Annotated in this window: 39 protein-coding genes, 2 tRNA genes and 1 riboswitch; of the genes, 22 read left to right on the top strand and 19 right to left on the bottom strand. The window is 54.5% G+C overall.

Features of this window, described 5'->3' with window-relative positions; translation table 11 throughout:
• On the top strand, positions 1-3,312 hold a 3,312-nt coding region (locus tag VFO10_RS27595), incomplete at its 5' end, for a hypothetical protein (RefSeq protein WP_325145242.1).
• A 54-nt stretch (positions 3,313-3,366) separates the two neighbouring features.
• Here VFO10_RS27595 and VFO10_RS27590 read toward each other — a convergent pair.
• Together VFO10_RS27590 and VFO10_RS27585 are read right to left on the bottom strand one after the other, a co-directional pair.
• Positions 3,367-4,056 carry a hypothetical protein gene (locus tag VFO10_RS27590; RefSeq protein WP_325145241.1) on the bottom strand — a complete coding sequence of 230 codons (690 nt, stop codon included), beginning with the start codon at positions 4,054-4,056 and terminating at the stop codon, positions 3,367-3,369.
• Between the two features lie 158 nt (positions 4,057-4,214).
• A complete protein-coding gene (locus VFO10_RS27585) occupies positions 4,215-4,724 on the bottom strand; it encodes a response regulator transcription factor (protein WP_325145240.1) in 510 nt (169 codons plus the stop codon).
• 124 nt (positions 4,725-4,848) lie between these two features.
• Between VFO10_RS27585 and VFO10_RS27580 the strand changes: the two genes are divergently transcribed.
• Entirely contained in the window at positions 4,849-5,358 is a 510-nt protein-coding gene (locus VFO10_RS27580; protein ID WP_325145239.1) for a hypothetical protein, read from the top strand.
• A gap of 297 nt (positions 5,359-5,655) precedes the next feature.
• Here VFO10_RS27580 and VFO10_RS27575 read toward each other — a convergent pair whose 3' ends face one another.
• From VFO10_RS27575 to VFO10_RS27555, 5 genes are all read right to left on the bottom strand, one after another.
• Positions 5,656-6,948 (bottom strand): ATP-binding protein, encoded by a 1,293-nt coding sequence (locus tag VFO10_RS27575; protein ID WP_325145238.1) that lies wholly within the window; start codon positions 6,946-6,948, stop codon positions 5,656-5,658.
• Positions 6,945-8,000: a hypothetical protein gene (locus tag VFO10_RS27570; RefSeq protein WP_325145237.1), complete on the bottom strand. Its 1,056-nt coding sequence runs from the start codon at positions 7,998-8,000 to the stop codon at positions 6,945-6,947. The genes VFO10_RS27575 and VFO10_RS27570 overlap by 4 nt, the downstream gene beginning before the upstream one ends.
• 12 nt (positions 8,001-8,012) lie before the next feature.
• On the bottom strand, positions 8,013-8,210 hold the full coding sequence (locus VFO10_RS27565; protein ID WP_325145236.1) for a CbtB domain-containing protein: 198 nt from the start codon (positions 8,208-8,210) through the stop codon (positions 8,013-8,015).
• A gap of 103 nt (positions 8,211-8,313) precedes the next feature.
• Positions 8,314-8,506, bottom strand: a riboswitch (cobalamin riboswitch).
• Between the two features lie 392 nt (positions 8,507-8,898).
• Positions 8,899-8,975, bottom strand: a tRNA-Gly gene (locus VFO10_RS27560).
• A 24-nt stretch (positions 8,976-8,999) separates the two neighbouring features.
• A tRNA-Gly gene (locus VFO10_RS27555) sits at positions 9,000-9,076 on the bottom strand.
• Positions 9,077-9,160: 84 nt separating this feature from the next.
• Here VFO10_RS27555 and VFO10_RS27550 point away from each other — a divergent pair.
• The 5 genes from VFO10_RS27550 to VFO10_RS27530 all read left to right on the top strand — a co-directional run bounded on the left by VFO10_RS27550 (position 9,161) and on the right by VFO10_RS27530 (position 15,608).
• Complete coding sequence (locus tag VFO10_RS27550) at positions 9,161-9,751, top strand: hypothetical protein (RefSeq protein WP_325145235.1); 591 nt, start codon at positions 9,161-9,163, stop codon at positions 9,749-9,751.
• Between the two features lie 72 nt (positions 9,752-9,823).
• Positions 9,824-10,450 carry a MotA/TolQ/ExbB proton channel family protein gene (locus tag VFO10_RS27545; RefSeq protein WP_325145234.1) on the top strand — a complete coding sequence of 209 codons (627 nt, stop codon included), beginning with the start codon at positions 9,824-9,826 and terminating at the stop codon, positions 10,448-10,450.
• Between the two features lie 9 nt (positions 10,451-10,459).
• Positions 10,460-10,870: a biopolymer transporter ExbD gene (locus VFO10_RS27540; RefSeq protein ID WP_325145233.1), complete on the top strand. Its 411-nt coding sequence runs from the start codon at positions 10,460-10,462 to the stop codon at positions 10,868-10,870.
• 160 nt (positions 10,871-11,030) lie between these two features.
• Positions 11,031-12,467 carry a glutamate-cysteine ligase family protein gene (locus VFO10_RS27535; RefSeq protein WP_325145232.1) on the top strand — a complete coding sequence of 479 codons (1,437 nt, stop codon included), beginning with the start codon at positions 11,031-11,033 and terminating at the stop codon, positions 12,465-12,467.
• Positions 12,468-12,533: 66 nt separating this feature from the next.
• Positions 12,534-15,608: an NAD-glutamate dehydrogenase domain-containing protein gene (locus VFO10_RS27530; RefSeq protein WP_325145231.1), complete on the top strand. Its 3,075-nt coding sequence runs from the start codon at positions 12,534-12,536 to the stop codon at positions 15,606-15,608.
• A 330-nt stretch (positions 15,609-15,938) separates the two neighbouring features.
• On the opposite strand, the gene VFO10_RS27525 is transcribed toward VFO10_RS27530, so the two are convergent.
• Positions 15,939-16,550 (bottom strand): YtfJ family protein, encoded by a 612-nt coding sequence (locus VFO10_RS27525; protein ID WP_325145230.1) that lies wholly within the window; start codon positions 16,548-16,550, stop codon positions 15,939-15,941.
• Between the two features lie 200 nt (positions 16,551-16,750).
• Between VFO10_RS27525 and VFO10_RS27520 the strand changes: the two genes are divergently transcribed.
• A complete protein-coding gene (locus VFO10_RS27520) occupies positions 16,751-19,222 on the top strand; it encodes an ATP-binding protein (protein ID WP_325145229.1) in 2,472 nt (823 codons plus the stop codon).
• A 3-nt stretch (positions 19,223-19,225) separates the two neighbouring features.
• On the opposite strand, the gene VFO10_RS27515 is transcribed toward VFO10_RS27520, so the two are convergent.
• Positions 19,226-19,759: a 2OG-Fe(II) oxygenase gene (locus tag VFO10_RS27515; RefSeq protein WP_325145228.1), complete on the bottom strand. Its 534-nt coding sequence runs from the start codon at positions 19,757-19,759 to the stop codon at positions 19,226-19,228.
• Between the two features lie 407 nt (positions 19,760-20,166).
• Between VFO10_RS27515 and VFO10_RS27510 the strand changes: the two genes are divergently transcribed.
• The 3 genes from VFO10_RS27510 (at position 20,167) to grrM (ending at position 22,407) form a co-directional block, all read left to right on the top strand.
• Positions 20,167-20,793 carry a hypothetical protein gene (locus VFO10_RS27510; protein ID WP_325145227.1) on the top strand — a complete coding sequence of 209 codons (627 nt, stop codon included), beginning with the start codon at positions 20,167-20,169 and terminating at the stop codon, positions 20,791-20,793.
• Entirely contained in the window at positions 20,790-21,191 is a 402-nt protein-coding gene (locus VFO10_RS27505; protein ID WP_325145226.1) for a hypothetical protein, read from the top strand. The genes VFO10_RS27510 and VFO10_RS27505 overlap by 4 nt, the downstream gene beginning before the upstream one ends.
• A 61-nt stretch (positions 21,192-21,252) precedes the next feature.
• Complete coding sequence (gene grrM, locus VFO10_RS27500; protein ID WP_325145225.1) at positions 21,253-22,407, top strand: cyclophane-forming radical SAM/SPASM peptide maturase GrrM/OscB; 1,155 nt, start codon at positions 21,253-21,255, stop codon at positions 22,405-22,407.
• Position 22,408: 1 nt separating this feature from the next.
• Here the strand turns inward: grrM and VFO10_RS27495 are convergent, their stop codons facing one another.
• The 6 genes from VFO10_RS27495 to VFO10_RS27470 all read right to left on the bottom strand — a co-directional run bounded on the left by VFO10_RS27495 (position 22,409) and on the right by VFO10_RS27470 (position 29,074).
• Positions 22,409-23,461, bottom strand: a complete 1,053-nt coding sequence (locus VFO10_RS27495; protein WP_325145224.1) for a hemerythrin domain-containing protein — start codon at positions 23,459-23,461, stop codon at positions 22,409-22,411.
• Between the two features lie 94 nt (positions 23,462-23,555).
• Positions 23,556-24,428: a hypothetical protein gene (locus VFO10_RS27490; protein ID WP_325145223.1), complete on the bottom strand. Its 873-nt coding sequence runs from the start codon at positions 24,426-24,428 to the stop codon at positions 23,556-23,558.
• A gap of 3 nt (positions 24,429-24,431) precedes the next feature.
• Positions 24,432-25,511, bottom strand: a complete 1,080-nt coding sequence (locus VFO10_RS27485) for a hypothetical protein (protein WP_325145222.1) — start codon at positions 25,509-25,511, stop codon at positions 24,432-24,434.
• A 73-nt stretch (positions 25,512-25,584) separates the two neighbouring features.
• On the bottom strand, positions 25,585-26,094 hold the full coding sequence (locus VFO10_RS27480; protein WP_325145221.1) for a hypothetical protein: 510 nt from the start codon (positions 26,092-26,094) through the stop codon (positions 25,585-25,587).
• A 30-nt stretch (positions 26,095-26,124) separates the two neighbouring features.
• Positions 26,125-28,116, bottom strand: a complete 1,992-nt coding sequence (locus VFO10_RS27475; RefSeq protein ID WP_325145220.1) for a hypothetical protein — start codon at positions 28,114-28,116, stop codon at positions 26,125-26,127.
• 238 nt (positions 28,117-28,354) lie between these two features.
• A complete protein-coding gene (locus VFO10_RS27470) occupies positions 28,355-29,074 on the bottom strand; it encodes a hypothetical protein (RefSeq protein WP_325145219.1) in 720 nt (239 codons plus the stop codon).
• A gap of 331 nt (positions 29,075-29,405) precedes the next feature.
• Here VFO10_RS27470 and VFO10_RS27465 point away from each other — a divergent pair, with 331 nt between their 5' ends.
• Both VFO10_RS27465 and VFO10_RS27460 read left to right on the top strand, forming a co-directional pair.
• Positions 29,406-29,654 (top strand): hypothetical protein, encoded by a 249-nt coding sequence (locus tag VFO10_RS27465; protein ID WP_325145218.1) that lies wholly within the window; start codon positions 29,406-29,408, stop codon positions 29,652-29,654.
• A gap of 159 nt (positions 29,655-29,813) precedes the next feature.
• The gene (locus VFO10_RS27460; RefSeq protein WP_325145217.1) at positions 29,814-30,737 is read left to right on the top strand and encodes an ABC transporter substrate-binding protein; all 924 of its coding nucleotides are present in this window, start codon (positions 29,814-29,816) and stop codon (positions 30,735-30,737) included.
• 60 nt (positions 30,738-30,797) lie between these two features.
• Here VFO10_RS27460 and rpmG read toward each other — a convergent pair whose 3' ends face one another.
• The gene (rpmG, locus tag VFO10_RS27455; RefSeq protein ID WP_325145216.1) at positions 30,798-30,965 is read right to left on the bottom strand and encodes a 50S ribosomal protein L33; all 168 of its coding nucleotides are present in this window, start codon (positions 30,963-30,965) and stop codon (positions 30,798-30,800) included.
• Positions 30,966-31,127: 162 nt separating this feature from the next.
• Between rpmG and VFO10_RS27450 the strand changes: the two genes are divergently transcribed.
• From VFO10_RS27450 to VFO10_RS27420, 7 genes are all read left to right on the top strand, one after another.
• A complete protein-coding gene (locus tag VFO10_RS27450) occupies positions 31,128-31,406 on the top strand; it encodes a GatB/YqeY domain-containing protein (RefSeq protein WP_325145243.1) in 279 nt (92 codons plus the stop codon).
• The gene (locus VFO10_RS27445; protein ID WP_325145215.1) at positions 31,403-32,164 is read left to right on the top strand and encodes a 3'(2'),5'-bisphosphate nucleotidase CysQ; all 762 of its coding nucleotides are present in this window, start codon (positions 31,403-31,405) and stop codon (positions 32,162-32,164) included. Before VFO10_RS27450 ends, VFO10_RS27445 begins: the two co-directional genes overlap by 4 nt.
• 69 nt (positions 32,165-32,233) lie before the next feature.
• Positions 32,234-32,665, top strand: a complete 432-nt coding sequence (locus VFO10_RS27440; protein WP_325145214.1) for a response regulator — start codon at positions 32,234-32,236, stop codon at positions 32,663-32,665.
• Positions 32,620-33,897 carry a hypothetical protein gene (locus VFO10_RS27435; protein ID WP_325145213.1) on the top strand — a complete coding sequence of 426 codons (1,278 nt, stop codon included), beginning with the start codon at positions 32,620-32,622 and terminating at the stop codon, positions 33,895-33,897. Before VFO10_RS27440 ends, VFO10_RS27435 begins: the two co-directional genes overlap by 46 nt.
• 8 nt (positions 33,898-33,905) lie before the next feature.
• On the top strand, positions 33,906-35,426 hold the full coding sequence (locus VFO10_RS27430) for a S1C family serine protease (RefSeq protein ID WP_325145212.1): 1,521 nt from the start codon (positions 33,906-33,908) through the stop codon (positions 35,424-35,426).
• Entirely contained in the window at positions 35,423-36,886 is a 1,464-nt protein-coding gene (locus VFO10_RS27425; protein WP_325145211.1) for a PDZ domain-containing protein, read from the top strand. Before VFO10_RS27430 ends, VFO10_RS27425 begins: the two co-directional genes overlap by 4 nt.
• A 133-nt stretch (positions 36,887-37,019) precedes the next feature.
• Positions 37,020-38,348: a HAMP domain-containing sensor histidine kinase gene (locus VFO10_RS27420; RefSeq protein WP_325145210.1), complete on the top strand. Its 1,329-nt coding sequence runs from the start codon at positions 37,020-37,022 to the stop codon at positions 38,346-38,348.
• 1 nt (position 38,349) lies between these two features.
• On the opposite strand, the gene VFO10_RS27415 is transcribed toward VFO10_RS27420, so the two are convergent.
• Together VFO10_RS27415 and VFO10_RS27410 are read right to left on the bottom strand one after the other, a co-directional pair.
• Entirely contained in the window at positions 38,350-40,845 is a 2,496-nt protein-coding gene (locus VFO10_RS27415) for a hypothetical protein (RefSeq protein WP_325145209.1), read from the bottom strand.
• A gap of 3 nt (positions 40,846-40,848) precedes the next feature.
• Entirely contained in the window at positions 40,849-41,982 is a 1,134-nt protein-coding gene (locus tag VFO10_RS27410) for a two-component system sensor histidine kinase NtrB (protein ID WP_325145208.1), read from the bottom strand.
• Between the two features lie 196 nt (positions 41,983-42,178).
• Between VFO10_RS27410 and VFO10_RS27405 the strand changes: the two genes are divergently transcribed.
• Positions 42,179-42,589, top strand: a complete 411-nt coding sequence (locus tag VFO10_RS27405) for a VOC family protein (protein ID WP_325145207.1) — start codon at positions 42,179-42,181, stop codon at positions 42,587-42,589.
• Positions 42,590-42,656: 67 nt separating this feature from the next.
• On the opposite strand, the gene VFO10_RS27400 is transcribed toward VFO10_RS27405, so the two are convergent.
• The gene (locus VFO10_RS27400; protein WP_325145206.1) at positions 42,657-43,781 is read right to left on the bottom strand and encodes an alpha/beta hydrolase family protein; all 1,125 of its coding nucleotides are present in this window, start codon (positions 43,779-43,781) and stop codon (positions 42,657-42,659) included.
• A gap of 293 nt (positions 43,782-44,074) precedes the next feature.
• On the opposite strand from VFO10_RS27400, the gene VFO10_RS27395 reads away from it, so the two are divergent.
• Positions 44,075-44,335 (top strand): hypothetical protein (locus tag VFO10_RS27395; protein WP_325145205.1); only part of this gene is annotated, 261 nt, incomplete at its 3' end.

Raw genomic sequence — 44,335 nt, 5'->3', positions numbered from 1 at the left:
GATGAAGGTGGACAAGAACTTGGCTCGGAAACCTCGGTCAAAATCCAGGCTCTTTATAAAGAAGATGAGGGATCCCGCTATGAGCTGTTCCTTTCGAGCAAGGCTTGCGTTCGCCTGCCCAAAAACAAAGGCACTCTGCTTGTGACGCTACCCGCGAATCGTAAAGCTCTGGTGCATCGACATGAACAGGGCGGTAGCAGTCAATTGCTCCGAAAGAAGTTGGTTTCTTCTCCTTCCTTTCAAACCGCATTTCCCTGTGGAGAAGATGGATTTTTTTCGAATCAGAATTTAACCCATAAGTGGAACTTCGAATCGAGCGATAACCTTCAGTCCATGAAACTTGAAGTTCTCGCAAGAGATGCCCAGCGACAGACCTCGTTCCCTCTCTTTGTCAAAGGCTTTGGGGAAACTGCGGTGAATCTGCCGCCAACTCTTGACACGAGTAAGCTCAATGAAGGCATTTATCAGCTTGAAGTGAATGCTTACGATCTTCTGGATGGCTTCGGTGAAATCGCGCGCCCGCTCATAAAGAACACTGGATGTCCTCTTACGATCCTGAGAAGTCCTCCCTTGGTCGGTGGGAGCCTCGAACAAAAAGTGTTGCCAGTCTTGGAGCCCGGAAAAGCTCTGCCCTGGACGATCGAACAGCCCAACTCGCAGCTTTACGCCTGTATCGAGGAACGCTCTGGTCTAGGTGATCCGAGCCTTGCGGCTCCCGCTGCCTGCCAGGCTCAGTCCAAATGCAGTAAGGTGGAGTCCTTTAAACCGGTTAGTGCGATAAGCAGCGATAGAGCTGGTTTATTTGATGTCTTTGCATTCGCCAGAGATCGAGCAGGCAATGATAGTCCATTGCGCTGTCAAACTGTGGCGTTTTCAACGTCTGCTCCTGCTTTGACTTTGAAATGGGAGCGGGAGTCCTGGAATCAGGAAGGGGCCTTTATGCGAGACCTGGATGCCTTCATCAAGGCCAAAGTCAGTATCGGCTCTCACGATGTACTTACCGAAGATACGTTAAAGAAAACTTTCGAATGCAAAGTCGAATTTATCCTGCAGGGGAAAGATACACTGTCGGGTAAGGATGTGATTTGCACCCAAGGCCGTTGCCGCGGTCAATCCCTTTCCAAGTTCACTCCTTGTGATCCTGATATTGAATTTACTCTGCAGGAGGCGTGGCAGCAGCCTGCCATCCAGCAATCCATGATGCGCCTTGTGGTTCGTGCTCAGGACGGTGCAGGTCATGTAAGCGAGGTGGCTCGATCCATTTGGATCAATAATCGCAGCTGGAATATTCAGAGGCTTGAATACAAGCAGGATGGAAAGGCTGTCGACGCCAGCCAATTAATTCAGGACCCTTCCGGCCAATTCCTTGCGGCTTTTGCAAATGGAACTGTGCGGAGATGGGATGGCAATGCGTGGGTCGATGTGACCCCTAAGCTGCCTGAAAAGGCTTCGGGCATTATGCTTTTTATATCACCAGAACGGGTTCTCTATGCTCAATTCACAAGATGGGGAGATGAAGAGAAAAATTTCACAGTCCAGGCTCGATGGGATGGAATAGGCTGGGAATTTATTCCGGCGCCAGATCCATCGTTGCCCAATCCATGTTCATTTGTGAATATTGCAAAATCCGGTTTCTACTGTGCGAATTCCAATTATATTTATCACTTTGATGGCAAGAAATGGGGAGCAGGGATTCCCAAGCCGGAACTTCTTCTGCAAGGGCAGTCATGTTATTTTCCAGTAGTGATCGACTTCCAAAATCGTTTCTGGCAGTTATGTGACAATCGGCTCTTTGTTTGGAGTAATGGTCCTCGCTGGCAGCCAGCGGTTAGTTTCATGCAAGATCGGCAACTGTCATTAGGCTCGATTTTCGCTGACAGTGCGGACAGGGTTTGGGTTTATGCATGGTCCTTGCAGGAAAAAGTTTTTGGCTATTTCACTGACGTGAATTCCTTTGAACCGATAACTCTACCTAAGGGAAAAAGCGGCCAAACGATCCCATGCACGCCTACTTTAGCGCATGATGGAAGGATTGTTTGCGAACGATACTTTTTGAATCCAATGTCTCTTGATTGGCAGCTTCTGCCTGAATTTGAGCATTTTGACTATAAAATATTCGCACGTTTGAACCCTGGTTATGGAGGGACAGAAGCGTTCGCACCTATCAAGAGCTCGGGAAGCCCGATCCATGTGTGGGCTGCTCCAGCAGACGGGTTCTATATTGCCACTGGGTCCCATGTGAAACATTGGCCATCAACCTTAACTCAGGCTTTTCTGAACAACTTAAGTAGCATTTATAGGGATAAGGATGGCGCCCTCTGGCTGAATGCATCTTTTGGACGAAATGGCCCGTCCACAATTCATCGTATTAAGGCTCAACCTGTCGTGACTTACGATCAAAACATTCTGGGTCTATCCCATGGCATGTTGCCTTTGCCTTGGGAGGATGCTGAAGGGGACTTGAAGATGGCATTTTTCGACCATGGTATTTACAAGTTTAAAGACGGAACTTGGCAGCAGGAGAGTCATGGTCTTCCAACAGGAGCGGAACATTACATTAACTTCGAATCAAGCGATGGTACGATTTATTCTGCAAATTTGACTGATCTTTGGTTTCGCCCCAAAAATGCGTCGACATTTACCCTGCTCAACGCGAAACCTTTGGAAGACCAAATATCCTTCGACTCCTTCGAGGAATCAGAAGACGGCGCCGTCTGGTTTCATGTCTCTGGCTATACCAAGCAAGTGCACAGGGTTATAAATGGGAAAATACAAAGCCAGGACCTTCCTGCTGAGGAAACCGATTACGTTTCCGGTATTTTGAAATACCGGGGCCGTATTGTTTTTAAAACAAAATCTTCTTTCTATTGGGCTGACTCCGCAGCTGATGGCAGAATAGTTTTGAGCCGATTTAATCCCGAAGTTATCGGGCTAGTAGACCTTGCTAAGAGTACGATGCACTTTGTTAGAAAAATCAGTTCCAATTTCTATCTCATGACTGCCGTCCAGGAGGACGGCACCTCGATACATTTTTTAGGGAATACACGTGAAGGCAAATGGGAATCTTTCAACGCCCCGCATTCTGATTTCTATCTTTCAGGGAATGACTCCGGAATCATGTTCGCCTGGGTTGGAGATGGCCGCATCCTCAAAAGGACATCCAGTGGTGATTGGATAGCAGCCCTCACACCTGATCAAATTCGATCCTATAGTTCGCAAAACTCTTATTATTGTTGGATCAAGGTTGATCGTTTAGGAAGACTTTGGATTCACACAGGTGGTCCTTGGCTCATCGCGCGCCTCGATGAGTAGAAAGACTTCGAGGGGCGCCACGCCTTCGTCGAAGTCTCTATCAGCAAGCTGGCGTCAACCCCCAGCCGTATCAAAATTCCGAGTCGCATTCCGATCGAAATTCTTATGACAGCTGAAACAGTTCCCAAAGTCCCGGAGGATGATGGCCGGATCGTTGGGATGCTCGCCCCGTCCATCGTTGAAATGGCAAGGCAGACAGAAATCGGCCTTGGGCGTGCTGTGCGAGAAGGTGAAGGTCATCGCACCTTCCGCTGGTGTTGCATGGCAGGTCGCGCAGTCTTTGCCAACGTAATGGCCGCTACCGGGCGCTGCTTTGTTATTAGGATCGAAGCCAACAGGGGGACCCTGGTTGGGATACGCACGCAGGCCTGCGGTGGCAGGACGCGCATGACAGGTTTCGCAGGTCTGGGGCTTCGGCATATGCGTAAAGAGTTTTCGTTCGGTGAAGCTCGGAAAGCTATGACAGGTCGCGCAGTCTTCCTTCCCATAATGCATGGGCGCCGGACGGTTTTTTTCGTGGCAGCCCACGCAGGATTTTTGATCGGCATGAAGGGCGGCGAGGCCGGTAACGGCCTGGGTATCCTCTTTCGATTCGGAATTTTGAGCAGGCTCGACTTCAGTCGGGACGGACGAGGCGGCATCGTCGGATTTGATCTCGATTCGTTTGGGTGCCTTCAGGCAGGACGTGATCAAAATCATGCCGCAGATGACTAAGGTCCAGGTAAAACCCATGCGAGCCTTCATGTGGATCCCTCCATTGGAAACCTTATCGGCTGTGTGCATGGACTTCTTTATACCGCCTTTAGCGATTTACGAATTTTTCTTTGATCTTTTGAATTTTATTAAGAAAAAAGTGAGAAAAATCTGGATGTCGGTGTGCAGAATTTCAACCCGGATCAGCCCTAAAAAAGGTCTTCCAGGAAAAAAGCCGCGATCTGGGACCGCGAGGTCAAACCACTCTTCCTATAAATCGCCGTCGTATGCTGCTTGATCGTTTTCTCGGAACTCGCGCGCACCTCGGCGATTTCCTTGTTCGAAAGTCCCTTCAGAATCAGCCGGGCGATCTCCTCTTCCGCCTCGGTGAATTTCCAGGTGGCGAACTGCCTGGTCAGGGCATCCTCCAAATTAGGCTTGAGACGCGCCACCTGCTCGCGCCATCGCGCGGCCTCGACTTCCAGTTCCTGAAGACGCTGCTGAGAAACCTCAATCCTATCCTGCATCGCCCGGAAACTTCGAATCCCGATCCAGCTCAGCGCCATCAGAGCCAGACCCACGACGCCTATTTCAAGCCCGACATGAATGAGACTTCCACCGGCCCCAAGATCATTGATGACATCAATGAGAATTACTATCGCAATCACAACGAAGATGGCCGCGATGAAGAGAGAATCTTTTCCAACTTTTTCTGTCATAGGGCCATAGCCTCAGTGTGTCGCATAACTCGTGAATATAACTGCCAAGATAAGTGTAAGCCTTTGGTCCTAGATACGAAACAAAAAATAGGGACGATGATGAAACTCAAAGGAGGACATCATTATGTTCAACGGAGCCCAATTACATCTGATCGTCAATCATCTTCCCATCATCGGTTTTGTCCTATTCGTACCTATCATACTTATGGCCAGCTTCACGCGAAGGTCCGACTATAAACGCCTCGCCCTCCTGGCTGCTATGTTTTTAGGTTTGCTCGCGCTCCCAGCTTTTTGGACCGGCGAGCCGGCCGAAGATACTCTGGAACGACAGGCAGGAATTTCTGAGAATCTGATCGAGCAGCATGAAGAGTCGGCGGAGCTGGCTTTGGTCGCCGCGCTGGCCACGTCAGGTCTGGCGGCTTTGGGCTGGCTCGTGAGCAGAAAAAAAGAAGCCTGGCTGGTACCCGCCACACGAGGGACTGCGATGGCGGTTATTCTGACGACAGGTCTGATGGCCTGGGTGGGACATGAAGGCGGCAAAATCAGGCATCCTGAAATAACAAACACGACGCCGAGCCTTTCCACGCAGGATCAGAATGTCAGCATTCAGAACAAAAATGATGATGACGACTGAGTAATTCCGACAAGCAGTCTCAACAGTAAATTTACGCAGCCTTTAAAAATTGCACATTTTTTTACCCATGAGCCCCTCGCATTCGTAGAAAAAAAAGTTCCAACTGATAAGTTAGGGAGACAAATGCGAAGGGGCTTTCTATGAACGGGGATGACCACCTCCGATCTCTCAAGAAATTTTCAGCTATTTCACTGGTTTTAATGCTGGGCCTTGTTTTTCACACGCTGTGTTGGTCGAGTCTTTTCAAGCGGAATGCTGTGATCGAACGTCCTGTCGCGGGACTGACTTGTCCCTGTGTTATTGATCAGCGTTTTGAAATGACGCAAGCGTCGACGGCTGGGTCACAGAAAAGTTGTGCGCCCGACGCGCAGGAAGCTCTGGTTTCAACCCACTGAAAGAAGCGTCCCCGATGCGCTGCATGGTTTGCTGCTCTTCAATGGATGCAGCATAAGACTGGGCTTTTCGCACATGCGATGCATGAACCCAGGCCTCGCCTTCCTCGACGGCCAAATCTCCGGCTATGCGCACGAGTCCACCCAATTCCCGCAAACGTGTTGTCAGCTGGCCTTTCGTGGCGGCTCGCCGGCGGGCTTCTGCGACAATTTCCGTCAGGGCCTCGGGCGTGAAGGGAGGAATGCGGCCGTCCTTTCGGACTTCCTGAGCCACGAAGCGTTCCAGATCACGCCGATGTTCAGGCGTGTCGGCCATGGTGCTGGCGGTCAGGACTTCAAAGCCGTAGCCCAGAATACGGGAACGCAAGGCCGGTATGATGTTTTTCAGACAGTCCCCATTGCCTGCTGCGACCAGAACAAAGTTGCAGGGAACCGGCTCACTGCGGATAAGTGTGCCGCTCGATCCGCTTTGACGTCCGGTGATGGGCAAGGCCCTATCCTGAATGGCCGTGAGCAAAAGTTTCTGAGCATCGACCGGCAGGTTTCCGATTTCATCTATATAGAGCACGCCGCCATGCGCCCGATGCACAGCGCCGGGTTCGACCAGCACATGCGGAGGGCTTTCCCCGCCACCGGATTGATAGGGATCATGCCGCACGTCACCAAAGAGCGCACCTTCACGACTGGCCGTGGCATCAATGAAGGGGGCGTGACCAGCCGGACGATCGACCAGGATTTTCGCGCTGCGGAGGGGCGGGTGTGGTGCTGGAATTTTTCTTTGCCGCCAAAGCCAGGCGAGAGCGAAGAGGCCCGCAAGAGCAAAACCATAAGACTGATCACGGACGATGAGCCAACCGCAGACGAGGATGATGCCCAGCGCTGCGAGAGCCAAAAGATAATTGTGGCTGAAGTGCTCGCGCTTTTCCTGGAGCCGCGTTTTATTCCAGGCGCTTTCTATTTCTGAACGCGGCCGACAGATGACGTGCGGACAGGATGGATCGCTGGAATTCGGCATGCTGGCCACGCAGTAGGCGTCGACTGGCGGCAGCAGTTCGGCCATGGAACGGCCAAGGAGACTCTTGCCGGTGCCGGGTTCACCGATCAAAAGAACGAAGCGCCTTTGTTTCGCGGCGAGTCGTACCACGGCAACAGCATGGTCCTGGCCGATGACCTGATCTATGAGCCGCTCATCTTTCACGTGAGCCTGCCCTTCTGCTGAGGAAAGTAACGTCCAAGGAGCAGGCCCAGGACAAGTGCGAGCGCGGTGATGGCCATGAGAAGACCGAAGGATTTGATCACGGAACGCAAAGGAGGTTCGACTCCGGTGACGTCCACATCGCGTTCTATTCTTATAAGGTGGCCTGGGTTCTCTTCCATGAGCGGTTTCGCAGTCAACGACACGCGGTGCGGTGAACCATCGAAGAACTGACCCTCCCAGTGAAGTAGGCCATCAGGAGCGGAGACATCGCTGGAGAAAACAACGTGATCATGTTCCAGCTGCTTCACTTCCATATGAAAAAGAGCCGCCTGCAGCTCGCCCTCGGCATTCTGATAACGGGCGATGATCTCGCTGAGTTCACCGACGCGCGGCTCTGGAGTCACGACATCCATCTCCAGACGATAGCCTTCTTTGCTTTTGACTTCAGCTGGTGGCGGTGCCGCGATTTTTTTATGCTCATGGGAGCCGTGGGCCTTCAAAGTTTGAGAGGGCAAAACGATGAAGAGAAGAAGCGCGGCTGATGCTGCACTGCGACCCAGGACGAATCCGCTCAGTCCGCCGACCGTGACGAGGATGGCGATCAGCATGGCGAGATTGGTCTTTCGCTCCGGGCTTTCCTGAATGGTGGTCTGCCAGCTTTTTTGCGTCGGCGCGAAACTCATATCCCCGGGCAAGGGTTCCACGCTTGCGGTCAGGGTATAAGTTCCACGAATCGGTGGCACGAATTGAAAGGAATGCATGGCGCCGCGCACATGAATGTCCTGATTCAGGAGCGAGGAGCCTTCGACCACAGGAAAATCCGTTGATCCAATCCAGGGTGTGGACGGCGCCTTCAAATGAATTTTAAGACGCGCGCTCGAAACGGGATGGCCATCGCGGGCATGAATCAAAACACGAAACCCGAGAGTATCTGTGCGGGGATGCACCGTACCGGGATCCTGATAGGTTTCGAGCTGCAGAAGGGCGGGTTCCGCGGATTCTGCAAGCATAGGGACGAGAAGAAGCAGAGTGCTGAGCAGGAATGGTAACACGAAGTCCGCCTTTCAATGACAGGGGATCAGCATGAGGCTGTGACGCAGATCATGGAAATAATCATGAACCATCGGAGTTGTGGTGAAGAACATCGTGTAGAGCACGACACCGATGATCGCGAGCGTGATGAACGCTTTTTGAGCGACGTTCATTTTCAGATGACGGGTGATGCGCAGATGACGTCTGGCTTGCGTGTAAATGGTCGGCACGGACTTCCTCCCTGAAGTGGGGAGGTCACGGCAAACCCGGGGTATGGAAGGATAACGGCGCACGCACCGCTGCACTTCAACATTCCCAATGACCCGGGGATTGTCGAACCTCATGGCGCAGGCAGGTCTTCTGGCTTGTGGGTCTCTGGCGTCGTGACCAGGTCCTGATCCCCTTCCCCGATGCGATCGAGTGGTTTTGGATCAGGCGCTCCCAACTTACAGCGGCGGGTCCGCGTCGGATTTTCACCGACTTCCCTTTTGATTCCTGGAGGAAACCTTGCGCATTGCGTGGCTTTTAAAGCACCCGGCCCTGCGGGTGTCAACCCTAAAGAAGTTTAAGGCCTATGCAGAATTTTTATCAGATTTACCAAATTGCTGGAGTTAAGGGGCTGTAGTGACTGGAAATCTGGTAGGCCTAGCAGGTGCAGGATTTCATAGGGAATAGTCGGACTGGGGGCTGTGCCTTCTGCTATGTCTTTTTGGAATGGCGTTTGCAGTAGAGGAGTAAAAGGTAAGCATGTACCCAATCCTTTGCCTGCAGAGTCCGCGGATTTCGATCCGCGGATTTTTTTTTCGGAGGCCCTTGAGCCATGGGATTGGCAAAGGGATTGCGACGACTGCAGCTTTTGCCCGCGTCTGTTTTATGGATTCACGATAGAGTGGAGTATGGAATACTTGAAGAAGATGATGGAGCGGGTGAAGGGACTCGAACCCTCGACCTGCGCGATGGCAACGCGCCGCTCTAGCCAACTGAGCTACACCCGCTTGGGAAACCTCGACTGTGAATTTTGGAGCGGGTGAAGGGACTCGAACCCTCGACCTGCGCGATGGCAACGCGCCGCTCTAGCCAACTGAGCTACACCCGCTTTCACATTCTTTGAGAGATTTTTAAAGTCTCTCGAGGTGAGGTGTTTGTTTACGGAACCTTGCGTTTCTTGTCAAGGAATGTTGTGAGAAATTTTCAGGAAATTTTGCAAACCCTGAAGCCCCTGATCAGCTGGCGCAGTTGGTGGCCAGGGGAAAAATACACCGGGGGCGGCTCGCAAAAGCCCAAGGCTCAAGAATTTCGTGCGCCTGAGAAACGCCATCGCCTGACCCTTGCCCGTCCCGAACGCCGTAGCTTAACAGAGTGGCGTCCGGTCAGCGATAGCCGGCAGGTCCGGGACGCATTCACCCAATTCCGCGATCTTATGTACGCATGCAACCGGCGAACAAAGCATGAGGCCGGTGCCACACCGAAGGCTCTTTGGGAAAGCGGCAAACTGGCTGGTGATCGGGCCTACTTTTTTCTGCAGCCCTGGAACGATCGCGGTTATCTTTTTGAAGAAACCCCGCGCGGCTGGGTGGTCGCGCGTGCGGAAAAAATAGCGGCCCAATCGCAATTCATGCGGGATCGACTGGCCTGGGATCACGTGATCCTGCACGAAGCGACTGATCGACCCGGTCTTCTGCGGGTCAGTTCTGAACAAATGGGCGAGGGGATCGTCAGTCTCCGTCTTTACGAAGACTTTATGTCCCAGGCCTTTCGATCAGAAGCTTGATGACACCATTGATGGACCTATGCCATATCTTGAAGAGAACAGGGTTCTCTCAGCGAAAGGAGTAGCAGTAAGATGCAATTTAACATCGTGGACAAGTTGCTGGCGATCGTTTCCCTAGGCAGCGCGTGGGTGCTGTGGCTCCTCCTGGCTCTCAGCGTGATCTCGCTGGGCGTCATCGTCGAGCGTCTGATTTATTACGCCCGCATCCGTCTCGATTTCGTGAGCTTCTCGCGCGAGGTTACCCGGCGTTTGATCGACAACGACATCGACGGCATCAAAGGCGTGTGCAGCACGAGCCAGTCCATCGAATCGCAAACCATCCTCAAGGGCCTTGAATACAAGGACCGCGGCGTGGAAGCCATGGACCAGAGCATGACCGGCTTTCTCTTCGGCGAGAAACAAAAGCTCGACCACGGCCTTGTGATCCTCGGCACCCTCGGTTCCAACGCCCCCTTTATCGGTCTCTTCGGTACCGTTATCGGGATCATCCAGGCCTTCAGCGATCTGTCGACCAACCCCGCAGGCGGTCCCTCGGTGGTCATGGCCGGTATTTCCGAGGCTCTGATCGCGACCGCCGTCGGCCTGATCGTGGCGATCCCGGCCGTCATCGCGTTCAACGGTTTCCAGCGCGTCGTGCGCCGCAAGTTATCCAACGCCGAAGCGATGAAGGGTCTTGTCATCGCTCACTTCTCAAAATAAGGAAATGCCATGGCTGGCAGCGTAGGAAATGATGAAGAAGGTATTAACGATATCAACGTAACGCCCCTTGTGGACGTGATGCTCGTGCTCCTGATCATCTTCATGGTCACCGCCAACTATATCACGAATCAGTCCATCAACCTTGAGCTGCCCAAGGCCGCGACGGGTCAGGACACCGGCGCGACCAACCTCGGTTTCAGCATCGATAAGGACTCCAAACTTTTTCTGGATGGCAAGCCGATCAGCTATGAAGAGCTGCCTCAGGTGATCGCCGAACGCAAGAAAGCCAAGCCCGACGTGCAGGCGCTGATTTCCGCTGACGTGAAAACGCCCCATGGCGATGTCGTCAAGCTGATCGACGCCGTGCGACGCTATGGGATTTTGAATTTTGCGATCAATGTGGAAGTGGAAGCCCAGTAAGAGCTTTTAACTGAGCGAAAAAGCGCCACGGACCGGGTTCCGGCGGCGCTTTTCTTACAAAAGGCGACCCCGTGGGAGCGGACACTTGTGCAGTTTGGTGCTGCCAGGGTATAACCGGGCCTACGAAGGTGGACAGGTTATACTGAAAAAGAGGTCAAGCATGGCGGATCAGAAGCAGGAAACCTTGAGTGCCGAGGCCTGCTACGAATACGTGTACCACAAAGTCTTTCCGCTACGCCCCGCGGACTACTGCACCAAATATCCAAAGTGGCCAGGGCTGGTCGGTCTTGAAGTTGAGATGCTGCCGCTCTGGACGAAGTCCATGGATGAGAAGAAACCCGCGACGGTGCCTCTCTTCGACCAGGGTGGACTGGTTCCGGCACTGGAAAGCATGAAGGCTCAGCAGTCAGTCTGGCGATATAATTACCAGCCCGATGATCCCACGCATCTTCTGACGATCAGTCTGGACGACTCGGATATGATCAGCTTCGAGCCGGGCGGTCAGCTGGAATTTTCCACGCGACCCTATCCGTGCCTGTCGGAAGCGATTCAAAGGATGCAGAGCATTCAGGGCATTCTGGATACCGCCCTGGCCGAAAAAGGCGTGAGCATCGTTCAGGTCGGCATGAATCCCTGGCTGACTGTGGACGAAATCGGACTGCAGATGACCAAGCCTCGTTATCGCGCGATGGATGCCTTCTTCACCAATCAAAATGAATTCGGTCGGCGCATGATGCGGCAGACCTGTACGATTCAGGTCAACCTGGATTTTGGCGGCAACGATGAGGTGCTCGCCAAGCGTTATCTTCTGTCGAACCTCCTCGCGCCTTTTGCAACGGCGATGTTCGCGAATTCGCCCTTCATGGATGGCAAGGTCAACGGCTATCTGAGCAATCGCGCGCGCACCTGGCAGCATATGGATGATTCGCGGACCGGCTTTCCCTATCTGGAAGGCGTCGTGAAGTCCATGGATCGCAAGGCCTGCGTTCAAACCTATTATGATTTCATCATGAATGGTCGCGTGGTCTTCGCTGAACCCCTCCAGTATCGCGTGATGGATGGCCGCTTCCGTTTCAAGGATTGGGTCGAGCATGGCATCGACGGCGTGAAACCCACGCTGAAGGATCTGCAGACGCATCTTTCGCTGCAGTTCCCCGAAGTCAGGGCCCGCGGTTTCATGGAGCTGCGTTCGCTCGATTGCCAGACCAGGTTCTGGCAGGTGGCGCCGGCGGCATTCTATGTGGCTATGCTTTATAACGATGCGGCGCTGCATGCCGGACTTGATCTGCTCCTGCCTTTGCGCGGCCGACTGATCGAATACTGGCAGCATTCCACCAAGGGGCTGCAAAATCCCGAGATGGCTCAGCTAGCCCAGAAAATCATGCGGATTGCGCGTGATGCCTTTGGCGGTCTGCCGCCCTGTTTCCAAGGGGCTGATACGTCGCGTATATTTGAAGCTTACTTGGAATATTACACCGATCGAATGCGGACACCGGCCGATGATCTGCTCGACATCCACGCCCGCGAAGGGGGACTGTCGGGATCGAGTTTCGTTCGTTTGAATGACCAGTGGCAGAGCTTTCTTGATAGCAAATGAAGGATGACGGCGTTCGAATAAGGGGGCGCCGCCTGAAAATAATGGCGAATATTAGGACCCGTTAACATGAAGACATCCACTACAGAAAAAGTGAAGAAGCGACACGACGGTGAGTTGAGTCTCGATTTCCAGGACAGCGTGGAATCCCCTTCGTATGCGAGGGAGATGTCCGGCGAGCAGCTGGAACATTATATCGAGGACATCGCGGAAACCGTGCGCATTGGTCTGGATCACAGCATTTCGATCCTGACCCCATGGTTTTTCAATGCCATGCCACCGATTTATTATCAGACCACGCCGCGGCAGGAAAAGGTTCGTCACCTTTCGGCGATCATCACGGGCCACGTCTTTGAAACGAAGCAGACGGTGGAACTCTGGGACCGTGATCGTTCCAAGGTGACCTATATCGGGCCAGGCGGCGATCGGAAAATTCTGATCGACATGGCGACCCGCATCAAAGGCAACGACCTGAAGATGGGTGCGGTTTATTTCTCGCGCGATAAGCTTCTCTTCCTTTCGACCTTTATCTGCTCGAAGCACAAGGCGCTGGATCGCGGCAATAAGCATATTGCCGACAAGATCGAATATTCCCGGCAGATGATGCAGGAAGAATACGGCGCGGAAAAGGACGTGAATCGTTACCTCGAAGGGCTCGATAACGATCTGGTGACCTATGCGACCACGGCCCGTCTGTCCTTGACCTATCGCATGGTCAAGCACATGATCGAGCATCAGGGTGCGCACACCATCCTCGATACGATCGATAACTCGACCAGCGCGCGTCTGACCCTGGGTTTCAAAAACATCTCGCCCGCGAACATGCTGGAGCCGGTGCTGAATCTGATTCACCGCTATGACTTCAACGTCGGTCGCGCGTTCCTTGCCAAATTTGAGGAAGGCTACCCGGAGTCCATCACGGTCATGCACCTGATTCTTTCGCATGGCTCGGGTGAGAAGGTCACCTCGGAAATGGTGCCCATGATCCAGCTGACCAAGGCTCTTCGGACCCTGGGCTGGGTGGATTACGATGACTTCAGCAAGTTCAGCGAGAGTCCTTTTGAATTCTCGATCAACGCCACCAACCTGATTCGCTCCTGGGCCAACTGGTGCCATATCTTCCTGAGCAAGCAGAACCCTTACGCCTTCAGTCTTTATAAGATCAACAACACCTTCTTCCAGCACCGTGAATTGCTCACGACGCTGGTGAAGATGTTCCGCACCAAGTTCGATCCGGCGGCGCGCCTCGACTGGGAAAAAGCCTATGCGGCTTTGGAAGAGGAAGCCAACGACAAGATAGACGACATCATCGAGGAAGTCGATCGCAGCATCTTCCGCGAATGCATCAACTTCATCACGAACTGCCAGAAGACCAACTACTTCCTTTCGACCAAAACGGGTCTTGCGTTCCGCATCAATCCGGAAGTCTTGGACAAGAAGTATTACGATCAGATGCCCTTCAGCATTTTCTATGTGATCGGCAAGGAATTCCGCTTCTTCCAGGTTCGCTGGAAGGATATCGCCCGCGGCGGCGTGCGCGTGGTCATGCCGCGTTCGGATGCGGATTACGATATGGCCCTGGCCGGACTCTTTGATGAGGTCTATGGCCTTTCCAACGCCCAGCAGCTGAAGAACAAGGATATTCCCGAAGGCGGATCGAAGGCCGTCCTGGTTCTGAAGCCGGGCGGACACCGCGATCAGGCTGTGAAGGGTTCGATCAACGCCCTCCTTGACCTTCTGGTGGAAGAGGATGAATCGCACGAGACGGCCAAGCATAAGGTGGTCAGTTTCTACAACAAGCCCGATATCATCTATCTCGGGCCGGATGAAAACATCACCAACGAACTCATCGTCTGGATTCCCGAGCAGGCGCGGCGCCGGGGTTACCGCTATGCGGCGGCCTTCATGTCGTCCAAGCCCGGTGAAGGGATCAACCACAAGGAATTCGGCGTGACCTCGGAAGGTCTGAACGTTTATGTCGATAACGTTCTTTCGTACCTCGGGATCGATCCGAAAACCGAAAAATTCACCGTGAAGATCACCGGCGGTCCTGATGGGGACGTGGCGGGGAACGAACTCAAGATCCTGCACCGTGAATACGGGGAAAACGCCCGCGTGGTAGCCGTGTCCGATGGCTACGGCGCTGCGCATGATCCCCAGGGCCTTGACTGGAGCGAGCTGATGCGGCTCTTCCGGGAAGGCAAGTCCATTATGGAATTCAACAAGGACAAATTGAGTCGCGACCCCAATGCTTTTGTGGTGATCGCCAACAATAATGAGAACATCCGTATCCGAAATGAAGTCTATCGGAAGGTCTACGCGGATATCTTCATCCCAGCCGGTGGCCGCCCTTACTCGGTGAACGATAAGAACTGGGTGGACTTCTTCGGCAAGAACGGACAGCCGAGCGTACGCGCGATCGTGGAAGGTGCCAATATCTTCTTCACAAAGGAGGCCCGCCGCGGTCTTCAGGAGAAGGGCATCATCATCGTGAAGGACTCGTCAGCGAACAAGACGGGCGTGATCTGCTCGTCTTACGAGATCATCGCATCCTTGACCCTGAGCGCCCAGGAATTCCTTGATATCAAGCCGGTCTATGTGTCGGAAGTCATCCAGATCCTGCGCAAGAAAGCCGATCAGGAAGCGAAACTCCTCTTCCGCGAACTGTCTCAGGAGGACAATCGTAATCTGGTCGACCTGTCGCTTCTGATTTCGAAAGAGATCAATCACCTGACCGACATTCTGCTCGAAAATCTTTCTGAGCGTACAGAGGATGTCCTGAAGGATCCCTTCTTCCAGGATATCGTCATCCGTCACTGCCCGCCGGTGCTGGTCGAGAAGTATCACGATCGCATTCTGGAAAGGCTGCCCGACGCGCACAAGATCGCCATCATCTCGTCTTCGGTGGCCAGCTATGTCGTGTACAAGGAAGGCCTCGGCTGGATGCGGACCCTGCCGAAGTCCAAGCTCTTTGATGCCTTGATCGTCTATATGCAGAAGGACAAGCTGGCTACTCAGCTCATGGAATCTGTTATGGCGTCTGGTATTCACGAACGTGAGCAGATCAATGCGATCCTTGCACGCAGCGCTGCGCGCAACCTCACGGATCTGGAAATTCAGCAGAAACTGATGCAAAACACCTAACGACTTCGTAATCACACCCAAAAAGACAAAACGCCTTGAGCAAAGGCGTTTGTTCACCGTGAGAAATAAACTCCCTCACGGTGTGGGCGTGACTTGAAATTTAGCTGTGCTACCCGTAAAAAGAGCGAAGACAAAAGCCGTTAGGCTTTATGCACATTAGAATGTAGCATCTTCTCATTCAAAGAAATCTCTCTTGAGAGGTTTCTTTGCTTTTTCAGCTCCTGCACGCCTTGTCCTGGCTCAAGCAGCCGTCTATTCCGTAACTTTGTTTCGATAGAAGAATAAGGAAGGAAAGGCCCACGCTGCAAACGCATGTGGACCTTCGGCATCTTAGAGGGATTTTTTGGTCTTTTGCGCATCGGCAGGGGCCTGGGTGTCGGCCTTGGCGATCGGAGCCTGCTCGGCTTCCTTCACCTTGCTGCGGACGAGGTCGACGAACTTCTCGATCTCGCCCTTATCGAGCTTGCCGGCCTTTTCATAAAGGACGCTGCCGTCACGATCCACGAGCAGAACGTGGTAGCCTTCAGGGGTCAGACTCCAGTTTTGCGCGGCGTAGCGATCCTTGTCGAAGACATAGGTCGTTCTGGGGAATTTTTCCTGCTTGCCGCGCAGAACGCTCATGATGATGGCGTTGGGTTTCCAGGTTGCGGCCATGTTGATGATGGCGACGGAGTGAAAGTAGGCTTCCGGAAATTTTTCCGCCTGCAGACGGTTGACCAGCTCATCATTCAATTCACTATCATCAGGATCCACATACACGACAAAGTTCAGAGTGCCGTTCATGGACTGGCTATTCCACGCGCCGTTGTCCTTGACATTGCCGCCGTGCTCACCCGAGATGGTCAGCGGAGGCAGGGTTTTGCCGGGTTCCAGTTTATAAGCTGCCATCGAAAAAGGAGCCCAAGCCAAAAGACCAAGAAGGCCGAAACGGACGAACTGCATAGGTACCTCGCATGAAAGTAGGGATCGCAACTCTGCATTTTCGATAGCACAGACCCTCCCCACTGGCAAATGAAGAGTCCCAAAGGATTGAGCGAATTCTGCGGCTTCCCTGTGGAATTTTAGCCGGGCATTCTTACGTGCAAAACTATAATGGCGTATATTGGAGAGACTAGGACTTTCGGAAAAGCAAGGGGCTTCTCATGACGCAAAATGCAGGATTCAGTCGGCAACTGGGTCTACTGTCACGATTTTTCCATGTCCATGGTGGAATTTATGTAGATGGTTTTGAACTCTTAAGAGCCCGGATCGTTCTGGGCTTCGTCCTGTTCTATGCCGTGGCCTGGAGCAGCTATGTCGTGGTCTATTTCAGCCTCGGAAACACTATTGCGGCCTTGAGCGTAGCCCTTTTTGGCCTCCCGAGTTCCCTGGGGGGGCTCTGGTATCTGAGAGAGAAGAAAAACCCCCAGCGCGCCGCCCTCTTCGCCAACTTCGGTGGGGCCCTCGTGCTCACGGGGATCGTGGCCAGTACGGGCGCCGCGGCGTCGCCGATCTACGCCTGGTTTTTCTTTGTCACCATCACCGCCTTCCTTCTGAACGGAAAAAAAGCCGGTTATACGATGGCCGCGACGGTCATCAGCGCCAGCATCGGCGTCATCCTCCTCGATGGCCTCGGGGTCCGTCTGCCCACCGGCTTTAAATTTTCAGCCGATTCCGGACTTTTCAAATTCTTCGTCGCCTACACCTATGTCTCGGCGATTTTCTTCCTGGCCGTGGTGTCCCACATTTATGATGCGCTGGTGAATTTGGGTCTGAAGGAGCTGACGGCCGCCCGCGATCATGTGCGCACCCAGTTCAGCATGGTGTCGAACCTTTTGAATAACATGGGTCAGGCGGTCTTTGTCATCGACAGCGAGGGGCGGATCAAACCGCCGGTTTCGCTCTTCAGTGAAACCATATTCGGTCGCCGCATCGAGAACGTATCGGTCTGGGAAACTCTTTTCAAAGACATACCCCGGCACAGCGAAGTGGGATCGAAAATCAACACCTGTCTCGCGATCGCGCATGGCAGTGATGCTCTGCAGTGGTCCGAAATTGAAAACCTCCTGCCCGCGGAAGTTGAATACAACCAGGGAACGACGCGCAAAACGCTGCGCTGCGTCTATCGGCCGATTTTCAACAAGGACGAGGAGATCGAAGGCATCATGGGGGTGATCGAGGACGTCACCGCCCTGACCCGGGCCCAGAAGGAACTGGAAAAAGCCCGCGAAGAGAATCGGAAGAATACCATGGTGCTGGAGCATATCGTGCGCATCGGCATCGATGCCTTCGATGGCTTTTTACGGCATGCAGCCAACCATATCGAGGTTTCCTATGACGCCATGATGTTGGCGGAAAAGGACCGCCGCATCGTGGTCGATACCTGCCTGCGTTCCATCCATACGATCAAGGGGAATGCACGGCAGATAGGGCTGACCGAGCTGGCCAGTGAGATTCACGATATCGAACACGCGATCATGGAATACCTGCGGCACTGCAACGACGACGCGACGAATTCCCTTAAAGTGGTCGGTGGGCTTCTGCCGCATATCAAGCGTCTGGTCCTGGAGCTGAAAAACTACGAGCGGGTCTTCGGCATGGTCTTCAAAGCGACCTCGGCCCTGCATCAGGTCTTTCATACGGTGCTGCAGGAAGGGCTCTATCACTGCCGTGAAGCCGGGCAGCAGGGCCGGGAAAGCCTTTGGCAATTCCACAGCGCCTTCGTCGGCGAATGCCTTCGCTACTTCGATGCCAAAGAGCTGGTTCAGGACTGGGATCAGTTCCGCGCCACGCGCATGGAAGCGCTGACCGTACCCGAGCGTGAAATCTGGCTGAAGAAATTCGATGCGCTGGTCGAGACGGTCAAACGCCACGAAAATCTTCATGTCGCGGACGAAACGCGGGATCTCAATGAAACGCTGCAGATCTCCACCCGCAATGTCGATCGCATCCGCGAGTGCATCCACGCCATCGAAAACGAGACCAACGAGGATATGATGCGGCGGGGCCTGGCTGATCTTCGCATCCTTTTGGAAAGGCTCGATGAGGTCCAGCTGGAAACCCTCGCGAAGAATTTCCAGCCCATGATCGAGGAACTGTCGCAGCGCTTTGGCAAGAAAGTCCGCCTGATCACCGATACCGGCGCCAGCTCGCTGCCGCGCCAGGCCGCGGATATCCTCAATGATGCCCTGATGCACATCGTCCGCAATATGCTCGATCACGGACTGGAAAAGCCTGAGCTGCGTCAGACCCAGGGCAAGGATGCCGTTGGTATGATCCGCGTCGAGGCTCGCGAGAATCATCGGCAGCTTGAAGTGCGCATCAGCGATGATGGGGCCGGCATTGATGTCGAGAAGCTTGTGAAAAAAGCCCGTGAGCGCGGGCTGATCGCGGCCGATGCCACGCTTTCGCACGGGGAAGCCATACAGCTGATCTTCCTGCCGAGCCTGACGACCAAGGAAGTGGAAACGGAGATATCCGGGCGCGGATTCGGAATGGAGGCTGCGCGGGCGGCGATCGTTCAGCTCGGCGGGCACATTCGCGTGGAAAGCACGGCTCACCGCGGTACGACTTTTATCATCAATATGCCGATCGGCCTTGGAACAGCGACCTTTGGCCTGCGCGAAGCCTCGTGACCGTCAGTAGGGGAGTCCTCCGCAGTTTTTGTAGAGGACCTGGGCCCTCAGGATGTACTTAAGCCCGCCTTCGATCCGCGCGCTATTATGCAAAAGATTCTGCGGAAAGATCACCGCTTTCCCGGTGGCGGGCGCAATGCTCTGCCGCCGCTCCGGGAAGCCGGTGGCACCACCCTCGCAGCGATTCAGATAGACGACAAGAGTCAGAAGACTCTGGATGTCGGGAGCCCAGACGATCGCCTGGTCCTGATGATCAGGGAATGTATCGTTCTCGGTGTACTTGAAGAACTGACAAGTGGCTTTATGAATCCCGTAATATTCCCAATCCAAAATCTTGTTTGGCACATGATGCCGTAATTTTCCTTCGAGCCAGGCCTGCTCCAGCTGGGCATTCTGTATCTTCCTGGAACCGTAATTCGACTGCTTCCAGATCCCGGGCTCCACGCTTTCCACGCACTGCCTGCAAAAATCCGCGTCAAAGAAATCGTCGATCTCGATAGGCTCGATCCGATCCTTGATGTAATCACGCATCAGCATAGTCGCCTCCTTTCACGGTCCATCCTTTCATTCAGCCGCATGGTGTCGTTCATCCTATAATTCAGCCGTCTCGCATCGTCCATCCTATAATTCAGCCGCTTCGCATCGTCCATCCTGCAAGTGTGCGTAAGGGAATTTTGTTAGGCGCGCCTCGGGGTTTCCTCTTATTGCGTTCGTAATAGAATTCATCTAAACCAGCTGATATCAGGCTTTCAACGAACACCTTATTTTTTCCAAAAAGAGCGATCCATATGAACAAGGCGCTGCTGTGGGCAGGATGCTGCCTCCTCCTCTTTCTGGCTTTTCTTTGGATGACATCCAGGCCAAAGCCAATCCGGGCAAGGGATCTTTCTTTATCTCAGCCAACGCCCACGCCTTCTGCGAAAGTCGTCGAGACGGAGCGTTCTGTGAACACGGTTCCGACCGCCATCCCCCAAAAAAAGGTCGAGCCTGCCGTTGCTGAAGCTCCCAAGCCCATGCCGGACAAGACCCCTCAGGTCGCGCCCGCCCCCGCGCTGGATCTGCGGAAATTCGCCAGCGATGAAATCCTGGCTTTACCGTTCACAGAACAGAAAAAATTCCTGCAGAAAAATCAACTTCAGGATCCGGAAAAATTCACAAGATTTCGCAATATCAGGCAGCTGTCTCTGATCGACGAATATCTGAAAGGTGATTTTCACGGAAAGATCGAAGGGCAGGGCGGGCAGGAATGGTATCTGAGCATGAACATCGATGGCGAAGTCGAAGCCCAGCATTTTCAGGGTGAGATCGCAGTGGAGCTGCAGGATAAGACCCGGGCCCCGCTCAGCAGGAGCCACCTGAAAGGGCCGCTCGATGACCACATCCGCGTCGTCGAGGAAGGGGAAAGGAGTTCGCTCCTGATCGAGCCCACAGGGCCTGATAACACCAAACTCTATCAGGTCTTCATCGGCGGCAGCAATCGCCAGGAGCTGAGCGGCAATTATTATGCGCGGAATGGAGAGGGTAAACTCCAGATTCTCGGATCATTTGTTCTGAAGAAAGGAGCGTTATGAATCGTGAGCAATTGGACAAGGCGAAAGAAATCCTGAAGGAGCTGAAACAGAGTGAAGGCTCCAAACTTATGAAGCGGGCCGCGATGCTGGCCGTCGTGCTGGGCTTCATCCGTTCCACGGCGGGCCTTGCGAGCGAGGGTGATGTCAGCAAGCTGGTCAAAGCCCTGACGCCAAACACGGAGCGCACAGGACCTTTGCACTCATGGAACGACTGGACGGATTGGAAGGATTGGAAGGACTGGTCCGACTGGAGCGACTGGAATAACTGGTCGGACTGGCGAGATTGGAATGATTGGGCGAACTGGAACGATTGGAAGGACTGGAACAACTGGAACGATTGGAAGGACTGGAACAACTGGCAGGATTGGCGAGATTGGGGTGATGTGTTCCCGATCTGAACGGAATTGAAACCGGGTTCCTTCCCTTCGGGGAAGGAGCTGCGGCCCACGGAGGATGAGCATGGGACCTTTACGACTCCTGATTTTACAGGCGACCCCTTTCTGCAATCTCAACTGCAGCTACTGCTATCTGCCGGATAAAAGCCAAAGGCGCCGCATGAGCCTTGAGGTGATTGAAAAAAGCGTGGAGCGCATCGCGGCCTCTGGATTGATTCATAAGGAATTTTCCGTGGTCTGGCATGCCGGCGAACCGCTGGCGGCTGGAATCAAGTTCTATCAGGAGGCGGATGAGGTGATCCGCAAAAAGCTTCCTGCGGGCGTCAGCTTCCGGCATTGCCTTCAAACCAATGGGACGCTGATCAACAAGGAATGGTGTACGCTCTTCAAGGATCTGCCGATGAGTGTTGGCGTCAGCGTCGATGGACCTGCGGCCCTGAATGACAAATTCCGCGTGGATCGACGGGGCAAGGGCTCTCTGGCTCAGATCGAGCGCGGCATGACCTGTCTTCAGGAAGCGGAGATCACGTTTCATACCATCTCGGTGGTCACCAAGGAGGCGGTGCAACAGGCGGAAGCCATCTTTCATTATCTTTATAGCTGGGGCCCGGACTGCATGGGCTTCAATGTGGAAGAGATCGAAGGCGTGCATGCCTCTTCAAGTCTTCAGTCGGTGACCGAGGCCGAATTCGGAGCCTTCATGAGCCGCATGCATGAGCTGAGCTTTGAGGTCGGTGAACCGAACCTCGTGCGGGAATTCCGCAGCGCGCATGCGGCGATCATGGGAAGCGTGCGGAAAATGCCCCGCGTGCCGCCGATGGAGAATAATCCCTTGTCCATAATCAACGTGGATGTGGATGGCAACTTCAGCAGCTTCAGCCCCGAACTGCTCGGCATGAAGCATGAATCCTATGGCGACTTCATTCTCGGCAATTTCCTTCATTCGGGAATCGAAGAGCTGAAGAGCTCGCCCAAGTTTCAAAGGATGACCGCTGAAATTCAGGCAGGCGTCAAAGCCTGCCAGGCGAGCTGTGAATACTTTCATTTTTGCGGGGGCGGCGCGCCGTCGAACAAGCTCTTTGAAAATGGCAGCTTTCAATCCGCGGAAACCCTGCACTGCCGCATGACCAAAAAAGTGGTCACGGACATTGTTCTGGGCCGTATGGAGACCATGCTGGCGCATGATCTGCCTCAGGAATACGCGGAGCTGATGGCCTGAATCAGAGGGAGGCCTGAGGTTCCTGACCGCTTTGAGGGCTGGTGCTATCCGGCCCAAGATTCTCCTGAATCCTTTGCTTGGCCTTCAGAAAATTCTGGGTCAGATCCCGACGCAGCTCCTCGCTGCTGTTTTTACGGATCATTTTGAACAGCTGATTTTCTTCCTCTTCGACGTGCTGCACCACCAGCTGGTGCAGTTCGTCGATCTTATCCAGAAAGGCCTCATGCTCATCCTGAAGTTCGGTCGCCTCTTCCAGCAGCACGCGGATATCCGCATGATCCTGCCGCGCTTCGGTCAGATATTCGCGCATCGCCGCCACGCTTTGAAAACGCATATAGACGGTTTCCTCTTCGGCAATCGAATGCGCATTCAGATCCGCCTTCAGCTGCCGGAAGATTCCCAGCGCTTTTTCATGGGTCTTCGATTCCTCGATTTCCTTGAAGAGGAGTTCCACCTTGCGATGATCCATCTGCAGAACGGGGAAGATCTCCCTTTCGTCCGTGCCAGCGGCGCGATGAATCACACGATCGGTGATATCGGCCACGGCTTCGCGGGCACGCTCGAAAAGCCCTTCGGGCACCTCGTGACCTGTGAGCCATGCGACCCCTTTGTGCTCGATGAAGGTTTTCAGCTGGCTCACATGATTATTTAAAATCGCGCCCAAACCATCCAGGGGCTCAAGCGTCATGCGAATATCAGGCAGAACATGCTGTGTAGCCTTGCTCACCAGCTGCACGGACATGAGCTGACTCTTCTTCAAAAGCGTATAGGCACCGAGTTTTTCGAGAGGACGCGAGGTTTCCCCTACCACGACGTCGATCAGAAGGTCAGCGATCTGTTCGGTCGAACGGCGCGGAGACACCCGAACCCCGAAACTGGCCATTACGGTTTCCAGCAGCTCCACATTTTTTTGATCATCGTCGGCCATGCTCCGAAAATGTTGATCCCAGAACCCGACGCGCTCATTGCAAAGGGCCAGGGCCTTCTGTCGATACATCATGTCCGAGAGTTCATAACCCAGGGCTTCCCGGAGGGATTCTTCAGAATGTTGCATAGGTAATTCCTCGTGTTGGTGTCCTGTTCCTTCACGAGCAAGCTATAGCATCGCTACGGTCTTCTTCCCATCCGCAATTCACGCCATGACGATCCTATTCGAGAGCCATCAGCCGCAGATTCACCTGAATCGGTCGCATGCGGATACGGATCTGATCGCGAGGCAGCTCGATCGCGTCAAGCGGAAGCGTGGCCCTGGCCAGGCCATCCAGGCGAATTTCAAAACCGGGACTGCAGGCCCGCTCGGCCGTGGCCTCGGTTTGGAATTGAATGCCATTCTGCAAAAGCGGCAAGCGCAGGCTAAAGCCTGGCAAGGGTGGCAAGGGATGAGCGGCATCGCCGACGCGGGAATCACCATCTATATTGTAATAGACGAGCTTATCCCAGCTCAGAGTTGCGAAAGGACTTTGCCCCTCGCGTACAAAATGCTCGGCATCCCATACGGCCAGAATTTGCCGGTCACCATCGGCACTCAGGCGGGAGCTGATGCTTTCCAATTCCTGAGTGGCTTCTTTCAAGGTGGCCAGGACCGTATCCGCACAGGGCGCGCAGAACTGAGGCGTGCTGTACACTTCTTCCAGTTCCAAAGCAAGGTCACTGACTTCCTGATAGACGCGATCCAGATCCCGCCAATCCTTTTGAATGGCCTCGCAGCGTCTTTGACCAGCGAGCTTCGGCAAAACAAAGCGATGACCCTGGACGATCATCAGCGACGGATCAGGCAAAGGCAGACGGCCTGGTTTCAGCACCGCTGTGAGCTGCTCGCGGGCCAATTGCTTTTGACTCGTCACAGTGGTTTGCCTAAGACTTTGGGCCAGCTCCAGCCTGATCCCTGGTTCCTTCTGGATCGAGGTGAGCAGACTCTGAACCCGTGAGGCTTGGACCGCCACGGATTCACGGGCCACCGCGCGGGCCTTGGAATCAGGAATCGAAGCGAGCAGCATGATCACGCAGGGCAAAAGACGCATGCTTCACCTTCCTTGTGCCTGGACTGCAGGAAATCCAGGATCGAGTGTCGGCATCGAACCCAGAGTTCGCACGACGCCCTCGGGATTCACGCAGTGACGCGAAACGAAGTAAGGACTGAAATCCGCACCAGGCCAGGCGAGGTGAACACAGAGCTCGGTGTTTTTATCCTGGGCGTCCTTGAACATTTTAACAAAGGTCTCGTCGACGATCTGGCGACAGGCGATGCGCGCGCTGGTGCCGATCGTGGCGCAATCCGCCCATTTTCTTGTCTTCAGATCCCAGAGTTTCAGAGTCGCGAGATCCAGGATACTGGACTGGGTCCAGGCCTCTTCCACAGTTGTGGCCGACGGGGCTTCACCCAGCGGAAAAAATTTCAGGCTGGGCCAAAGCTGAGCGGCCTTGGCAGGCAGCATGGCCCAGTGATTGACAGGGTCCTGACCCACCGACAGGCCTATGGCCTGAATGCCCATCGCACCCTGCATTTTAAGCAGTTCCGCGGCATCCTGAATGTCCAGGCTCTGCTCGGCGGGAACCTGCAGCTGCTGACGAATGGCTTCCATCACATCCGCTTTTTTCAAGGCTGGTGTTTTCAGATACCAGGCAAGATTGATGTCATAAGGATCGGTGTTCATAAGCTGATAGCGGATATAAAAGCCGCCCTTGGTTTCATGACCAAAGGGTTTGCCGTTGATCATCGTGATCTGACGCTTGTTTTTGAAGAGCGGATGAAAGCTGATATCGAGCGTGCTATCGAGAACCTTCCAGCTCACAGGCACCGAGCAGTCGAGGGTTCCCGTTTCCAGTTCAACCTGAAAGTCCAGACTGCGCGCGGGCCTGATCAAAAGTTTATGGCCGAGGTATTCCATTTCAAAGTGCCAGCCCGCCTCGGGATTCGCCTGCATGGGAAAGGGATTGCCCAGGCGATCCTTGGGATCCAGCTGCTCTTCATTCTGCTCCCAGGCCCAACGGCAAACTTGCTCGGGAGTCATGATCTCGTCGGATGGATGCTGCTCTTCGGCATGACCATCGCCACAGGCCAAAAGGCCAAGGCTTATCGAAAGAATGGATAAGGATTTTTTCATGCTGTGTCTTCCGTTTAAGGACTGAAGGCCCGCACCGGCGAAAAAAAGCAGGGCGAGCCTTCAGCGTGTTCCATCAATTCAAAGCAAGACCGAACTTATCGAAGGTGTAGCGGCGATACTCTTCCAGGAACTCTGCGGACTTTGCGTTCAAAGCCTCGGTTTCGGCTTGAAGAGCTTCGGCCTCCGCATCCACCCGGGCCAGGGCCGCTTCCACCTCGGGACTGTTGCCATCGGGAGCCGCGTGCACGGCCGCGCGGTAGGTCTCATGAGCAGCTTCATATTTCTGGTAAGCGGCATCATAAGACTTTTGCTGCTTTTGATAGCTTTGGAAACTGGCCAGCGCTTCTTCATCGCCGCTGGATGTGAGTTCCTCCGCCACCTTTTCAAGACTCGGAGCTTCCACTTTTTTCAAGACTTCCAGTGTGCGCTCCATATCCTTTTCGGAAACCTGGGCCTTGGATTCGGCCGCTGCTTCGGGAGCCGCGGTTGCCTTGGATGCAGGTTTCTGACGACTCAGCTGCTGAAATCCTAGAAAGGTTAAACCGACCAGCACAAGAACACCTGATATGACTTTCTGTTTCATGAGAGACCTCCTTCGATTCAAGGGCAAAGCTTAGGGAGCATCCACCGTCAGGTCGATGTTCGCATTGCCCTTCAATGTGCGGAAGGACTGCTCGTTGTAGTTCCGGGTGATGACCGCGCTGAAATCCTCATGATGGCTGGTGCTGCCGCTGCGGCTGCCAGCGATTTCATCCAAGGACTTCATGACCACGCTCGTGACCTTGCAATAGACGTTGGGACCGCAGATGGATTCCAGGCCGGTGCCGAGGCTCGAGAAGAATTTGGTGCGGTCAGGAATGTTCTGAGGAGCTTCCACGACTTCTGTGCGCCACGACTTGGCATAGGTCATCAGGAATTCGGCGGTGATTTCATTGATCGCTTTGTTGCGCAGGGCATCCAGGCGAGCCTGGGCATCCCCGGAATTTGGCGACGCATCGCTGGGGTTTTCATCCGTTTTGCAGGTGACGCCATTGAAGCCGGAGCTGGTGCGGCGGGTGTCATCCCATTTTTCACCCCACCAGAGGAAGTTCCACTCACCCGAGTTGCGCACGTAGTCCATGGATTTGGAGACGTCCAAAGTACAGCTGACGCGCATCGGATCGGCTTTGACGTGATAATCATAGTTCAGAGCCACCGACTGGGCCATCACGCGCTGCGATCTGGGTTTATAGCTGTAGCTATCAATGGCCCAGGCTTTCCGGATGCCACCGATCGGCAGGAAGGATCCGACGCTCGACGGAGTGCCGCGATCGGAGCTGCCCATACAGTAAACGCCCTGGTTGATATCAGCCTGGAAGGTTCCTGCTGCCGCGCTGGGTTTGGTTTCGATCGGACGCAGGGGAATTCCGGCTTTGGTCTTGAAGACCCAGTTGTCAGAAGGAGCTGCGATACCGGGAAGAACGCCGCCGAATTTTGCGCCAGCGATTCTGAAGAGCGTGTTTTTGGGTTCGGTCACCTTATCAATCGTGGGTGAATCGGAGCTGACGGTCGATCCCGCTTTATGCGAGGCCGGGTTTACAGTCGAAGCCAGGGTCACGTTGAAGATCGGGAGCTGACGCACACCGAAGTTGCGACCCGAGTAGGAAGGAAGCTGGGCCAGAGCGCTTTGCATATCTGCGGCTTCAGTGCCCCAGATCGAATAACTGGCCGAGGCCAGACCGATGACCTTGGTTTCAAAGGCCTGCAGGGTTTTTTCATTGCGGCCGAAAACTTCCGTGGCGACCTTGTCCACGACCGCCATGGCCGTTTGCGTCTGGTCGATGGCTTCGGCGAGGCGCACGAGGTCCGCATCATAAGGCAGCCAGGCCTGTTTCGCTGTGAAGTATTCATTCTGCAGCGGGATACGCTCCGCTTCAAGCTGGGCTTTGCGAGTCAAAAGACCCGGAGATTTTTCCTGACGACTGGCCACGGCCTGCTGAAGCGCTTCGCGTGCGGCAATGATCTGATCAGCGGGCGAGACGCTGAGGAGTGTGGCGGCAGTCGTCACCGCTGTATCAAGACTCGCGAGCTGACTTTTCACTTCGTCGATCTCATTGTCTTTCAGCTTCAACTTTTCTTCAGCGATCTTGAAGGCTGCATATTCAGGCTTGGCCTTCAGAAGTTCCGCGCTCGCCATCTTGGTGGCCAGCGAGTTGATCAGGTTGCCGAAGCGATAGTAGTTTCCGTACTGAAGGTCAAAGTAAGGGGAGTATGCTCCCGCTGCGGCCTTGGCTTCGAATTCCGAGGACGCGGGCAGACGATAGGTCAGCGCGAATTGATTTTCCAGAACAGGGCAGTTTACGGCTCCATTCACCGGCGAGTACACGCCGCTTTGGGTTTTTTTGGTGGACGGTGAAACGTAAAGAATTTTCGAATCCAGATGATCCTGAAAGAGTGTGGTGCCGGCCAGCGTTGGATTTCTTTGGATAGCCTGCGCCTGGGTAAGCTTGAGCGCACTGTTCGTGGCTCCGGTATAGCTCGGCAACGCGTAGACCTGGGAGCTGGTGGCTGTAAACGAAGCCAGAAGCAATAGAGACAAAGGTTTCCGAATCTGTTTGCGACGCATGAAAGCGCTCCTTGAACAGGGTTTTTAAAGGGTTTTGCTGATTTTTGTGGGGCTGTGACGTCTTCAGCTTCACGAGGCCCAGATTATGCCGCGACCCACGCGAGAACAATCGAGGGTCCACGGCCGATGGCATTATCTGTTCGCGAAAGTTCGTGGTTCACGAACACGGTCAATTTTTGCAGGGGACTGAGAGGAAGAGGGCTGGCTGATCCTGGAATGGACCAGCCCGAGGATCACATTAAGGACGTGGGGTCAGGGGGCGGACGTAAACAGGAATCTGACAGGACTGCAAAGCAGGAGCCAGAAGGCTCACTTCCAGCTGCGAGACGGCCATGGGCTGCGGCAGATGAAAGTTCAGAGTCCGCGACCGGCTGCCATCGGGCGTGACAAAGCTGGTGCCGCTGCCGGTCACCACACCCAGATCCGCGATTTCATAATCGGGACAGTAATCAGGAATCAAGAGTTCGATATCCTGGGTGTAGTAGGTGCCCTGGAGCGTGACGGGTTTGCGATTCACGAATCCACCGCCGTGTTCGATCACGCCCGCATAGACGCGCTGCGAGGGCTGTGGATTGGCAGGGGCCAGACTTTGAAGCGAAATATTGCAATCCTGCCACTGGAAGACGTTCTGCACGAAGTTGACTTCGATGAGATCCACATTTTTATTGTCGGTTTGAAAGACGTTATTTTGAAAGCGCACCTCACTCAGCGTCTGCGTTCCCTGATAACGGACGCGGGGATAGACGGCAAACTGCGTGCAGGCTGGTGTGGGCACATACACGATGCGGAAGGGCGTAATGCGCCGTGGTGCCGCTAATGGAAATGAATAGACGGATTGACCAAATGGTATACGCATTTGAACAGTCGTCAGATTGTTCCAGACGGGCTGCGCACCTTGTCCGAAAAGGGGTGCCGCGAGCAAGAGGGAAAGCGCATAGCTGAAAAGTTTAAATTTCATCTCGGTCCTCGTTGGAATTTTTTTGACAACCTAAGGGATATAAGCCGTGCCCCAGGCTAAAGCAAGTTGCGGACAGAATCCTTCTTTTTTTTATAAAAGCGTGAAGGTTTCCATGCAAGGCACGGATTCTTCCAGCCGGTAAGAATGTAGGTTGGACACGATCTTAGTCCCCTGCTTTTGGACTAATCCTGATCATAAGGTGAACTTTTGGTGCACTCATAATTCAATGATACCGATTGTTTAAAGATTCAACTCAGGGAAAGGTCCAAACGGGCGAAGGGTATTACAGAGTGTTTGATACGCCTGTGCAAACCACCGCGAGGGTATGAGTATGGCTCAGGGCATTATCCTAATCATCATGTCTCTCAGTCTTGTTACAGCCGTCATGAGTGCACGCACTCTGGTTTTGGAGTGGCGCAAGGTTCATCGCCAGTTTTATGGCACCATGAACTTTGATGGACGGGCCACACGCGGCACCCGCATGCAAATCCTGACCAACGCGATTCTCTGTCTTGTGTCCTTGGTACTGCTGGCGTCCAGTCTGATGATTTATCAGTTCATTCATTTTCCTGTCCTCTGAGGCTTACGAATCGCGGTCCCGCACCTCACTCCCCGAGGTGCGTGGAATCCTCTTCAACGCCAATTCTGGCACGCTTTTCCCCACTTTTTCAGACGACATAGGCCATGCTAAGATAGGGTTTATTTTCCCAAGGCTCGAAGCGAGCAGAATGGGGACGCCATGGTCCGTTTGTTACTCCTTGTCTGTCTTGCGCTTGGGATGCCGCTACAGATGTCAGCTCAAACACGAAAGCTTCGTGTGTGCGTGGGTGATTTTCCGAGCTATGCGATCGCCCTCGATTACCTTCTGGACCACAAGGACGATTACGAAGTCAGTCAAACGACAGTTCATGCCTGCTCGGTCCGCTTTAAAAAGAACTATTTCGATCTCATCATGGCCGATACTTATATTTTCGTGACGAGCGACCTGGAGGGTGTGGACTCGCGCATCGTGTCGCTCGTCAATTACTCTGATGGGGTGGATCAGGTCCTGGGACAGAAAGGGGGGAATCCAGGGACGCTGCGAGGCTCCCGCTGGGCCCTGCAGCGCGGTACGACGAGTACGGTGCTGCTGAATTTTTATCTGAAGAGTCAGGGCCTCAGCCTGCGCGATGTGGTCATGGAGGATGTGAAGGTCGAAAACACACCCCAGGCCATTGGTCGAACCCGCTTCTTTGGGGCTGTGAACTGGCAGCCTTATTCGCGCCAGGCCTTGGCCCGTGGGGCTCAGGTGCTGGCGACCAGCGCTGATTTTCCAGAAAAGCTTTATGATATCGTGGTCACGCGCAAGTCCGCCCTCGACCAGCATCGACCGAAGATCCAAGCCTATGTGAAGGAGAGGCTTCAAAGAGCGCGGGATAAGAACCGGCTCTATGCAGCCTATGCGAAGCTGCGAGGTATTCCCCTGCCGTTGGTCGCTCAGGATTTCCAGGGGCTCGTCATCTTTAAAACAGCGGCTGAAGTGCGGAAGGAGCAGGCCAAGCTCTTGCAGAGCCTCAGGACATCGGCCGAGGTTGCTGACGTCATGCAGTATTCAGGCACAAGCGTGCAGGAGCAGCTGAAGCAAAGGGAGGCGGGGATCTTTGATTTCTCGGTCCTCGAATGAAAAAAAGCGAGCCTTGGATGCACTCCAGGCTCGCTTTTATATTCACAAAGACAGGATCAATTACTTGATCTTGGCTTCTTTGAACACAACGTGTTGCTTCACTTTGGGATCGTATTTCTTCAACTGAAGTTTTTCCTGACCGCGTTTTTTCGAGGTCGTATAGAAATAGCCAGTTCCAGCGGAAGAAACGAGGCGGATAAGTTCGCGGGCGTTTTTGCCTTTTGCCATGGTTTGATATCCTTAAATCATAAGCAGCCAATGCCAGGACCTGAGATGTACCAGAAAGCCTTCAGGATTTTCAAGCAAAATCCGTGGCAGGTGGCGCCTCTTTACGGTACCTTCAAGGCATGTGCTGGTTCAACCACCGAAGGAGCAGGTGTTTTGACTTTGATGGAACGGATCGCCGAGGACATGAAGAACGCCATGAAGGCTAAGGACAAGTTCAGAACCGGCGTGCTGCGCATGCTGCTCTCCGAATTCAAGTATGCCATGACTTCCGATCAACGCAGCAGCTCCCTCGAAGACGACCACGCACTCAAAGTCATATCGGCCTATCAAAAGAAACTGAAAAAGTCCCTCGATGCCTATCCCGAAGGCGAGAAACGTACGGAAATCGCTCAGGAAATCGACATCGTGGAAAGTTATATGGGTGATAGCGTGAAAGTATGAAAGACCTCCTGCGTCTGGAAAGCCTGGCCCTGGAAGCGGGTGAGGCCGTCATGAAAATACATAGTCATGGCCGTCTGGATGTCCAGACCAAGGATGATCATTCCCCTGTCACTCAGGCGGATTTGCTGGCCAATGAGATTATCTGCCGCGGCCTGCGGCAGTTTTCGTCTCTGCCGATTATTTCTGAAGAGGGCACTGGCGAAGCATCGCCGGACGCGGATCAAATATCGTCATATTGGCTTATCGACCCGATTGACGGAACCAAAGAGTTCATCGCCCACCGTCCGACGTTTACCGTGAATATAGCTCTGATCGAAGAAGGCGTACCGGTGGCGGGCGTGGTTTATGCCCCCGAACGCGAGGAACTCTATTACGGTTCCGATGAAGGTCTGCGCATTAATCAAAAAAGAGTGCAGCCGGTATGGGGTCCCGATCGGGTCGCTGTCTGCAGTGCCTCGCGACCCGAAAAGGAATTCGACGGTTTCCTTCGGGACAATGATCTGAGCCGCGTGATCAAAATCGGATCGTCCTTCAAGTTCTGCCTTGTGGCCAAAGGCGAGGCCCACTTTTATCCCCGCTTCAGCCCCTTGTCGGCATGGGACATTGCCGCCGGTGATGCGGTCGCACGCGCAGCCGGTTGCTCCATGCTGGAAATGAAAAGCGGCCAGCCCTTGCGCTATGAATTCAAGCGGCGCTGGAACCCCGGTTTTATTCTGCAGGCTCCCGGTTGCACCGCCCGCCTAAATCAAAGACAATAAAGTAGCATCTGTCAGGACTGTAAACGTGATGGGTAATCCATTCCAGATTTCAGGAAGGGGGACAAGCCTGTGTTCAACAAGCCCTATCTCATGGTGATGGTGGACGATCAAGAGGACCTCTCGGACATCCTTTCCGAATACCTGGAGGACATGTGCCCCGGGGCCTTTACCATCCAGTCGTTTCATGACCCGGAAAAAGCCCTCGAATTCATCGAGAATAACCCGGTCCGCATCGTCGTCACGGATGTGCGCATGCCGCGCATGAACGGGGATCAGATCAATCTGCGCGTGAAACAGATGGGCCGCGGTATTAAAACTGTGATCATCACCGGAAACATGAGTTATACCAAAGCCGTTACCTGCTACAATGATGGAGCTGATGGCTTCATTCAGAAACCATTTAATCCCAAGGAAATCCGAACGACCTTTCAGAGGGTACTGGATTGCATGGAATCATGGGAAGAAGTGTTCCGCAAAATCGCGCAATCCCGAGCTGGATAACGGGCCTGCCGCTGCTTCTCGCCTTGCTGCTGCCTGGCTGTTCCGAATCGAGCAATATCATGGGTCTGATCGCGGCCCCCGGTGTCGAGCACGACGCCGGTGCGCTTCTGTCCCGCTCCCGGATTCGTCTGGATGCCGGCGACTATGAGGGCGCGTTGCGTGATGCCGCAGCATCCCTGGACCTGGCGCCGGACTGCGGCGCGTGCGCCGTGCAGGTGGGCTATTGTCATCTGGGTGTGGCGGGGCTGGATATGTTTCAGCTCGCGCGGAAACTGATGGAAAAGAACCAGGAGAAAGAGGGCGAAGCCGCGACTCTCGCGTCTGCAGGCGAGAGCAATGCTTCAGGGCAACTCACATCCCTGGCCAGCCTCGTCGGACTGGGTTCGAGTGATTACGAGGCCATTACCCTGCCGGGCAATAGGCTCGGCGAGCTGGAAGGTGCGCCGACCTCGGGACCGTTCCGCGATCTGCCGGTCTACCTGCCGAAAAATTCTGTCGAGGCTCGTGATTCGGATTCATCGACCCTTTCTCACATTGCCCGCGCAACCCTTGTCCTGTGTCCGTTCATGCCGGCCTCGGTGAAAATCCTGGGTGAGCAGCCTGATATACGTCATGGTGCAGAAAGCTGCCAGACTGATGAAGAAATAGACAATCCCGGCAGCAACGCACTTTTCGTGTGGGCCGTGGCGCATCTTGTGGAAGCGATCGCCTTTCATCAGGTAGTTCTTTATACTCAGGATGGAGTCACGCCCAATCTGCAAAAACGTGCCGCCATCCTTGAGAGTCGCAGTGAAATACCCTCGCTGACCGAGTATGTGAAGGCGGTGAAGGATCTCGCCGCCGTGGTCGATATCATTCTTCCAACGGACGTAGGCGCAGCCAGGGCTTCGATGCTGACGGCCATGTTCAATGATCTGCAGACGGTATCCCTGGCTTTTCAAAATATGGCCGCGGTGCCCGAGGATGTTTCCCAAGGCATCGTCGATGCGATCGCTGAGCTTCAGGGCCAGAAGGATAAAATCGGCAGCGGTGCAGGCGGGGGAGCCGAAGGCAAGGATCAGGGAGCGGTGGCTTTCAAGGATCAGCTGACGGAAGGCATGGCCACGGAACTGAGAAAACAAATTTCCAGCAAAATAGATTCGGGCCAACTGAGTGAGCAGGAACGCACGGATCTTTGCAGCGCCTATCGACAGATCAGCACGCAGGCTTTTGCGGGCTGTGATACGCCTTGAGGTTTTCTATGATGAAAAAAGGCTGGAGGATCCTGGCCGTCCTGTGTGTGATGGTGGGATCCAGGCCGGTGCGCGCCGTCGAACTGGGAGCGGTGCGCAAGGCTATATTCAAAGTTCAGGTCATTTCACAGGAACCTGATTACAAGCAACCCTGGAATCATCAGGCGGTGAAGTCCTCGTCCGGTACCGGATTTTATATTGGGCCGGCCGGCATTCTGACCAATGCGCACGTGGTGGCGAATGGCAAATTCATTTCCGTTCTGAAGGACGGTGATGATGAACCCGTGAGCGCCCGCGTTAAATTCATGGCCCACGACTGTGATCTGGCGCTGCTTGAGGTCCAGGATCCGGCGTATCTGAGCGGCGTGACGCCGATCGCCTTCGGCGATATTCCCGATGTGCGCGAGACGGTGAATACGGTCGGCTATCCCACGGGGGGCGAGCAGCTTTCGATCACACAGGGCGTGGTCTCGCGGGTCAGTTATCGGCGCTATGTGCACTCGGCTGCGGACAGTCACCTTCTGGTGCAGGTGGATTCCGCCATCAATCCCGGCAATAGCGGGGGACCTGTTCTGCAGGGAAAAATAGCGGTCGGAGTGGCTTTTCAGGCCTATACCGGCGCGGAAAATACCGGCTATATCATCCCCACGCCCGTGATCAAAAGATTTCTGACCGATATTGCCGATGGCCGTTACGATGGTCATCCGGTGCAGGGATTCAACGTGCAGGACAATGCCCTGCAGAATACCGCGACGCGGCGCTATCACGGGCTCAAGGCCGGTGAAGGCGGCGTGAAGGTCAGTGAAGTGGCGTCCTATTCGCCGCTGTCCGGTGCGGTGAATTCAGGGGATATCATCCTGGCGATAGATGGAAAACCCGTGGGCATTGACGGGAAGATTTCCTATCTGCGCGACCGTCTGCCCTTTCGCGTTCTCTATGATCTGAAGCAGCGCGGTGATCCATTGAAGCTGGATATTCTGCGGGAAGGGAAGCGTCGCACAGTCGAGCTGGTCCTGAAGGCGAAGGCAGCCTTTTACGATGGCGCGCATATCTTTTGGAATCAGCCGCGCTTTCTGAGTTTCGCTGGACTTGTCTTCACGAGCCTCAGTCGCGATTACCTTGAGACCTGGGGACGCAGCTGGTATCTGGATGCGCCTCTGCCCCTGCGTTACATTCATAATCATTTTTCGCAGATCAAGGATCTTGAGGGCGCACGCGATGTCATCGTGCTGGCCGAACGCCTGCCGCATGCCGTGAATACCTTCTCTGGTCCATTCATGGATGCGGTCGTGACGCGCGTGAATGGAAAGAAAGTTTTGTCGCTCGATGATCTGGCGCGGGCCATCGACGAGGCCGAGGGCTCGCATTTGGTCTTTGATTTCTGGCAGGAGGAAGTGCCTTTGATTCTGCCTCTTGCGGCTTCCCGAAGCGCGGATCAGGTTATCAACAGCCGTTACAAAATTCCTCTGACGCGTTGGCTTGGTCCTGATGAAGATGGAGCCACGGCGAATTGGGGAGCGGAAAAATGAAAGCACTCTGTTTGAGTTTTATCCTATGCTGGTTCAGCCTGCCGGCTTTTGCCAAAAGTCTGGAAAACAGCGTCCTGCGTGTGCACTCGGTCGTGCAAAGGTCGGACTACGATGCGCCCTGGACGGCGAAACAGAATGAACGCATGGTTCATATGGGTTTGGTGCTGGATGAGCGAACGCTTTTGACAGCAGCCTTCGCCGTGAAGGAAGCGCGACATCTTGAAGCCGAAAAACTGGGTGATCCGCGGCGCTATCCCTTGCGCATTGAATTTGTCGACGATGTTGCGAATCTTGCGATCCTGCGGTTTGAAGATGCCGCCCCGCAGGCCCTCGAAGCGCTGCCGCTGGGACCCGACCTGAGCCTTGGGGATAATGTCAATCTCTATCAGGCGCTGGAAGGGGAGACTCTGGTCAACAATGCCATCAAACTGCGCGAGGTCGAGGTTCGCCCGGTCTACCTCGTCGAATATCCTTTGCCGCAGTATGTCTTTGAACTGCGACGGGCTGGATATGGATGGTTCGAGCCGATCGTGCGTGATGAAAAATTGGTCGGGGTCGCCATCGGCCAGGCGGCGAGTTCCGTCTATGCCCTGCCGAGCCGGCTTCTGAAACGTTTTCTGGAAGGCTGGCGCAAACCGCCCTATCGCGGTTTCGTGGACCCGGGATTTCAGGTCAGCTCGATGCTTTCGCCTTATTTGCGCGAATATGCCAAAGCCAGTGCGGTGAGCGATGGCGTATGGATCAAATCGGTGCACGCGGATTCTCCCTTTGTCGATAGCGTGCAGGTAGGCGATGTCCTGCTTGAGTTTCACGGCGTGCGCGTTTCTGCGCGCGGGTCCTATGAGCATCCACGCTGGGGCCGCATTTCCTTCATGAGCCAGCTGGCCGAGATAGCAGCCGGAGATCGTGTGCGTCTGACGCTTCTGCGCGGAGGCGAGACGATCAAGGTGGACAAGGTGCTGCCCGCTTATGATCCCTCGCATGAACGCATCCCTCCGCCCGCGCTGTCGCAGCCGGTTTATACTATTTTTGGTGGGTTTTTGTTTCAGGAACTCTCTGCAGGTCTTATGCAAAGTTGGGGATCGCAGTGGAAACGTCGCGCGCCCCTGCCTTATCTTTTTGAAGCGGAATTCCACAAAAACCCGAGCGCCGACGGCAAAGCCCGCGCCGTGGTGCTGCAAAGGGTTCTGCCGATCGAGTACAACAAGGGCTATCACGATATGGAGGATGTGTTCGTCACCGAAGTGAATGGACGCGCTATCCAGAATATCAATGACCTGGAAGTCGCATTGAATGACGCCGGGTATCAGAAGCGAGGCTATGCCCACATAATTGTCGAACCGGGGCACGAGGAAGTGATCCTTTCCTATCAGGGACTCGATCACGTTCACAAAACCATTCGGAAGCGTTATGGGATACCGGATACAGCCCGCTTTTGGGAGCCGACGCGGAAGCCCTGATGAGGAGATCCGCAAGTGCTCCAGGGATTGACTAAGTTTTCTTAAGACGCCATCCTCACCTGTTCATTCCCGTTCTTTCCCGTTAGTATGGGCGGGAATCGGGCCTTATGCCTGGAACGGAGAGGATGCGCCTTTGAAACATTCCAGTACGGGTCTCAAGTTGACCCTGGAGTCCATTCTCGCTCTCGGTGCGCAGCGTTTGCCGGAGCGAGGTCTGCGCCTGCAGCTTTTGGTTTTCAATAGCGCGCTCATTCTGTCGAGCACTTTGACTCTGGCCTTTGGTCTGATCCTCATCGTCTTTGGATACTACGAACGAGTTCTCTCTGCGACCCTGCCCTTTCTCGGTCTTTTTTTCATCATTCATCTCTTCGCGCGGCAGCGCTGCTTCCTTCTGGCTCGAATCCTGTATGTCGCACTCACGCTTGCCAGTGTTGCCTTTGGGGTTTTTCTGTTTGGGCATGCGACGCAGCTTTCCCTCTATTGCCTCGACCTCGCTCTTCTGCCTTTTCTGCTTTTTCGTTCCCAGGAATGGCGTTGGATCGTCGCCAGTACACTGGGAGCCTTTGTTCTTTTTATAGGCATTGAGTTCACTGTTTTCCCCACGGGCTATCAGCCGCTGCCGGCGGAGGTTGAACCTTTTGCCACGCTTATGTTTGCGACCGGAGCCTTCATAGGTGTGATCGCCCCCTCGCTGCTGGTGTTCTGGCAAACCCATGCGGGCTTTCGTCGGGCTTTGCGGCTCAATCGCCTGAAAGCCCGCGATGAAAAATTCGCAGCGATCGGACGGCTGGCTGCAGGGGCTGCGCATGAGATCAATAATCCCCTCGCCATAGTCCAGCTGACCCTTGAAAACCTGGAGAGCCATTACGAAAAATTCCGCGAGCCGCCAGTCCAGCAAAGGATTCGCCGCGGTTATGATGCGATTCAACGCATTCATCAGATACTGCAGAGGCTCCTGGCCTCAAGCCTGATCCCGGTCGAACAGCCGGAACCCTGCCTCGTCACGGATATGGCCCAACTGATCGGTCAACGCTGCAGTCGGGTGCTCCAGGGACAAGGGATCACTCTTTTGATTCGCAAGAACGTCAAGCCCGGCGACCGCGTCCTCTGCCATAGGCAAAGCGTGTTGGAAGTCGTAGACAGTCTGATCCGCAATGCCTTGGAGGCCTTGGTCAATCGGGACCGTCCGCATATCATTCTGAGTCTGATGGGCGATGGGTCCTGTTTCATGGTCAGGATTGAAGACAATGGACCCGGTGTGTCGGATGACGAGCTGCGTTCCATTTTTACGCCGTTTTTTACCACGAAGGAAGTGGGGGCGGGTCTTGGATTAAGCCTTTACAGCGCCCGCTGCATTGCTCAGCAGTATGGGGGCGATCTGAGCTGTGAGCGGGGGCCAGGAGGACGTTTTGTTCTGCGTCTGCCGCTGCTTGAAGCCGCATCCACGCCCCTGCAGGCCTGAATCATGACGCGCGATGCAGGGGATCGTTGGAATTGGAGAAGCTCCTCCAGCGCAGATCAATGGCGGCCTGAATGCTGATCGGCAGATCGGGTTCCTGCAGGATGTTTTCGACCGCTTCCTTCCACTGCAGGAGCACAGGTCCTGAGACCGTGATTTCGGTACCACGCTGCTGATCCATCGCAAGCTTGCCATCCATGAAGGCGAGCAGGAGTTCCTGATCCGCCTCCACTTCAATCAGAGTGCGGGCGAGAATTTCAAAGACTCGACTCACATCACCATCCCGATTCAAGGGCAGGGCCCTGGCAAGGTGGAAGAAGGCTTCGACCGCCTTATGCAGAATAATTTCGTGACTGCGGAGCGCCGGAGCGCGACAGGCGGCGGCAATCGTTTGCATCAGCTGACCCACCGCATCCATACTCAGGGTGCGGGTCGGCAAACTCGCCAGCAGCAGCCAGGCTTCGCGGCAGCGGGGATGATCGGGTTCCAGGCAGATGCGCTGCAGCTCATGCAGCTGACGCAATTCCAATTTGCTGAGATGCGCCTTATGCAATTCCTGGCTGGGATAACCAATCTTCTGGACCAGCTCCCGCGTATCACGGCGGAAGGTTTGCCAGTCCTCTTTATGCATGCGGACATTGCGCTCCAAAAGATCGGCACGGGCCACCATCTTCAGAAGGATATCAAGCGCCATATCCTTGGCCCGGAAGCCTTGCCAGTCGTGATCGCTCATGGTCTTCAGATGCTGCTGCAGATCGATATGATCGGGATCCCGACCGAGGCTGGCTTCGATATCCTCGCAGACCCGCTGCGATAGAGGCGGCAGGGGCAGAGGCGCCAGGCGGCTGCGGATTTCATCCAGAGCATGATAACGCTGCAGACGCGGAATCAGGTTTTCAAATTTGATCAGGAAAATGGCTGTTTCCATGGATTTGCCATGCACCTGTTCCAGCTGGATGGGCCAGCGTTCGATGGTCGAGGCCAGAAAAGGAGATTCGGTTTTCAGGCGATCGCGTGCGGATTCGCTGATCCAGATGAAGTTGCCGAGCCACTGCGCGGAACTCAGCTGGGTCAAAACCCGCTGCCTTTCGCGGGGATTCAAATTTTCAAGACGCACATCAAAGCTGGCCTCATCATCCCCGCTGCGCATCGACTGATCGATCCAGTTGTAATCGAGATGAAAGAAACCCTGCAGACGGCTGAAGAGCTGCTCGACCTTGTGTTCCGATAGCACGCGGGCGAGGTCGGGATCCAAGAGCGGCAGCAGGCGGACGAGCTGCTTCAGGCGTTTTTCCACAAGCGGCAGGCCATCCAGATAAAGTACGGTCAGGATCAAAAGGGATTCGGTGCAGCTCATGATGCTGTGCTCGGGATCCATTGACACCAGGATCTGGGAGCCCTGCGTCTGCGTGCTCAGAATCTGCTCGGAGAAAATCCGGGACATGATCTGTTCGCACTGCATTTGCCTGGCTCGATAAAGAAGGGCAGGCAGATGCACGCGGCAGTCTTCATGCGGATCATGATCGATCATGATGATGGCTGTGCGGAGTCCGAGCCATGTTTCCTGGGCGGCGCGCGGCAGATGATGCTGCCTTAGAAATTGTTCGGCGCGTCCGCCACCCGACTGCCAGGGGCTGCGAATGTTTCTGGGCAGGATCTGGGCCTGCTGCCAGTGTTTCAGCTGCTGCCAAAGAGCAGGAATCCAGGCCAGGGTAATGGTGCCCCAGACGATTTTGGAACCGAGCCAGGGCGCAGTGGGATGATCCGGGGCGTGTTGGCTCAAAAGCCATTGACTGAAGCCTGCGGCCAAAGCGCAGCTGATCCAGTGCGCGACGTAGAAATGAAAACGATCGGGATGACGGCGGAATGAAGACTTCAGACGGCGACGCGAGCCTCGCGTTCCAGCCTGCCGCGCGGTCAGGCGACGGATGCCGAGGATCATGAGCGGCTGAAGGAGAAGGCAGGCATAGATATTCCGCACGCAGGTCAAAGAGGGCTCTTCGATGCCTTGAAACTGCAGAAGACGCAGATCCCAGGTGACAAAACCAAGATTCAAAAGACCGATGACCAGGGCCAGGCTTGTGCGTTCAACATAGGAACTGCCGAGCAGCCTCGCCATCTTTTCATTCAGGATCAAAGCCAGCGTGAGCAGAAGCAAAGCATAGAGGGCATAGGTGACGCCCGCTGTCAGGTTCAGCTGCATGAAAATAAACTGCAGCATGAAAAGAAGGCCCGCACTGCCGAAGATGGCGAGCTGCAGGAAACTCATAAGATTACTGCGAGCCTCGCGCAGGACGATGAAGAGGCTGATGAAAAAACCCGTCAATGCACCGAAACCCGAGATGCCGAGCAGCAGGGGAAAGATCACAGGAAAGGGATGGGAGTTGCCCGGTTTATAGCCGATCAGCATCATGCCCGCGCTCAAAGCCGCTGCGCACCCAAGGGCGGCATGGGTTGTAAAGCGTTCCGGTGATACTTTGCTGCGCGGCAGATGCTCCACGTTTCACCCAGCCTGTTCAAGTGCGTTGGGGCGTGGCACCAGAACCCTAAAGGTGCTGCCCTGATTCAGTTTGCTTTCCACTTCGATGATGCCATGCAGATCATGGATGATGCCATGGCAGATGGAAAGACCGAGGCCTGTGCCCTGGCCTTCCCCCTTGCTGGTAAAAAAGGGATCAAAGATTTTTTTCAGGTGCTCCTGGGGAATGCCAATACCCGAGTCGATGACTTCCGCCACGGCCCAGTTTCCGCGATCATCATCCAAAAGTCCTGTGCGGAGTTTCAGTTTCCCACCGTTCGGCATGGCCTGGATCGCGTTTTGAATGAGATTCAGGAAAACCTGGATGATCTTGTTGCGATTGCCGCGCGTCGTGGCCCGATGCGGACCCCAGTCCTCCTGGATTTCAATGCGATCGGCCGCACCGCCGACGGTCGAGAAACGGAGGGCGGATTCCAAGGCATCCTGAAGATCGACGACCCCTTCATTCTTCTTGTCTTCGATGGCCGGCTGCTTGCGGGCGAAATCGAGCAGGCTTTCCACGATGGTCTTGCAGCGTTTGGCCGCCGATTCGATTTCCACGACATCCTGATAATGCGGACTTTCCTTATCCATCGTCCGCATCAGCATCTGGGCGAAGAGCAGGATTCCAGCCAGGGGGTTATTGATCTCGTGGGCGATGCCGCCTGCCAGAAGTCCGATGGAAGCCAGCTTTTCATGCTGAATCAGCTGATTCTGCAGCTGCTTGGCCAGCGTGCGATCGCGATAGATATGCAGGGCGCCTTCCAGATCACCCTGGTGGGTGAAGATGGGCTGCGAGGCGACTTCGTAGATGCGGCCCGGATAGACCTGCTTCAGATCGAAGGTCAGAGGCTTTTGCGTATCAATGCTTTCAATCATCTGGCAACCGGGGCAGGGCGAGCTGCGACCGGCAAACATCTGATAGCATTTTTTGCCGATGACCTGCTTGATATCGCGGTTGGACAAGGAGGCCATGGCCCGGTTGGCCTGAATGATATTGAATTCCTTGTCGATCAGCATAAGCGGATCCACGATGGCATCGACCGTCGCCATCCAACGTCGCTTGAGTCCTTCGACGAACTCAAGGGTATCCGGAACCTTTTCATCTTTCTTGGCCATGCCCCAACTCCGCTGATATTTGGAATCATCTGCGATAGACCTATCGGTGCGGCTCGAAAGTCCCCAAGAGGCAGAAAATGCCGGGTCGGTAAGATTTCAAGTCCCTGAAAAGACAGTGAAATAAACTCTAAAAATTTTTGTCGAAAAGGCCCGGCCCTGATCGACTAAGGTCGGACAATGAATAAGGAGCCCATTCATGATTCAAGTTCATCCCTATCTCTTTTTTAATGGCAACTGCCGCGAGGCCATGACCTTCTATCATAAGCACATCGGTGGGGACCTGCAGGTGATGACCTATGCAGACATCCCAGGTGGTGAGTTTCCTCCTGGTCTTGGTCACTACGTCATGCATGGGGCGCTGACCCAAGGCAGCCTCATGATCATGGCGTCCGACAGCATGGGTCAGGGGCAGCCGATTGTGTTTGGATCGTCGGTTCAGCTCACGCTCAGTGTCGACACCGTGGCCGATGCCGAACGCCTCTTCAAGGCCTTGGGTGATGGCGGGAGCGTGGATATGCCGCTTGAAGAAACATTCTGGGCGAAACGATTTGGGTCGGTGACGGATCGTTTCGGGATCAAATGGATGATCAATTTCGAAGGCAAATAAAGGGCAAAAGGCACCACGGTGCAGAACCGTGGTGCAGAATCCCTCCCAAGAATCGAAAGGATGAAAATCAGAGGGCTTCCTTGTACTCGCTCACGTCCTTGTAACGGCCTTTCAGGCTTTTGAAGGAGTCGGTGCGATCCACGCACTGAAGCACCTCTTCCGCTCCGGCGGCCACCGCATAATTCACGATGACTTTGGCTTGAGCGGGATCGAGCTGTCCGTCTGCGCAGCCATCCCAAAGGCCGGTGGCAAAGCCGGCATTGGCGATCTTATATTTCTGGGCCACGGCGACCATATCCTCACCATCCTTGTTTTTCAGCGCGCAAAGATCGGAGAAGGCCAGGTGTCCAGCGTTGGCGATTCCAACCAGACGTTTGGGACTGGGGGATTGCGCGAAGCCACTTTGCTGACGGCTATAGGCCACGACTTTATCATTCAAAGCGCCCATGATCAGAGAACCCTTCAGATCGGGTCCATTCTGCGTTCCACCCGCCGCCATCGGCACGACGAATTCCACGCCTTCCAGGCCCGAAAGGCTCGATACGGCGTTACCACCTGCGCTGTGACCGATAAGGCCGATGTGATTCAGCGCAACTTTTTTCTGAAGGAAGCTGAGTTCCGGGGCATTGGACTTCAGCGCATTCAAAACAGTCTGAAGGTCGGTGGTGACCTTGGCTCCAAATTTAAATTGCAGAAGATCGCCAAGGTAAAGGCCAGGATGATCCGCAGCCAGGACCACAAACCCGCGGCTGGCGAGGTGGGTCATGAGCGAGAGCGTTTGCGTGCGGAAGGCGCCGGTGCCGTGCGCGAAGAGCACAACGGGGTAAGGGCCATGCTCCGCATCAAAAGGCAGATCCGCATAGCAGTCGCATACCTGCTCGGGAACCTTGTCATCCGGAATTTTTTTCTGCTCCTTGCTCGGAAGCCAGAGGCGCATGTCGTATTCCTTCGGCAATGCAGCCAGCGACGCATTGCCCTCTGCCGGATACCAGACTTCGACCGTCAGGCCTTTGATATTCACTGTGCGGGCACCGACGGTCCATGCACCAGCCGCGCTGGTGTCCTCTGGAGCTGCGCAAAGGGCCGCTGCATTGCAGCCGGATCTGACTTCGCAATTCTCACTGGCCATGACGCCAAACGCAGGCCCCACAAGCATTCCCATCACCGCAAGCATACGGGTGTTCAAACGCATACACGATCTCCCGAAAACAAATTTTGAATGTCTGGATGAAACAGCGCGAGTAGAACACAGGCTTCGTCATGTGGTCAACTGAAAGACAAAGCGAAAGAACACCAGCAAAATTCGCCGGGACAAGGGCTACATGATTTTCCGCTTTCGTTCGGATGGTTCACTTAAGTTTCATTGAATAAATCACTTCTTTTGAGAGGGAAAACCTGCTGTCTTTCGAAAAAAATCAAAAGCCTTGAACATGAATGAGGTCAACGTTTTGCGGTTTCTTACCGAAAGGAGATGAGGAGGATCCCATGCCCCTTTGGTTTTTAGCAGGCCTTTGGCTCTTGCTCAGCGGATGTCAGCTGATGACGTTGCCGTCGCGTCAGCAGCCGTCCCTGCGTCAGGGGCAAATGGATCTTCAAACCTGGGATTTTGTGAGCCAGGGCAATGTTTCGCTGCATGGCGAATGGCTCTTCCAGCCGCACGCTTTCGTGGATCCCGCAAGCTTTGATATCAAGAGCATTCCCGGCACTCTTTCCATTCCCGGATCGCCCAATCATGGGCCGCTTTAT

Source organism: Oligoflexus sp., assembly GCF_035712445.1.
Lineage (GTDB): Bacteria > Bdellovibrionota_B > Oligoflexia > Oligoflexales > Oligoflexaceae > Oligoflexus.
Note: the sequence above shows the minus strand (reverse complement) of the source record. Positions and strands in the feature narration are given on the sequence as shown.

Coding starts and splice junctions, on each gene's coding strand:
- VFO10_RS27590 (WP_325145241.1), bottom strand. CDS start 4,056: ATGAAGGCTCGCATGGGTTTTACCTGGACCTTAGTCATCTGCGGCATG.
- VFO10_RS27515 (WP_325145228.1), bottom strand. CDS start 19,759: ATGCTGATGCGTGATTACATCAAGGATCGGATCGAGCCTATCGAGATC.
- VFO10_RS27465 (WP_325145218.1), top strand. CDS start 29,406: ATGGCTCAGGGCATTATCCTAATCATCATGTCTCTCAGTCTTGTTACA.
- VFO10_RS27430 (WP_325145212.1), top strand. CDS start 33,906: ATGATGAAAAAAGGCTGGAGGATCCTGGCCGTCCTGTGTGTGATGGTG.
- VFO10_RS27545 (WP_325145234.1), top strand. CDS start 9,824: ATGCAATTTAACATCGTGGACAAGTTGCTGGCGATCGTTTCCCTAGGC.
- VFO10_RS27495 (WP_325145224.1), bottom strand. CDS start 23,461: ATGCAACATTCTGAAGAATCCCTCCGGGAAGCCCTGGGTTATGAACTC.
- VFO10_RS27470 (WP_325145219.1), bottom strand. CDS start 29,074: ATGAAATTTAAACTTTTCAGCTATGCGCTTTCCCTCTTGCTCGCGGCA.
- VFO10_RS27435 (WP_325145213.1), top strand. CDS start 32,620: ATGGGAAGAAGTGTTCCGCAAAATCGCGCAATCCCGAGCTGGATAACG.
- VFO10_RS27405 (WP_325145207.1), top strand. CDS start 42,179: ATGATTCAAGTTCATCCCTATCTCTTTTTTAATGGCAACTGCCGCGAG.
- VFO10_RS27490 (WP_325145223.1), bottom strand. CDS start 24,428: ATGCGTCTTTTGCCCTGCGTGATCATGCTGCTCGCTTCGATTCCTGAT.
- VFO10_RS27580 (WP_325145239.1), top strand. CDS start 4,849: ATGTTCAACGGAGCCCAATTACATCTGATCGTCAATCATCTTCCCATC.
- VFO10_RS27480 (WP_325145221.1), bottom strand. CDS start 26,094: ATGAAACAGAAAGTCATATCAGGTGTTCTTGTGCTGGTCGGTTTAACC.
- VFO10_RS27535 (WP_325145232.1), top strand. CDS start 11,031: ATGGCGGATCAGAAGCAGGAAACCTTGAGTGCCGAGGCCTGCTACGAA.
- VFO10_RS27450 (WP_325145243.1), top strand. CDS start 31,128: ATGGAACGGATCGCCGAGGACATGAAGAACGCCATGAAGGCTAAGGAC.
- VFO10_RS27505 (WP_325145226.1), top strand. CDS start 20,790: ATGAATCGTGAGCAATTGGACAAGGCGAAAGAAATCCTGAAGGAGCTG.
- VFO10_RS27460 (WP_325145217.1), top strand. CDS start 29,814: ATGGTCCGTTTGTTACTCCTTGTCTGTCTTGCGCTTGGGATGCCGCTA.
- VFO10_RS27485 (WP_325145222.1), bottom strand. CDS start 25,511: ATGAAAAAATCCTTATCCATTCTTTCGATAAGCCTTGGCCTTTTGGCC.
- VFO10_RS27445 (WP_325145215.1), top strand. CDS start 31,403: ATGAAAGACCTCCTGCGTCTGGAAAGCCTGGCCCTGGAAGCGGGTGAG.
- VFO10_RS27585 (WP_325145240.1), bottom strand. CDS start 4,724: ATGACAGAAAAAGTTGGAAAAGATTCTCTCTTCATCGCGGCCATCTTC.
- VFO10_RS27400 (WP_325145206.1), bottom strand. CDS start 43,781: ATGCGTTTGAACACCCGTATGCTTGCGGTGATGGGAATGCTTGTGGGG.
- VFO10_RS27520 (WP_325145229.1), top strand. CDS start 16,751: ATGACGCAAAATGCAGGATTCAGTCGGCAACTGGGTCTACTGTCACGA.
- VFO10_RS27530 (WP_325145231.1), top strand. CDS start 12,534: ATGAAGACATCCACTACAGAAAAAGTGAAGAAGCGACACGACGGTGAG.
- VFO10_RS27410 (WP_325145208.1), bottom strand. CDS start 41,982: ATGGCCAAGAAAGATGAAAAGGTTCCGGATACCCTTGAGTTCGTCGAA.
- VFO10_RS27540 (WP_325145233.1), top strand. CDS start 10,460: ATGGCTGGCAGCGTAGGAAATGATGAAGAAGGTATTAACGATATCAAC.
- VFO10_RS27525 (WP_325145230.1), bottom strand. CDS start 16,550: ATGCAGTTCGTCCGTTTCGGCCTTCTTGGTCTTTTGGCTTGGGCTCCT.
- VFO10_RS27475 (WP_325145220.1), bottom strand. CDS start 28,116: ATGCGTCGCAAACAGATTCGGAAACCTTTGTCTCTATTGCTTCTGGCT.
- VFO10_RS27425 (WP_325145211.1), top strand. CDS start 35,423: ATGAAAGCACTCTGTTTGAGTTTTATCCTATGCTGGTTCAGCCTGCCG.
- rpmG (WP_325145216.1), bottom strand. CDS start 30,965: ATGGCAAAAGGCAAAAACGCCCGCGAACTTATCCGCCTCGTTTCTTCC.
- grrM (WP_325145225.1), top strand. CDS start 21,253: ATGGGACCTTTACGACTCCTGATTTTACAGGCGACCCCTTTCTGCAAT.